The 56198-nt window shown below is 74.6% G+C and carries 55 protein-coding genes (2 of these 55 only partly in view); 32 read left to right on the forward strand and 23 right to left on the reverse strand.

Annotated elements, in window-relative coordinates:
• From ACL02T_RS04980 to ACL02T_RS05000, 5 genes are all read left to right on the forward strand, one after another.
• A protein-coding gene (locus ACL02T_RS04980) for an FAD-binding and (Fe-S)-binding domain-containing protein (protein ID WP_412829754.1) crosses the window boundary here: on the forward strand, positions 1–1021 show its final stretch. The gene continues 1859 nt to the left of window position 1, outside the view; the window shows 1021 of its 2880 coding nt (coding positions 1860–2880); its start codon lies beyond the left edge, outside the window; it ends in the stop codon at positions 1019–1021.
• Positions 1022–1151: 130 nt separating this feature from the next.
• Positions 1152–1988, forward strand: a complete 837-nt coding sequence (locus ACL02T_RS04985; protein WP_412829469.1) for an ATP-binding protein — start codon at positions 1152–1154, stop codon at positions 1986–1988.
• An 80-nt stretch (positions 1989–2068) separates the two neighbouring features.
• A complete protein-coding gene (locus ACL02T_RS04990; RefSeq protein ID WP_412829470.1) occupies positions 2069–2848 on the forward strand; it encodes a DUF998 domain-containing protein in 780 nt (259 codons plus the stop codon).
• A 29-nt stretch (positions 2849–2877) separates the two neighbouring features.
• On the forward strand, positions 2878–3711 hold the full coding sequence (locus ACL02T_RS04995) for an aldo/keto reductase (protein WP_412829471.1): 834 nt from the start codon (positions 2878–2880) through the stop codon (positions 3709–3711).
• Between the two features lie 55 nt (positions 3712–3766).
• Positions 3767–4087, forward strand: coding sequence for an adhesin (locus ACL02T_RS05000; RefSeq protein ID WP_412829472.1), 321 nt, complete (start codon positions 3767–3769; stop codon positions 4085–4087).
• Positions 4088–4173: 86 nt separating this feature from the next.
• On the opposite strand, the gene ACL02T_RS05005 is transcribed toward ACL02T_RS05000, so the two are convergent.
• The 3 genes from ACL02T_RS05005 to ACL02T_RS05015 form a co-directional block, all read right to left on the reverse strand.
• Complete coding sequence (locus tag ACL02T_RS05005) at positions 4174–5097, reverse strand: oxidoreductase (protein WP_412829473.1); 924 nt, start codon at positions 5095–5097, stop codon at positions 4174–4176.
• A gap of 33 nt (positions 5098–5130) precedes the next feature.
• Complete coding sequence (locus ACL02T_RS05010) at positions 5131–5370, reverse strand: YciI family protein (protein ID WP_412829474.1); 240 nt, start codon at positions 5368–5370, stop codon at positions 5131–5133.
• Between the two features lie 343 nt (positions 5371–5713).
• Positions 5714–7381, reverse strand: coding sequence for an ABC-F family ATP-binding cassette domain-containing protein (locus ACL02T_RS05015; protein ID WP_412829475.1), 1668 nt, complete (start codon positions 7379–7381; stop codon positions 5714–5716).
• Positions 7382–7413: 32 nt separating this feature from the next.
• Here ACL02T_RS05015 and ACL02T_RS05020 point away from each other — a divergent pair, with 32 nt between their 5' ends.
• The 4 genes from ACL02T_RS05020 (at position 7414) to ACL02T_RS05035 (ending at position 12039) form a co-directional block, all read left to right on the forward strand.
• Positions 7414–8130 (forward strand): PIG-L deacetylase family protein, encoded by a 717-nt coding sequence (locus ACL02T_RS05020; protein WP_412829476.1) that lies wholly within the window; start codon positions 7414–7416, stop codon positions 8128–8130.
• Between the two features lie 59 nt (positions 8131–8189).
• On the forward strand, positions 8190–9869 hold the full coding sequence (gene menD / locus ACL02T_RS05025) for a 2-succinyl-5-enolpyruvyl-6-hydroxy-3-cyclohexene-1-carboxylic-acid synthase (RefSeq protein ID WP_412829477.1): 1680 nt from the start codon (positions 8190–8192) through the stop codon (positions 9867–9869).
• Between the two features lie 210 nt (positions 9870–10079).
• Positions 10080–11279 carry a hypothetical protein gene (locus ACL02T_RS05030; RefSeq protein ID WP_412829478.1) on the forward strand — a complete coding sequence of 400 codons (1200 nt, stop codon included), beginning with the start codon at positions 10080–10082 and terminating at the stop codon, positions 11277–11279.
• A 160-nt stretch (positions 11280–11439) separates the two neighbouring features.
• Positions 11440–12039, forward strand: a complete 600-nt coding sequence (locus tag ACL02T_RS05035; protein WP_412829479.1) for an alpha/beta fold hydrolase — start codon at positions 11440–11442, stop codon at positions 12037–12039.
• A gap of 87 nt (positions 12040–12126) precedes the next feature.
• On the opposite strand, the gene ACL02T_RS05040 is transcribed toward ACL02T_RS05035, so the two are convergent.
• From ACL02T_RS05040 to ACL02T_RS05055, 4 genes are all read right to left on the reverse strand, one after another.
• The gene (locus ACL02T_RS05040) at positions 12127–12597 is read right to left on the reverse strand and encodes a hypothetical protein (protein WP_412829480.1); all 471 of its coding nucleotides are present in this window, start codon (positions 12595–12597) and stop codon (positions 12127–12129) included.
• Between the two features lie 71 nt (positions 12598–12668).
• A complete protein-coding gene (locus ACL02T_RS05045; protein WP_412829481.1) occupies positions 12669–13733 on the reverse strand; it encodes a helix-turn-helix domain-containing protein in 1065 nt (354 codons plus the stop codon).
• A 128-nt stretch (positions 13734–13861) separates the two neighbouring features.
• Entirely contained in the window at positions 13862–15034 is a 1173-nt protein-coding gene (locus ACL02T_RS05050; protein WP_412829482.1) for a serine hydrolase domain-containing protein, read from the reverse strand.
• Between the two features lie 194 nt (positions 15035–15228).
• Complete coding sequence (locus tag ACL02T_RS05055; protein ID WP_412829483.1) at positions 15229–15777, reverse strand: GNAT family protein; 549 nt, start codon at positions 15775–15777, stop codon at positions 15229–15231.
• A 168-nt stretch (positions 15778–15945) separates the two neighbouring features.
• Between ACL02T_RS05055 and ACL02T_RS05060 the strand changes: the two genes are divergently transcribed.
• Positions 15946–16368, forward strand: a complete 423-nt coding sequence (locus ACL02T_RS05060) for an ATP-binding protein (protein WP_412829484.1) — start codon at positions 15946–15948, stop codon at positions 16366–16368.
• Between the two features lie 265 nt (positions 16369–16633).
• On the opposite strand, the gene ACL02T_RS05065 is transcribed toward ACL02T_RS05060, so the two are convergent.
• Both ACL02T_RS05065 and ACL02T_RS05070 read right to left on the reverse strand, forming a co-directional pair.
• The gene (locus ACL02T_RS05065) at positions 16634–18301 is read right to left on the reverse strand and encodes an FAD-binding dehydrogenase (RefSeq protein WP_412829485.1); all 1668 of its coding nucleotides are present in this window, start codon (positions 18299–18301) and stop codon (positions 16634–16636) included.
• A 288-nt stretch (positions 18302–18589) separates the two neighbouring features.
• Positions 18590–18811 (reverse strand): hypothetical protein, encoded by a 222-nt coding sequence (locus ACL02T_RS05070; RefSeq protein WP_412829486.1) that lies wholly within the window; start codon positions 18809–18811, stop codon positions 18590–18592.
• Between the two features lie 268 nt (positions 18812–19079).
• Here ACL02T_RS05070 and tatA point away from each other — a divergent pair, with 268 nt between their 5' ends.
• The 4 genes from tatA (at position 19080) to ACL02T_RS05090 (ending at position 21493) form a co-directional block, all read left to right on the forward strand.
• Positions 19080–19361 carry a Sec-independent protein translocase subunit TatA gene (tatA, locus tag ACL02T_RS05075; RefSeq protein WP_412829487.1) on the forward strand — a complete coding sequence of 94 codons (282 nt, stop codon included), beginning with the start codon at positions 19080–19082 and terminating at the stop codon, positions 19359–19361.
• Positions 19362–19502: 141 nt separating this feature from the next.
• Positions 19503–19937, forward strand: a complete 435-nt coding sequence (locus ACL02T_RS05080) for a hypothetical protein (protein WP_412829488.1) — start codon at positions 19503–19505, stop codon at positions 19935–19937.
• A gap of 111 nt (positions 19938–20048) precedes the next feature.
• Complete coding sequence (locus ACL02T_RS05085) at positions 20049–20867, forward strand: Bax inhibitor-1/YccA family protein (protein ID WP_412829489.1); 819 nt, start codon at positions 20049–20051, stop codon at positions 20865–20867.
• Between the two features lie 170 nt (positions 20868–21037).
• Positions 21038–21493: a pyridoxamine 5'-phosphate oxidase family protein gene (locus ACL02T_RS05090; RefSeq protein ID WP_412829490.1), complete on the forward strand. Its 456-nt coding sequence runs from the start codon at positions 21038–21040 to the stop codon at positions 21491–21493.
• Positions 21494–21553: 60 nt separating this feature from the next.
• Here ACL02T_RS05090 and shbA read toward each other — a convergent pair whose 3' ends face one another.
• Positions 21554–22210 (reverse strand): RNA polymerase sigma factor ShbA, encoded by a 657-nt coding sequence (gene shbA, locus ACL02T_RS05095; protein WP_412829491.1) that lies wholly within the window; start codon positions 22208–22210, stop codon positions 21554–21556.
• A gap of 375 nt (positions 22211–22585) precedes the next feature.
• On the opposite strand from shbA, the gene ACL02T_RS05100 reads away from it, so the two are divergent.
• Genes ACL02T_RS05100 through ACL02T_RS05115 form a run of 4 tightly spaced genes read left to right on the forward strand, consistent with a single transcriptional unit; the run spans position 22586 to position 27835 of the window.
• A complete protein-coding gene (locus ACL02T_RS05100; protein ID WP_412829492.1) occupies positions 22586–24292 on the forward strand; it encodes an nSTAND1 domain-containing NTPase in 1707 nt (568 codons plus the stop codon).
• 21 nt (positions 24293–24313) lie between these two features.
• Positions 24314–25675 carry a cystathionine beta-synthase gene (locus tag ACL02T_RS05105; RefSeq protein WP_412829493.1) on the forward strand — a complete coding sequence of 454 codons (1362 nt, stop codon included), beginning with the start codon at positions 24314–24316 and terminating at the stop codon, positions 25673–25675.
• Positions 25676–25732: 57 nt separating this feature from the next.
• Positions 25733–26677 carry an endonuclease/exonuclease/phosphatase family protein gene (locus tag ACL02T_RS05110; protein ID WP_412829494.1) on the forward strand — a complete coding sequence of 315 codons (945 nt, stop codon included), beginning with the start codon at positions 25733–25735 and terminating at the stop codon, positions 26675–26677.
• 9 nt (positions 26678–26686) lie between these two features.
• On the forward strand, positions 26687–27835 hold the full coding sequence (locus tag ACL02T_RS05115; protein ID WP_412829495.1) for a cystathionine gamma-synthase: 1149 nt from the start codon (positions 26687–26689) through the stop codon (positions 27833–27835).
• 36 nt (positions 27836–27871) lie between these two features.
• On the opposite strand, the gene ACL02T_RS05120 is transcribed toward ACL02T_RS05115, so the two are convergent.
• Entirely contained in the window at positions 27872–28138 is a 267-nt protein-coding gene (locus tag ACL02T_RS05120; protein ID WP_412829496.1) for a hypothetical protein, read from the reverse strand.
• A gap of 132 nt (positions 28139–28270) precedes the next feature.
• Here ACL02T_RS05120 and ilvA point away from each other — a divergent pair, with 132 nt between their 5' ends.
• Positions 28271–29497, forward strand: a complete 1227-nt coding sequence (ilvA, locus tag ACL02T_RS05125; RefSeq protein ID WP_412829755.1) for a threonine ammonia-lyase — start codon at positions 28271–28273, stop codon at positions 29495–29497.
• Positions 29498–29500: 3 nt separating this feature from the next.
• Here the strand turns inward: ilvA and greA are convergent, their stop codons facing one another.
• On the reverse strand, positions 29501–29989 hold the full coding sequence (gene greA / locus ACL02T_RS05130) for a transcription elongation factor GreA (protein ID WP_412829497.1): 489 nt from the start codon (positions 29987–29989) through the stop codon (positions 29501–29503).
• Positions 29990–30383: 394 nt separating this feature from the next.
• On the opposite strand from greA, the gene mca reads away from it, so the two are divergent.
• Together mca and ACL02T_RS05140 are read left to right on the forward strand one after the other, a co-directional pair.
• Positions 30384–31277, forward strand: coding sequence for a mycothiol conjugate amidase Mca (mca, locus tag ACL02T_RS05135; RefSeq protein ID WP_412829498.1), 894 nt, complete (start codon positions 30384–30386; stop codon positions 31275–31277).
• 45 nt (positions 31278–31322) lie between these two features.
• Complete coding sequence (locus ACL02T_RS05140; RefSeq protein ID WP_412829499.1) at positions 31323–31643, forward strand: hypothetical protein; 321 nt, start codon at positions 31323–31325, stop codon at positions 31641–31643.
• A 68-nt stretch (positions 31644–31711) separates the two neighbouring features.
• Here the strand turns inward: ACL02T_RS05140 and ACL02T_RS05145 are convergent, their stop codons facing one another.
• Together ACL02T_RS05145 and ACL02T_RS05150 are read right to left on the reverse strand one after the other, a co-directional pair.
• Positions 31712–32581 (reverse strand): metallophosphoesterase, encoded by an 870-nt coding sequence (locus ACL02T_RS05145; protein WP_412829500.1) that lies wholly within the window; start codon positions 32579–32581, stop codon positions 31712–31714.
• The gene (locus ACL02T_RS05150) at positions 32578–34101 is read right to left on the reverse strand and encodes a phosphatase PAP2 family protein (protein WP_412829501.1); all 1524 of its coding nucleotides are present in this window, start codon (positions 34099–34101) and stop codon (positions 32578–32580) included. The genes ACL02T_RS05145 and ACL02T_RS05150 overlap by 4 nt, the downstream gene beginning before the upstream one ends.
• 285 nt (positions 34102–34386) lie before the next feature.
• On the opposite strand from ACL02T_RS05150, the gene ACL02T_RS05155 reads away from it, so the two are divergent.
• Positions 34387–36396, forward strand: a complete 2010-nt coding sequence (locus tag ACL02T_RS05155) for a thioredoxin domain-containing protein (RefSeq protein ID WP_412829502.1) — start codon at positions 34387–34389, stop codon at positions 36394–36396.
• A gap of 136 nt (positions 36397–36532) precedes the next feature.
• Complete coding sequence (gene abmR, locus ACL02T_RS05160) at positions 36533–37165, forward strand: ATP-binding transcription factor AbmR (RefSeq protein WP_412829503.1); 633 nt, start codon at positions 36533–36535, stop codon at positions 37163–37165.
• Positions 37166–37299: 134 nt separating this feature from the next.
• On the opposite strand, the gene trhA is transcribed toward abmR, so the two are convergent.
• The gene (gene trhA / locus ACL02T_RS05165; RefSeq protein ID WP_412829756.1) at positions 37300–37929 is read right to left on the reverse strand and encodes a PAQR family membrane homeostasis protein TrhA; all 630 of its coding nucleotides are present in this window, start codon (positions 37927–37929) and stop codon (positions 37300–37302) included.
• A gap of 175 nt (positions 37930–38104) precedes the next feature.
• On the opposite strand from trhA, the gene ACL02T_RS05170 reads away from it, so the two are divergent.
• Entirely contained in the window at positions 38105–38872 is a 768-nt protein-coding gene (locus tag ACL02T_RS05170) for an isoprenyl transferase (protein WP_412829504.1), read from the forward strand.
• A 95-nt stretch (positions 38873–38967) separates the two neighbouring features.
• On the opposite strand, the gene ACL02T_RS05175 is transcribed toward ACL02T_RS05170, so the two are convergent.
• The 3 genes from ACL02T_RS05175 to ACL02T_RS05185 form a co-directional block, all read right to left on the reverse strand.
• Positions 38968–39312, reverse strand: a complete 345-nt coding sequence (locus ACL02T_RS05175) for a hypothetical protein (protein WP_412829505.1) — start codon at positions 39310–39312, stop codon at positions 38968–38970.
• Between the two features lie 263 nt (positions 39313–39575).
• The gene (locus ACL02T_RS05180; protein ID WP_412829506.1) at positions 39576–39920 is read right to left on the reverse strand and encodes a hypothetical protein; all 345 of its coding nucleotides are present in this window, start codon (positions 39918–39920) and stop codon (positions 39576–39578) included.
• A gap of 263 nt (positions 39921–40183) precedes the next feature.
• Positions 40184–40576, reverse strand: a complete 393-nt coding sequence (locus tag ACL02T_RS05185; protein ID WP_412829507.1) for a hypothetical protein — start codon at positions 40574–40576, stop codon at positions 40184–40186.
• Positions 40577–40903: 327 nt separating this feature from the next.
• Here ACL02T_RS05185 and ACL02T_RS05190 point away from each other — a divergent pair, with 327 nt between their 5' ends.
• The 3 genes from ACL02T_RS05190 to ACL02T_RS05200 all read left to right on the forward strand — a co-directional run bounded on the left by ACL02T_RS05190 (position 40904) and on the right by ACL02T_RS05200 (position 44996).
• Complete coding sequence (locus ACL02T_RS05190) at positions 40904–42163, forward strand: DUF885 domain-containing protein (RefSeq protein ID WP_412829508.1); 1260 nt, start codon at positions 40904–40906, stop codon at positions 42161–42163.
• Between the two features lie 338 nt (positions 42164–42501).
• Positions 42502–43785 (forward strand): RNA 5'-3' helicase PhoH2, encoded by a 1284-nt coding sequence (phoH2, locus tag ACL02T_RS05195; RefSeq protein ID WP_412829757.1) that lies wholly within the window; start codon positions 42502–42504, stop codon positions 43783–43785.
• Between the two features lie 248 nt (positions 43786–44033).
• Entirely contained in the window at positions 44034–44996 is a 963-nt protein-coding gene (locus ACL02T_RS05200) for a hypothetical protein (protein WP_412829509.1), read from the forward strand.
• A gap of 182 nt (positions 44997–45178) precedes the next feature.
• On the opposite strand, the gene ACL02T_RS05205 is transcribed toward ACL02T_RS05200, so the two are convergent.
• The 3 genes from ACL02T_RS05205 to ACL02T_RS05215 form a co-directional block, all read right to left on the reverse strand.
• Positions 45179–46618, reverse strand: coding sequence for a GuaB1 family IMP dehydrogenase-related protein (locus tag ACL02T_RS05205; protein WP_412829510.1), 1440 nt, complete (start codon positions 46616–46618; stop codon positions 45179–45181).
• Between the two features lie 151 nt (positions 46619–46769).
• A complete protein-coding gene (locus ACL02T_RS05210) occupies positions 46770–48311 on the reverse strand; it encodes an ATP-dependent DNA ligase (RefSeq protein ID WP_412829511.1) in 1542 nt (513 codons plus the stop codon).
• A gap of 214 nt (positions 48312–48525) precedes the next feature.
• A complete protein-coding gene (locus ACL02T_RS05215) occupies positions 48526–49053 on the reverse strand; it encodes a DinB family protein (RefSeq protein ID WP_412829512.1) in 528 nt (175 codons plus the stop codon).
• A gap of 215 nt (positions 49054–49268) precedes the next feature.
• On the opposite strand from ACL02T_RS05215, the gene ACL02T_RS05220 reads away from it, so the two are divergent.
• From ACL02T_RS05220 to ACL02T_RS05235, 4 genes are all read left to right on the forward strand, one after another.
• Complete coding sequence (locus tag ACL02T_RS05220) at positions 49269–50006, forward strand: DUF6285 domain-containing protein (RefSeq protein ID WP_412829513.1); 738 nt, start codon at positions 49269–49271, stop codon at positions 50004–50006.
• 36 nt (positions 50007–50042) lie between these two features.
• Positions 50043–51008, forward strand: a complete 966-nt coding sequence (locus tag ACL02T_RS05225) for an NADPH:quinone oxidoreductase family protein (RefSeq protein ID WP_412829514.1) — start codon at positions 50043–50045, stop codon at positions 51006–51008.
• A 51-nt stretch (positions 51009–51059) separates the two neighbouring features.
• Positions 51060–52061 (forward strand): helix-turn-helix transcriptional regulator, encoded by a 1002-nt coding sequence (locus ACL02T_RS05230; RefSeq protein WP_412829515.1) that lies wholly within the window; start codon positions 51060–51062, stop codon positions 52059–52061.
• 128 nt (positions 52062–52189) lie between these two features.
• Entirely contained in the window at positions 52190–52942 is a 753-nt protein-coding gene (locus tag ACL02T_RS05235) for a helix-turn-helix transcriptional regulator (protein WP_412829516.1), read from the forward strand.
• Positions 52943–52965: 23 nt separating this feature from the next.
• On the opposite strand, the gene ACL02T_RS05240 is transcribed toward ACL02T_RS05235, so the two are convergent.
• Positions 52966–54384, reverse strand: a complete 1419-nt coding sequence (locus ACL02T_RS05240) for a class II fumarate hydratase (protein WP_412829517.1) — start codon at positions 54382–54384, stop codon at positions 52966–52968.
• 179 nt (positions 54385–54563) lie between these two features.
• Between ACL02T_RS05240 and ACL02T_RS05245 the strand changes: the two genes are divergently transcribed.
• A complete protein-coding gene (locus ACL02T_RS05245; RefSeq protein ID WP_412829518.1) occupies positions 54564–55364 on the forward strand; it encodes a response regulator transcription factor in 801 nt (266 codons plus the stop codon).
• 13 nt (positions 55365–55377) lie between these two features.
• Here the strand turns inward: ACL02T_RS05245 and ACL02T_RS05250 are convergent, their stop codons facing one another.
• Positions 55378–56198, reverse strand: the 3' portion of a protein-coding gene (locus tag ACL02T_RS05250; RefSeq protein ID WP_412829519.1) for a non-ribosomal peptide synthetase. The gene runs 496 nt beyond the window's last position; the window shows 821 of its 1317 coding nt (coding positions 497–1317); its start codon lies off the right edge, out of view — the gene reads right to left on this strand; it ends in the stop codon at positions 55378–55380.

Below are 56198 nucleotides of genomic sequence, written 5' to 3' on the forward strand. Positions count from 1 at the left end.
GGACATGGCCGCGTACAAGACCGAGTTCCTCGCCCAACGCTACCGGAACAAGCTGCGCCCCGCCTCGCACTACTCGATGGGGGCGCTGCCCCGGTGGCTGCGGCTCGTCGGCAAGCTGCCGGCCGGTGCGGTCGACGGGCTCAACGCGCTGGCCCGGATCCCGTTCCTGGCCGGGCTGGCCAAGCGGGCTTGCGGGATCGCGCCCGAGCGACAGATCCCGGCGATCGCGCGGGAGACGTTCACCACCTCCGCCCGGTCCCGTGCGCTCGTCGAGGGCCCGGCACGGCAGGCCCCGCGCGGGCGGCTGCTGCTGTGGCCGGACACCTTCACCGAGCACTTCGACCCGGGTGTCGCCGACGACGCCGTGGCCGTCCTGGAGTTCCTCGGGTACGCCGTGGAGCTGCCGCCGCGCACGGTGTGCTGCGGGCTGACCTGGACGTCGACCGGGCAGGTCGGCGCCGCGCGACGGGTGCTGCGCCGGTCGCTGCGGACGGTCGAGCCCTGGCTGACGGACGGGGTGGCGGTCGTCGGGCTGGAACCCTCCTGCACGGCGGCCCTGCGCGCGGACGGGGAGGAGCTCCTGCCGGAGGAGCCGCTGGCCAAGGCCCTGTCCGGCGGTGTGCGCACCTTCGCCGAGCTGCTGGCCGGGCACGTCGACGAGCTGCGCGCGGCGGTCTCGGGCCCCGGTGCGCGGGCGCTGGTGCAGCTGCACTGCCACCAGTACGCGGACCTCGGTTCGGAGGCCGACCGCGCGGTGATGGCGGCCCTCGGCATCGAGGCGGAGGTGCTCGACTCGGGCTGCTGCGGCCTCGCCGGCAACTTCGGCTTCGAGAAGGGCCACTACGAGGTCTCGATGGCGGCGGCCGAGCGGGTGCTGCTGCCGGCGGTCCGCGAGGCGGCGTCGGACGTCGAGGTGCTGGCCGACGGGTTCTCCTGCCGCACCCAGTTGCGTCAGGCGGGTACCCGGGAGCCGGTGCACCTCGCCCAGCTGGCGGCACGGGCGCTGGGCCTGCGGCGGTAAGGGCCGGCTTGCCGTCGGACGGTCGAGCTCGTTCGACCGGGCGGTCGGGAGACTCGTGTCACCTCCGGCGTAATGCCGACGATCTCCGCGGCGATGTCCCGGGTGGAACGGCACGGACGGGAGCACCGCGATGAACGGCCTCATGAGCACGGTCCGGGAGATCACCCGCGGCGCGGCCACCCCGCACGGGACCGGCCGGCGTGGCCGCGGTGCCGGGGAGGGGTCCTGGCTGGGCGCGCTCGTCGACACCGTCGCCGGGACGCTGCGGGTGCCCTTCGCCGCGCTCGAGGTCGACGGGCGGATCGTCGCCGGTACCGGGGGGTGGCCCGAGGTCGTGACGCGGGTGCCACTGGGCTACGGCGTCGAGACCGTCGGGGCGCTCGTACTGCCGCAGGGGCGCCGGGACGCCCGGTTGCTCGACGCGCTGGCCGGGCAGCTCGCCCGGGCCGTCCACGCGACGTCGGTGGCCGAGGCGGCCGTGCGCGCCACCCACGAGCTCGCCGGCGCGCACGTCCCCGGCGGTCTGGTCGCCGCCCTCACCGCGACCGCCCGCGTGCACGGCCACGGAGTGGTCGAGGTGTGGCCGCTCCCCGCGCTGAGCCCGGCCGTCGAGGCCGCGGCGTACCGGATCGCGGCCGAGGCACTCGCCAACGCGGGCCGGCACGCGCCGGGCGCCCCCGTGCGGGTCCGGGTCCGCGCCCGGGGGGCCTTCCTCGACGTCGTGGTGAGCGACGGTGGGCCGGGCGTCCCCGCGGGGTTCACCGCCGGCGCGGGCGTGCACGCCATGCGCGGCTGGGCCGCGGTCGTCGGCGGCTCCTGCACGGTCCGCCGGGGGCTGCCCGGCACCCTGGTCGAGGCGATGCTCCCGCTCGTCCCCGTCCCGCTCGTCCCGGTCCCCGTCGTCCCCACCCCCCTCGTCCCCACCCCCCTCGTCCCCACCCCCCTCGTCCCCACCCGGCGCCGCTGACCGGACCGCGGGGACGCCGGGAACCATGCCGGCCCGGCGGATCGTTGAGCGGGCGACCGGGCGAGCGGGGAGGCCGGCACGTGGAGCGCGACACCGCAGCGGGAGCGGGCACCGTGGGACGGGTGTTCGCGCTCGCCGCCCTCGTGGGGTCCGGGGTCGCCGTCGTCCTGGTCCTGGGCCTCACGTTCGCCGTGGACGAGGTCGACCCGATCCGGCGCACGATCAGCGAGTACGCCCTGCTCGACGGCCCGAAGCCGGTCTTCGACACCGGTGTGCTGGCCTTCGCCGCCGCGGCCCTGTGCGCGCTCGTCGCCCTGGTGCGGACCCGGCTGGTCCGGGCGGTGTCGATCGCCTCGGCCGGGCTGGCGCTGGCGGCTGTCGGGCTGGTCGCGGTCGTGGTGTTCGAGAAGACGAACTGGGCGGTCGGGCCGAGCCTCGGTGGCACCATCCACCGCTACGCGAGCCTCGTGGCCTTCCTCGCCCTGCCGGTCGCGGCGATCCTCGTCGTCCGGCGGCACCGCGGGACCACGGCCGCGCCGCCGTCCTCGTCCGGCACCGGAGCGGCGGCGCGCCCGCCGTGGCCGCGGCACGCGGCCTGGACGCGGTGGCTCGCCGTTGCGTCGCTGCTCTGGTTCACCCCTGTCCTCGTCGGGTTCGCGCAGCGCCCGTTCACCGGGGTGTCCTGGTGGCGGGCGGTGCCGCTGGGGCTGGTCGAGCGAGGCCTGGCGCTGACCGAGGTGCTGGTCGCCGTCGCCCTGGCGGCGTGGGCGCTGGCCGCGACCCGCCGGCCGTCGGTCGCAGCGCCTTCCCCGGATTCCGCTGCGGATTCCCCGCCCGGGCGTGAGATGTCCCGCGATTGAGGCGGCCGCGCGCGCGGTACCACACTGCCATGGTTCCGACGATCACGCTCAACGACGGTGTCCGGATCCCGCAGCTCGGCTTCGGTGTCTTCCAGATCGACCCGGGGCAGGCGACGGTCGATGCCGTGAAGCAGGCGTTCGACGCGGGCTACCGCCACATCGACACCGCTCAGATGTACGGCAACGAGGAGGGTGTCGGGCAGGCCGTCGCCGGGTCCGGCCTCTCCCGGGACGAGATCTTCGTCACCACGAAGCTGGACAACGGCCGGCACGGCCGCGACGAGGCGCAGAAGGCGCTCGAGGAGAGCCTCACGAAGCTCGGCCTCGACCACGTGGACCTCTACCTGATCCACTGGCCGCTGCCGAAGCGGGACGACTACGTGGAGACCTGGCGCGGGCTGGAGCAGGCGAAGGCCGCGGGCAAGGCCCGCTCGATCGGCGTGTCGAACTTCCAGCTCTCGCACCTGGACCGGCTTGCCGCGGAGACGGACACGATCCCGTCGGTCAACCAGATCGAGCTGCACCCGACCTTCACCCAGCCCCAGCTGCGCCAGTACCACCGGGACAACGCCATCGCCACCGAGGCCTGGAGCCCGATCGGCCAGGGCGGCGAGCTCCTGTCGAACGAGCTGCTGACCTCGCTGGGCGAGAAGTACGGCAAGAGCCCGGCCCAGATCGTGCTCCGCTGGCACGTCCAGCTCGGCACCATCGTGTTCCCCAAGTCGGTGACGCCCTCGCGTATCGCGGAGAACATCGACGTCTTCGACTTCGAGCTGGCCGACGACGACGTCGCCTCGATCAGCGGCCTCGACAAGGGCGACCCCGGGGCCCGGCTCGGCCCGCGCCCGGACGAGTTCACCTGAGCCCACACCGGGGGCCGGTCTGCACGCTCGGCGGGTTCTCGGTACGGTCGGCCGAATGTTGGCAATCACCGATACCGCGGCAGAAGCCATCAAGAGCCTGACCACGGACGCCGAGCTGCCCGACGGCGGTGGGCTGCGGATCGCGGCCACCGACCCGGAGCAGGGTCTCGAGCTCTCGCTGGCGGCGCAGGCGGACCAGAGCGACACCGTGCTCACCGGCGAGGGACTCAACGTGTTCCTCGAGCCGATGGCGGCGGAGGTGCTCGACGACAAGGTCCTGGACGTGCAGCCCTTCACGAACGAGCAGGGCGAGGAGGAGCTGCGGTTCGCCATCGGTCCGCAGGCCGCCGCGCCCGAGGCCGGCGCTCAGGCCTGAACCCGGACGTCCGCCAGGGGCGGTCCCTCCACCCGGAGGGGCCGCCCCTTCGCCGTTCCCGGGCCCCTGCCGCCGAGCCCTCGGTGTCAGGGGCGCAACGGCACCGCGATCGAGACGCCGGTGAGCGCCTCCGCCCGCTGCCAGAGCGCCCGCTGCACCGCGCGGTCGTGCGAGGGGCGGCTGGAGCCGACCGGCACCGGGGCACCCCTCGTCCCGCCGGGGCCGCCCGGCCCGACGTACGTGCCGCCGGGCAGGTCCGCCACGGTGGCCGCGTACAGGGTGGGCAGCGCACCCGCCGCCGCGTCCTGGGCGACGACCCGGTTGGCCAGGGCCATGAACCGGTCCTGGACCGTCCCCGTGCGGGCCTGCAGGTTGGTCGCCGCGTAGCCGGGGTGCGCGGCCGTCGAGCGCAGTCGCGAACCGGCCGCGACGAAGCGGTGCTGCAGCTCGTAGGCGAACATCAGGTCGGCGAGCTTCGACTGCCCGTAGGCGAGCCACCGCTGGTAGCGGCGGCGCTCCCAGTTCAGGTCGTCGAGGTCGATCCGCCCCCACCGGTGCATGAGGCTGGACAGGGTGACCACCCGGTCGCTGATCCGGGGCAGCAGCAGCCCGGTGAGCGCGAAGTGCCCGAGGAAGTTCGTGCCGATCTGCATCTCGAAGCCGTCGGCCGTGCGCTGCTCGGGCACGGCCATCAGCCCGGCGTTGTTGACGAGCACGTCCACCGGGCGGTCGAGGCCCGCGGCGAACCGCCCGACCGAGCTCAGGTCGGCCAGGTCCAGCTCGCGGACCTCCGCCGAGCCGGCGGCTCCCCTCGCCGGCGGCGTGGTCGAGGCGGTGATCGACCCGGCGGCCCGCTCACCCTTCGCCAGGTCCCGGCAGGCCAGCACGACGTGCGCCCCCGCGGCCACGAGCGCCTGTGCCGCCGCCAGCCCGATCCCGGAGTTGGCGCCGGTGACGACGACCGTCCGCCCCGTCTGGTCGGGGATGTCCGCGGTGGTCCAGGAGGCCATACGGCGTTCCTACCACCGGTAACCCGGAGTGGCTCAGCGGGTCGTCGCCGAGCGCATCGGCAGCACCTCGAACCGGGCGACCCCGCTGACGACGGCGGGGTCGGCCTCACCCAGGGCCCGGGCGTCGTCGGGCGACCCGCCGTCGACGATGCCGAGGCCCCACGTCCCGGCGGGGTCGGCGACCGGCCCGAACACGATCGCCCGACCGGCCTCCAGCAGGCCTCGCCAGTACTCGGCGTGCTCCGTCATCGTGGCGCTTTCCCGCTCGTCCATCGTCGTGCCAGTGCTCGGTGACCCTGCCGCCGACCCGGCGGTCGACGGTCACCGAGGCGATCCGGTCGCTGCCGCCGAGGGAGAACGGGTCGAGCGGCCACCACTCGGCGAGCCGGTCGACGAACACGCGGAACGTGCGCTCCCGGGTGGCCGCCACCACCGTCGAACGGCGAACGGGCGGGCGGGCGAGATCGACCACCTCCGCGATCGGTTCGGTGCTCACTGCTCCTCCTCCACGAGGGCGCGCGCCCGGTCGAGCGCGTCGGACCAGATGCCGTCGAGGGCCGCCTGCAGCTCGCGCTTGCGCGGCACGTGGTGTCGCGGCACCACGTGCCGCCCACGGCTACGCCTCGGTCAGCCGGCCTCCGTCGACGTGCCACCGGCGGGTGGCACGAACCGTGTCGAGCATTCGGCGGTCGTGGGTGACCAGCAGGATCGTGCCGGGGAAGGCGTCGAGCGCCTGCTCGAGCTGCTCGATCGCGGGCAGGTCGAGGTGGTTGGTGGGCTCGTCGAGCACCAGCAGGTTCACCTCGCGCGCCTGCAGCAGCGCCAGTGCCGCCCGGGTGCGCTCCCCGGGCGACAGCGACGCGGCCGGGCGCGGCACGTGCTCCTTGGTCAGGCCGAACTTGGCCAACAGCGTGCGCACCTCGGACTCGGGCCAGTCCGGTACCGCCCGACCGAACGCGGTGACCAGGGGCTCGTCGCCGAGGAAGAGCCCACGGGCCTGGTCGATCTCGCCGACCGTCACGCCCGCGCCGAGCCCGGCGGAGCCCTCGGCCACGGGGATCCGGCCGAGCAGCGCGCCGAGCAGCGTGGACTTGCCGGCCCCGTTCGCGCCGGTGACCACCACCCGGTCCGCCCAGTCGACCTGCGCCGTGACCGGGCCGAGGACGAAGTCGGAGCCGTCGTCGGAGGGCCGGCGCACGACGGCGCCGTCGAGCCGGGCGGCGACCGCGCCGGAGCGCGGGGCGGCGGCGATCGTCATCCGCAGCTCCCACTCCTTGCGGGGCTCCTCGACGACCTCCAGCCGCTCGATCGCCCGCTGGGTCTGCCGGGCCTTGGCCGCCTGCTTCTCACTGGTCTCCGCGCGGTGCCGTTTCGCGATCTTGTCGCTGTCCTTGGTCTTCCGACGCGCGTTCCGCACCCCCTGGGCCATCCAGTTGCGCTGCATCCGGGCCCGGTCGGTGAGCGCGGCGAGCCGGTCGTCGTACTCCTCGTAGGCCTCGCGCGCGTGCCGCCGGGCGATCTCGCGCTCGACGAGGTAGCTGTCGTAGCCGCCGTCGTAGATCCCGATCCGCCGCTGGTGCAGGTCCAGTTCCACGATCCGGTTCACGGTGCGGGCCAGGAACTCGCGGTCGTGCGAGACGATCACGGCCGGCGACCGGAGCCCCTGCACGAACTTCTCCAGCCGCTCGAGGCCGTCGAGGTCGAGGTCGTTGGTCGGCTCGTCGAGCAGCAGGACGTCGTAGCGGGAGAGCAGCAGGGCGGCCAGCCCGGCGCGGGCGGCCTGCCCGCCGGAGAGCGCCGTCATCGGGGTGCCGAGGGGGACCCCGAGACCGACCTCGGCCGCCACCTCGCCGGCGCGGTCGTCGAGGTCGGCGCCGCCGAGGGCGAGCCAGCGGTCGAGGGCGGCGGAGTAGGCGTCCGCCGCGGCGTCCGAGCCGCCGCCCAGCTCCTCGGCGGCGGCGTCCATCGCGGCCTGCGCGGCGGCCACCCCGGTCCGGCGGGCGAGGTACTGCGCCACCGTCTCGCCCGGCCGGCGCTCCGGCTCCTGCGGCAGGTGCCCGACCGTCGCGTCCGGCGGGCCGAGCGCGACCTCGCCCTCGGCGTCGCCGCCCCACGCGCCCGGCTCCTCGCCGGCCAGCAGGCGCAGCAGGGTGGACTTGCCCGCGCCGTTCACCCCGACCAGCCCGACGACGTCGCCGGGCGCGACCACCAGGTCCAGGCCGCTGAACAGGACGCGGGCACCGTGCCCGGCGGACAGGCCCGTGGCCCGGAGGGTCGCGCTCATGACAGCGTCGAGGGTACGTGGACCATGTCCCCATGACGCTCCAGCCCTTCCCCGACGACTGGTCGCGCGCCCTCGTCGTGGTCGCGCACCCCGACGACATGGAGTACGGCGGCTCCGGCGCCGTCGCGCGCTGGACCGACGCGGGCAAGGAGGTGACGTACCTGCTGGTCACCCGGGGTGAGGCCGGCATCGACTCGATCCCGCCGGTGGAGGCCGGCCCGTTGCGCGAGAACGAGCAGCGTGCCGCGTGCGCCGCCGTCGGGGTCACCGAGGTGGAGTTCCTCGACCACCCCGACGGCGTGGTCGAGTACGGGCTCCCGCTGCGCCGGGACATCGCCGCGACCATCCGCCGGCGCCGGCCCGAGCTCGTCGTCACCGGGAACTTCGCCGCCCGCTGGCCGGGCGGTGGGCTCAACATGGCCGACCACATCCACACCGGACGCGCCGTCCTCGACGCCTGCCGCGACGCCGGCAACCGCTGGGTCTTCCCGTCCGCGGGCGGCGACCCGTGGCCGGGCGTGCGGTACCTGGCCGTCGCGGGCTCACCGCAGCCCACCCACGGGGTGGACATCGGGCCGACGTTCGACCGGGCCGTCGCCTCGCTGGCGGCCCACGAGGTCTACCTGGCCGCGCTCGGGGACGGGGCGATGGCCGATCCGGAGGCCTTCCTGCGGTCGCAGGCCGAGGTCGCGGCCGAGCAGCTCCCGGGGGCGACGCTGGCGGTCGGGTTCGAGCTCCTCACCCTGTAGGCGGGGTGTGAGCAGCGGAGCACGGCGGGCCCGGTGGGTGTCGACATAGGGTCGGTGGTGTGAACCCGGCACCGACGAACGGCTCCGCACCCGGGCCCGTCCAGGCCAGTGTCGTCGTGGACGAGCTGGTGCGCCTCGGGGTCACGGACGCGGTGCTGTGTCCGGGGTCGCGCAACGCGCCGCTCGCCTTCGCCCTCCACGCGGCCGACGCCGCCGGGCGGCTGCGCCTGCACGTGCGGATCGACGAGCGCACCGGCGGGTTCCTCGCGCTGGGCCTGGCCCTCGGCTCCGGTCGCCCGGTCCCGGTGGTGACGACCTCGGGCACGGCCGTCGCGAACCTGCACCCGGCGGTGCTCGAGGCGTCCCACTCCGGGGTGCCGGTGCTCGCCCTCACCGCCGACCGGCCACCGGAGCTGATCGGCACCGGCGCGAGCCAGACGATCGAGCAGCAGGGCATCTTCGGCGGGGCGGTCCGGCGCGCGGGCACCCTCGCCGTCGCCCGGCTCGCGCCCGGCGAGCCCGGTCGCTGGCGCGCCGCCGTCGACCGGATCGTGGCCGCGGCGACGGGTGCCCTCGGCGAGCCGCCGGGTCCGGTGCACCTCAACATCCCCTTCGCCGAGCCGCTGGTCCCCGACCCCGCCGACGAGGTCCCGCCCGGGCGTCCCGACGGGGCGCCGTGGACGGTGGTCCCGCCGGCGCGCCGGACCGCGCCGCCGCTGCCGCTGGACCCCGAGGCGCCGACGCTCGTCGTCGCCGGGGGAGGGGCGGGGGTCGACCCGGCACTGCTCGGTGGGGCCCCGGTGGTGGCCGAGCCGTCGTCGCCGCTGTGGCCGCACGCCCTGCGCAGCGGGCCCTGGCTGCTCGGGGCGCCCGGCGGGCCGCCGCGGCCGGCCCAGGTGCTCGTCGTCGGACGGCCGACGCTGCACCGCGCGGTCGCGCGCCTGCTCGCCGCGCCGGACGTGCAGGTCCACGCGGCCGCGCACCCGCACGGCACGCCGTGGACGGACGTCGCGGGCACGGTCCGGGCCGTCGGCGACGTGCCGGCGCTCGCCCCGCCGCGCGGCTGGGTGCGGCGCTGGCGGGAGGCCGACGAGGTGGCCTCCGCCGCGCTCGACCGGGCCGTTCCCGAGGGCCCGAGGGGCCTGGCGCTGGCCCGCGAGCTGGTCGGCGCGCTCCCCGACGGCTCCCGGCTCGTCCTGGGCTCGTCGAACCCCGTGCGCGACGTCGCGCTGGGCGCGGTGCCGCGGCCCGGGCTGTCGGTGCTGTCCAACCGTGGGGTCGCGGGCATCGACGGCACGGTCTCGACCGCCGTCGGGGCCGCGCTGACCCACCCCGGGCCGACCGTGGCGCTGCTCGGCGACCTGACGCTGCTGCACGACACCACCGGGCTGCTCATCGGCCCGGACGAGCCGCGGCCCGCGCTCTCGATCGTGGTGCTCAACGATTCCGGCGGCGGGATCTTCGGGCTGCTCGAGCAGGGTGCCCCCGCGCACTCGGCCTCGTTCGAGCGGGTGTTCGGCACACCGCACCGCGTCGACCTGGCCGCGGTCGCCACCGGCCTCGGGGCCGCGCACGTGCTGGTCACGGCACCTTCCCGGCTGGCCGACGCGGTGCTGCCGGCCGGGCCGGGGCTGCGCATCGTCGAGGTGCGCGCCGACCGTGCCACCCTGCGGGCCGGGCACGCCGCGCTCGCCGAGGAGGTCGCCACCGCCCTGGCTGCCCTGCCCGCCCGCGCCTGAGCCACCACGTTCCGCGCGGCGCTCCCCCGGACGGCGCAGAGGGCTCGTCCGAGTGGTCACTCTGTGCCAGCTACTGTGCCTTCTGCGTAACGGTCGGTGGCGGAGCGCCGACAGGGGAACGGAGCCACGCTCCCGGCCTCGCCAGCTCCCCGCTCCAGGCCGCCCCGTCGAACGACCGAGGTACCGGTGACTTCCAGCACCCGGAGCCGCGTGGACGCCCCCGCCGCGCGGCCCGTCCCCGAGGCCTGGCCCACGGGCCGGCGCCGCCGCGGGTCGGGATCCGGCGGCCCCCGCGCGCGCCGACCGGACCCCGCCGGGTCGGCCCGCCGCGCGGCGGACGTCCCCCCTGCGCCCCGGGCCGCCCGGCTCGGCGTGCGGTCGGTGGCCGCGCGGGCCTTCGCGCTCGAGTGCGGCCTGCTCGCCCTGACCGGGGGTGTCGCGTGGACGGGGGTCCGGGCCGTCGACACCGCGGGCCTGCCGGCCGCGCGGGTCGCCGCCGTGCTCGTGTTCGCCGGCGGGGTCGCCGCGGCCGTGATGATCGCGGTCGCCGGACGGGCCTCGGGCAGCCGGCGGGCGGGCCGGATCGCCGCCGCGGCCGGCGGTGCGGCGTTCGTCGGGCCGCTGCCCGTGGCGCTCGACCTCGGCGGCGCGGCCGGGTTGTGGCCGCTCGTGGCGGTCGTGGGGCAGCTCGCCGTCGTCGCGCTGCTGGTGGTGGCGGTCCGCCGCCGCTCGCCCGCCCACCGGCCCGCGGTGACCGTCGCGGCTGCGGGCCTGGCCTGCGCCGCCGCGCTCGCCGGCACGATGCACGGTCTCGCCCCCGCCGTCCGCCTGCCCGGCGCCCTGGTCGCCGACGCCGCCCTCGCGGCCTGGGCCGGGACCGGCGCGGCCGGGCTCCTCGCCGTCGGCGCGGGTCTGCGCCGCGACCGCCCGCTGCTGCGCCGGGTCGGTGTCGCCTTCGCCCTGCTGGCCGCCGCCCACGCCGTCCGGGCGTCCGGGGCGGCGGTCGTCCCGGTCGCACTGAGCCTGTCCGCCACCGCCGCGCTCCTGTCCGCCGCCGTGCCGTTCCTGTTCAGCGCGGTGCGGGGGCTGTGGGAGCAGCGGGAGGCCTACCGTTTCGAGGCGGAGCGGCTGCGCGCCGCCCTCCGCCGGGCCGAGACGCCACCGTCGGGCGGGGTCGGATCGTCGGTCGGGGCCGGGCCGTCCGACCGGGCCGGGGCGTCGGTCGGGGCAGGGTCGTCGGTCGGGGCCGGGCCGTCCGACCGGGCCGGGGCGGAGGTGGTCGCGCTCGCAGAGGCGGTGGACGAGCGTCGGACGGCCCGTGGTGCGCTGCGGCTCGTCACGGCCCCGGCGCCCCGCCGCGGCTCCGGTCGGGGGCCGGAGGACCCGCGGGACGAGGTGCGCCGGGGCTAGTGGCGTGTCGCCGCTGACATTCGGCTGGGATGCGGTAGATCGGTTGCGGCAGCCTTCCTCTCTCTGCTGTGAGGACGTGTCGTGTCGAAGTCGACGTTGCCGTCGGTGGTGCGTCGACGTTGCCGTCGGTGGTGCTGAGCGCCGGTGAGCGTGAGAAGAAGTGCTGGCCCGTCCCACCGAAGGCAAACGGCGAGTTCGTCGCGCGGATGGATACGTCCTCGCGGTCTACGCCCGCCTCTACAACCGGCATTGCACCGCCAGCGACGCCCGCACCACACTCCGACACCTCTATCCCGAACTTCAGAGGCGACGGACTACTGGCATCCTCACCGACGACCGGCGTGGCAATTCCCGGAGTCCGCGCCCGCCGGGCTGGGACGCCGCCCCGATGGACGAGCAGGCCGACGACGCGGCCGCCCTGCTGACCGCCCTGGATCTCGCACCGGCGGTCGCCCACGGCAACAGCTCGGGCGCCATGATCCTCACCAGCCTGAGCCTCCGTCGTCCCGAGGTGCTGCGGGCCGCGATCTTCCACGAGCCGCCCTTCGCCGCCGTCACGTCCGGCGGTGCGGCCGCGGGGCGCAACTGCAGTCGCTCGTCGAGCAGGGGATGGCCGAGGGCGGCCCGTCGGTGGCCGAGGAGAAGTTCCTCCGCTGGGTCGCCGGGGACGAGACGGTCGAGTCGCTCGACGACGACCTGCGCACGCGGATGCTGGGCAACGGCGACGGGTTCTTCGGTCTCGAGCTCCCGGACGTCCTGAGTTGCCTGCGGCGGCGTCGCCTGTTCCGCGGCACGCGACCACGCGGGACCGACCCCGGACCCGAACGACGGCCGAGCGGCCCTGTGGTCAGCCCGCCCGCGCCCGGTCGTCGAGACGGGCGGCGCAGCGGGCGATCCCCTGCCGGATCATCCGGCCGTAGCCGTCGTCCCGCAGCGCCGTGACGGCCTGCTCGGCGCGGACGAGGTGGTCGCGGGCCTCCTCCCGGTGGCCGAGCCGGAGGTACACGTCGGCGAGGTTGAGGTGGAGCGACGGGTAGAAGCCGGCCACGGCGAGCGAGGGGTGGTGCTCCTGCGCCCGCTCGTCGGTCAGCTCGTCCGCGGCCGCGAGTGCCCGCAGGTCCCAGCGCAGCTCCTCGACCGGGTCCTCCTGCACGTCTGCCGCGTGGTGGGCCAGCGCGCAGCGGTGGAGCGGGTCCCCGCTCGGCCCCACTCGTTCCCAGAGCTGCGCGAACCGCTCCCGCGCCTCCGCCGTCGGGCCGGCCTGCGCCGCGTCCACCGCCAGGGCGATCTCCGCCATCACCGGGTCGGATCGTTCCACCGTCGCCTCCTCGTCCGCCGGGCCCGGACCGTACGACGACGCCCCGACGGTTTCGGGCAGGCTCCGCGCGCTCACCCGGCGCTGGAGGCGGAGCAGGCCGGCAGCGGCAGGTCCAGCACCCGGGAGTTGCGCAGCCGCCAGAGCAGGTACGCGAGGCCGAGCCGGGTGCGGCCGATGCCGTCGAACGGGTCGAACCCGACGACCGTCGTCACGGTCTCGAGGCGGGTGTGCAGCGTGCTGTGGTGCACCCCGGCCAGCCGCGCCGCCTGTCGGACCGACCCGGCGCGCACCAGGGCGTCGAGCGTGGCCGCGCCCCAGGCGTGACCCATGATCTCGTCGAGGGCGTCGACGTCGGGCAGGTCGGCGTCGAGCGGGGTGTCGGCGAGGAGCCCGATCACCCCGCCGTACCGGTCGGCGAGCACGCAGGGCGCGTCGGGCGGAGCGGCCAGCCGGAGTGCGACGACGGCGGTGCGGAACGAGTGGTGCAGGCGCTCCACGACGGCCGCGACCCCGACGCCGCACGGTCCGCCACCGCACGGGACGTGATCCTGCGGGACGACGAGGGCACGGACCGGGCCGTACGGGGTGGCGACGACGTCCGCGACGCCGATCGCGCGGTCGTCCCGCACGGCCGCGAGCGGAGCGGCGAGCACGCGGTACCGGGCCCCGGGCACGAGGTTCAGGCGGGCCGCGGTGGTGCGGCGATCCTCCACCGGAACGGCGCGGTCGAGCAGCAGGCGCAGCTCGTGCTGGTCGTCGGCGTCGCGCCCACCGCGGCCGTGCCGGATCCGCACCGCGAACGCCAGGCGTTCGAGGATGATCGCGTCCTCGGGCCGGGCGGGCCCCTCGCGCTCGAGCCACACCGTGATCCCGTCGCCGCCGACCGACGACTCCGGCGACGGGAGCGCGCGCCCCTCGACGACGGCGCCGTCCGGCCCGACCCGCAGCGACCGCGGTGGCAGGTCCCGTCGGAACCCCGCCGCACAGCCCGCGAGCGAGGCGGCGGCGCCGAGCAACCCGCGGGTGCTGGCGTTGCCGAGGAGCAGCTCGTCGAAGCAGGTGATCACGCGACGGCTCGCGTCGGCTTCGGGGCCGAGGGAGGTGCGGTCCGGGAACTCGTGCACGAACCACCCCACCCCGTCGCTCCGGCGTGGCCAGTGTAGTGGCGTGGATCACCGTCCAGCACCCGTCGATCGGAGGGTCTCGGCGGCCGGACCGGGGGTAGCTCCTCGACCCCGCCTGCTGCGCCGGCCGCGGCGGGAGCTCATCTCAGCGATGCGTAGAACGCGGACTCGAAGTCCCCGTACAGTTTCCAGGCCTCGTTCTCGGTGATGAACGGCAGCGAGTTCGTGTAGATCGACGCGCAGACGCCGGAGGCACGGTCGATGAAGAAGTGCGTGTTGAACAGCCCCGCCCACGCCCCGGTGCCCGCGCGCCGCCGGCCGGGGAGGTCCTCGGTGTTGAGCAGCAGCCCGAGGCCCCACTTCCAGCCCGGTCCGATGCGGAGGCTGTCGGTCACCGCCGGGTCCGCCGTCGGGATCTCCGCGGGGACGTCCAGGTCGCCGATCTGGTTGGTGAAGGCGGCGTCGACGGTCTGCTCGGTGAGGATCCGCGTGCCGTCGAGTTCGCCGCCGCGCAGCAGGGCCCGCTCGAAGCGGATGTAGTCGCGTGGGGTCGAGTAGAGGCCGTGCCCACCGGCGAACCAGTCCGGCTGCTGGGGCAGCAGCTCGCCGGCCGAGGTCCATCCGTCCTCGCCCCGGACGTGCACGGTCACGCAGTTCTCGCGGCGTCCGTCGTCGAGCAGGAACATCGTGTCGTCCATGCCGAGGGGGCCGGTGATCCCCTCCTTGATCACCACGTCGAGGCCCGTGCCGGTGACCGCCTCGACGACCTTGCCCAGCCAGTCGGTGTTGATGCCGTACTCGAACCGGGTGCCCGGATCGGCCACGAGCGGCGCCTTGAACGCCTCCGCGCCGCCCAGCACGTTGGGCAGGCCGGTGACCTTCTGGTACCTGTCGATCGCGTCGTTCCAGAACCAGTACGAGAGGCCCGACGTGTGCGTCATCAGCTGCTTCACCGTGGCGCGGCTGCCGGCCGGGCGCAGCTTCGGGGTGTCGCCGTCGAAGCCCTCGAGCACCTGGAGCTCGGCGAACTGCGGGCAGTAGGTGTCGACCGGCGCGTCGAGTTCCAGTGCACCGCGCTCGACCTGCTGCAGCGCCGCGACCGTGGCGACCATCTTGGTCATGGACATGATCCGGAACTGGGTGGCGGTGGTGACCTCGTCGGTGCTCTCGCCCACGATCCGCGGACCCGCGCCGCCCTCGTAGACGATCCCGTCGCGGTCCGCCGCGATCGCCGCGACGTGCGGCACCGCGCCGGCCTCGACCGCGGTGCGCAGGACCTCGTCGATGGCGCTTCCGTCGATGGCAGGGCTCATGCTGACCTCCGTTGGTCACGGCGAGCGGACCGCGCCGCGTCGGGCGCGCGAGGCGATCATGCCGATCCGGCGCCCGCGGCGGTACCGACGATCATGCGCATCTTCGGGCCGGACGCCCGCCGTTCGGCGGGCCCGCCCGGGGCTCGCGGACGCGCCCTCCCCGAGCCGGCCGGAACCCGGGCGGCCGGGTGCCGTCAGACGGTCGCGCCGTTCCAGTGGATCTCGCCGGCCGGCCACTCGCTCCCGGCGACGGGGAGGACGAGGGTGGCCGCGGAGATCTCGTCGACGACGGGCCCGGGCTCGGTCGTGTCGTCCGGCGAGTGGACCACACGGCGCGGGGAGAGCCTGCGCCAGCCGCCGCGCTCGGAGAAGGCGACGGGGCGCTCGGCGCACATGAGGATGCCGAACGGGACCGCCAGCTCTTCGAGGAAGGCCCGGACCCGGTCGAGCAGGGCCAGGCCGACGCCCTGCCGCTGCAGCCCGGGCCGCACCGCCACCAGACCCACGCCGGCGGCCAGCTGGTCGCGCCCGTCGACCTGCAGGAAGCGGCGCTGCACGCCGGCGTGCGCGGCGGGGCCCTCGACGTCCCGTCCGAGGACCCTGGCCTCGGGACGGACGTAGGACCACGTCCGCACCCCGCCGAAGAACCGGGGGAGGTGGGCATAGGCGGCGCGGAGCAGGACGGCGAGCTCGGCGTGTTCCCGCATGCGGATCGCGCCCTCACGGTGTTCGCTCCACTGCACGCCCCGACCTTCGCACGCCCCGGTGCCGGCGGCCGGGCGGAACCAACCCACCCGCCGGTCACGAGGTGTGAGCGGGGGGCCGCCGCGTGAGGTGCCCGACGCCCACCGGATCGAGGGCCGTGCTCCGCCGGACGCGTGAACGGCGGCCGAACGGGGTACAGCCCGGTCATGACCATGGTCGAGGCGAACGAGAGGACGGACGTCGTCGGGCGTCGCGTGGACGGCCGGCCCGCCTCGCTCGTCGCCGCGTTCCGCGACGGCACCTGCCTGCCCGGTCTGCGCGCGTGGCTGCGCGAACAGCTGGCGCCGACGGACACCCTGCTCGATGCCGAGCTCGTGTGCACCGAGCTGGTCACCAACGCCGTCGAGCACGCGGGCGGGCCCCGGCGGCTCCGGATCACCGTGCTCGACCGGGTCCGGATGCGCATCGAGGTGGACGACGCGGCGGCCGGCGAGCCGCTGACCGTGGGGGAGTCGCGTCTCGGCGCCCACCGCGGCCGGGGGCTGACGATCGTCAACGCGGTCTCGCGCTGGGGCGTGCGCCGCACCCGCACCGGCAAGACGGTGTGGGCCACGCTCGAACTCGCCTGACCGGGCCGGCCGAAGTCCGGCACACCGTTTCCGTTCCGGCGCGGCGTGGTATCCGAAACGTGATCGTGGTGCACCAGACTCCGGATCGGCGCCGAACAGCCGGGGGTCCGGTGCCGCCCGACAGGACTGGGGAACGCCTCGCGCGCGCAACTGGGGAGCTACGCGCGCACCCCCGGAGGTATCGCGGCCCGGCCGGCTCGACGGCGGCCGGGCCGCACTCCCCGCCGTCCCGCCCCTCGGGTTCGGTCCCCGTACCGCTCGGCTCCTACGCCGTGTCCCGGGCCGCCGCCCGTCCCGCGCCCCGGCCGCTGAACAGGCAGCCGCCGAGGAAGGTGCCCTCGAGCGACCGGTACCCGTGCACCCCGCCGCCGCCGAAGCCGGCGACCTCCCCGGCCGCGTAGAGGCCCGGCACCGGTGTGCCCGCGGCGTCGAGCACGCAACCGGACAGGTCGGTCTGCAGGCCGCCGAGCGTCTTGCGGGTCAGGACGTGCAGCTTCACCCCGATCAGCGGGCCCGCCTTCGGATCCAGGATCCGGTGCGGCGCCGCCGTGCGGGCCAGCCGGTCACCCCGGTACCGACGGGCGTTGTGGATGGCGCTGATCTGCAGGTCCTTCGTGAACGGATTGGCCAGCTCGCGGTCCCGGGCGACGATCTGCCGCTCGATCGCGGCGGCGTCGAGCAGCGGCTCCGTGGTCAGCTTGTTCATCCCGTCGACCAGCTCGGGGAGCGTGGCCGCGACCACGAAGTCCTCGCCCCGCTCCGTGAAGGCCTCGACGGGCGCGGGGGCGCCGGGACGGATCCGGCCCAGCGTCGCCCGGACGTCCTTCTCGGTGAGGTCGGGGTTCTGCTCCGAGCCCGAGAGCGCGAACTCCTTCTCGATGATCTTCTGCGTCAGCACGAACCAGGAGTGGTCGTGGCCGGTGGCGCGCAGCGCCTGCAGCGTGCCGAGCGTGTCGAAGCCGGGGAAGTGCGGCGCGGGCAGCCGGTGCCCGGTCGCGTCGAGCCAGATCGACGACGGCCCCGGCAGGATCCGGATGCCGTGCCCGGCCCACACGGGGCTGTGGTTGCGGATGCCCTCGGTGTAGTGCCACATCCGGTCGCGGTTGACGATCCGCCCGCCCGCCGCCTCGGTGATGCCGAGCATCCGGCCGTCGACGTGCGCGGGGACGCCGGTGACCATGTGCTCCGGTGGCGTGCCCAGGCGCGCGGGCCAGTTCGCCCGGACCAGCTCGTGGTTCGCGCCGATGCCGCCCGAGGTCACGACCACCGCCTGGGCCCGCAGCTCGAAGGTCCCGGTCTCGACACGCGAGCTGGCCGCCCCGCGGGCGGCCGGGCTCGGCTCGAGGACGGCGCCCGACACGCCGTCGACCACCCCTGCGGTCCTGGTCAGCGCGTCGACCCGGTGCCGGAACCGCAGCTCGACCAGGCCGGCGCGCTCGGCGTCGCGCACCGCCGTCACGAACGGTTCGACCAGGCCCGGACCGGTGCCCCACGTGACGTGGAAGCGCGGGACGGAGTTGCCGTGCCCGTCGGCGAGGTAGCCGCCGCGCTCGGCCCAGCCGACCAGCGGGAACCAGCGCACGCCGAGCCCGTGCAGCCAGGCCCGCTTCTCGCCGGAGGCGAAGTCGACGTAGGCGGTGGCCCACTGCCGGGCCCAGAAGTCCTCCCCGGCCGGGTCGTCGACCTCCCGGTCGAAGCCCGCGCTGCCCAGCCAGTCCTGCAGGGCCAGCTCGGTGGAGTCCCGGATCCCCAACCGGCGCTGCTCGGGGGAGTCGACGAGGAACAGCCCGCCGAACGACCAGAACGCCTGCCCGCCCAGGTTCGTCTCCGGCTCCTGGTCGACCAGCACGACCTTGCGGCCCGCGGCGGCGAGCTCGGCGGTCGCGACCAGGCCCGCGAGTCCCGCCCCCACGACGATCACGTCGGCGTTCACGGTCCCACCCTGGCCTCCCGCGGCCCCGTCGGCAATCCCGACAAATCGCCGTGACCGACGACATCCGGGGTGCGCCCGGTCGGCCCTCGTGACACCGGTCCGAGGAGGAGACCCATGACCCTGCCGGAGATCGTGACCGGCGAGGGGCGCGGACGTAACACCGGTGCTGCACCAGACGAGGTATCGGCACACCGCGTGTTGCTGGGGAGCGAACACGCGCTGCCGGGCGCCGCGATCCGTCCCCGCGGGAGGATCGCGGCGCCCCCTTTCCGTGCCGGGGCCGCCGCGCTACCGGGCGGGGCGGTCCTTCTCCGTCGTCCGGGCGCCCAGCGGTCCCCTCGAACGACGCTGCAGCCACCCCCGGGCCTGGTGCAGGGTGCGGCTCACCGTGTTCGGGCCGCGGCGCTTCTCGATCATGTCCGCGACCTTGCCGGTCAGCCAGCCGCCGAGCGGGACGGCGATCGCGAGGATCAGCCACATCCGCAGGCGGCGGGAGAAGAAGGCCCACATCGTGTCCGGCGCTCCTGACTGTCGTGCCCGGGCGGTTCCGCGGGCGGGACCGTGAGGGTAGGGCGCGCGGTGCCGGGCCGCGACCGCGGAGATCGTCGGGGGGCGTGGGACGGGTGGGGCGCGTCGTCCCGGCCGGACCAGTGACCCGCCGGCCGCACGGTCGTTGCACGCGGAGGAACGGCGGCCCGCGACGGTCGCGGTCGACGGCGACCGCGGCCGGGTCGCCGGCGCGGGTCGTCCGGCCCGCGTGACACGGAAGGACCACGTCGTGCCGAACCTCGGTGGCTGGGAGATCGTCGTCCTCGTCGGCGTGCTGCTGCTCCTCTTCGGGGCGAAGCGGCTGCCGACCATGGCCCGCTCGGTCGGGCAGAGCGCCCGCATCGTCAAGGGCGAGATCCGCGGGCTCCGCGACGACGCCGCGGCGCCCACGGGGAACGCGCCCACCACGAACACCCCCACCGTCGTCTCGACGCCCGCCCCGACGGCCGCCCTGCCCGTCGTCGGGGCGGCCGACGCGCCCACGAGGGCCCCGATGGACCGGCTCGCCTGAGGCGACGGCGACGAGGCCTCCGGGAAGCGGGCACGGCGCCCCGGGGGTGCGGCACGGCCGACCGTGGCGCGGGGCGTCCCCGCGCCCGTCCCGCGCGCTCAAGATCCCTCTGACCTGCCGGTTCTCGGTACCCTCGGCAGGGTGTCGGCTGACCGCCCGATCGTGCTCGGTGTGCTGACGTACGCCCTGGTCGCCGTCGCGCCGACCCTCCTCCTCTGGGTCGTCGCGCGATTCCTTCCGCTCCTGCTCGGGCTGCCCGAGCAGCTCCGTGCCCTGTTCCGGCGGCCGGGACCACCGGCCGCCGGGCCGTCCTTCGAGTCTCTGGTCGCCGATCTGCACCGGCTGCGCCGCGAGGTGCGCGGCCGCCAGCCGACCACGCACGTGCGGCGGGTCGCCCTGATGGCCGCCTACGACGACGTCCTCCACGACCTCTGCCGCGCCGTCGGCGTGGCGCGCCCGCCGCTGTCCGATGTCCCGGAACGGGAGCGGCCCTTCGCCCGGTTGCAGACCGAGGCGGCGATCGAGGCGGCCGGTGTGGTGCTGGACCCGCCGGATTCGGGTACCGCGGCGGCGTGAGCGCCGTTCCCGGCCCACGTGGGTAAAGTCGCCTTTACCGAGCGGGAACCGATCGAGCCCCGACGGCGTTGAACCAGACAGCGCGGCGAGACACGCGACGAGGAGGATCCGGTGCGCACCACCAGCAACCCGGCGTTCCGCAACCTGCCCACGGGGCAGGGCGGCTACGCCACCTTCGACCGCCAGGGTGGCGGCATGATGGGCGGCGGGGCCGCCTACGCCGACTCCCGGGCCGCGCGCGCCGGGTTCGGCCGAGCGGGCGCCGGCGAGCGGCCGCTCACCGTCGACGACGTGGTGACCAAGACCGCGATCACCGGTGGTGTCGCGCTGGTCGCCGGCATCCTGACGGCCTGGTCCGGCCTGTTCGGCCTGGCCCTGCCCGCGATCATCGTCGGCTTCGTCGTGTCGCTGATCGTGATCTTCAAGCAGAGCACCAACCCGTTCCTGGTGCTGCTGTACTCGGCCTCGATGGGTGTCGGGCTCGGCGCGATCACCGGGGCGCTCGAGCTCTCCGGCACGAACTTCGAGGGCATCGGCTTCCAGGCCGTCGTGGGCACGGCCGGCGTGTTCGTCGGCATGCTGATCGTCTACAAGACGGGCGCGGTCAAGGTCACCCCGAAGTTCACCAAGTGGCTGATGGGCGCGTTGTTCGGCGTCGTGATCCTGATGCTGGCGAACCTCGTGGTGAGCTTCTTCACGACCGGCGGGCTCGGCCTGCGCGACGGGTCGCCCTTGGCCTACCTGTTCAGCATCGTCTGCATCGGGGTGGCGGCGTTCAGCCTCATGCTGGACTTCGACATGGCCGATCGCGCCGTCAAGGAGGGCGTGCCGGCGAAGTTCGCCTGGTACATCGCCTTCGGTCTGATGACCACGCTGGTCTGGCTCTACATCGAGATCCTGCGGCTGCTGAGCTACCTGCGCCAGGAGTGAACCGGACGATCCGGGTACTCACGGACGACGGCCGGGAACCCCCTCCTCCCGGCCGCACGGGCGCCGCGGACGGGCCTTCGGGCCCGGTCCGCGGCGCTGTGTCGTCTTCCAGGGTCATTCTCCGCGGCTTCCTGACGACACCTGTCAGGGATCCGCGGGAGCCTGAGGCCATGGCTTCCTGGAAGGACGTCGAGGAACAGGCACCGGAGCTGGCCGGGCGGGCCCGCCGCCTGTTCGAGGCGCACCGGCACAAGACGATCGCGACGCTGCGGGGGGACGGCGCGCCGCGGATCTCCGGCATCGAGGCCCGGTTCGAGGCGGGCGAGCTGGTGTTCGGGTCGATGCCGGGCGCGCGGAAGGGCGCGGACCTGCGCCGCGACCCCCGGTTCGCCCTGCACAGCACCTCCGTGGACCCGCCGGAGGACGCCCCGGCGACGTGGGAGGGCGACGCCAAGGTCGCGGGGCGGGCGGTGCACACCGGATCGCTCGCGGGCGAGATCTCCGGCGACGCCTTCCGGGCCGACGTCACCGAGGTGGTGGTGACACGGCTGAACGAGGCGGCGGACCGGCTCGTCGTCGACTTCTGGCGGGAGGGCACGGGGATCCGGCGCGTCGAGCGCGAGTGAGCCGGCGCACCGGTGTTCCGAGCGCGGTGCAGTGCGGGCGGCTGCCGCACGGCACCGCGCTCACCCCTCGTTCAGCCAGGTCCTGAGCTTGGCGAGCGCGCGGTGCTGCGCCACCCGCACCGCGCCGGGCGTCGAGCCGACGGCGACGGCGGTCTCCTCCGCGGACAACTCGCCGAGCACGCGGAGCACCACGATGTCCCGTTGCAGGGTGGGCAGCCGGTCGACCAGCGCCAACAGCTCCGTCATCTGCGCGGAGCCGACCGCGGCGGCCTCGGGCCCGGCACGCGAGTCCGTGGCCTCCGGGAGGTCGTCCGACGGCTCGGAGCGGTCCCGGGACGCCGCGCGGTAGGCGTCGGCCACCTTGTTGCGCGCGATCCCGTACGCGAACGCCATGAACGGCGTGTCCAGGTCCCGGTAGCGCGGCAGTGCCGTGCAGACCGCCATCACCACCTCCTGGGCGACGTCCTCGGGTGTCGCGAGTCCCGGCGCGCGGTGACCGAGCCGGCCACGGCAGTAGCGGAGGAGCAATGGATTAGCCGCGCGCAGCAGGGTGTCGAGCGCCCGCCGGTCGCCGTCGGCCGCGAACCGGGCGAGCTCGGTGAGCTGGGTGTCCGGATCCGCGGTCGGGTCGGCGACCCGACGGCCGGGGCGCCGGCCCGCGGCCCGCGCCCCCGGTCCGTCCTCCCCACGGGGCCCCTCCGCCTCGCCCGCGTGCACCCGACGCCGGCCTCCTCGCTGTGTGCGTCGCGGGGGCACGGGACGCGTCGGGCCCGCGGCGCCCGGCGGTGGTGGACGCCGCGGGTGCTCGTGGCCGGGATCTCGGACCCCGGTCCGGGGAGCGCGACGACGGGCGGCGGCGTGCCCCTCCGGCCGTCCGCCCGTGTCAGTACCCCGGAATCTAGTCCGAACGGGCGGGCGGCGTGCTCCGCCGAGCGTCGCGGCGGGGAACTCGTACAACTTCGTACACCCGGTGGACCTGCTGACCTGGACATCCGGCAGGAGTGCCGGACGGCGCACGCGGCCCGTCCGGCCCCCTATCCTCCCGGCACCCGGGAGCGTCCCGGGCCGCGGGCGTCGGGGGGAGCCGGGGGGATGTCGCCGCAGCTGTCCGGTGATCCGGACGCCGTCGCCGACCGGGCCGGGCTGGCCGAACAGCTGGGCCGGATGAAGGACGCCACCGGGCTGAGCTTCCGGGCGCTGGCGAAGCGGACGCAGGAGTCGGGTGTGCCGCTGCTGCCGTTCACCACCTTCCGCGACTACGTGCAGGGCCGTTCGCTGCCCTCGCCCGTCCGGCTCGACGCCCTGCTCACCGCGTTCGGCGTGTCGATCGACGACCCCGTGCGCGAGCGGTGGCGGGCGGCGCTGCGGCGGGCGGCCGCCGTCCCGTCGAAGCCGCCGCCCGGGCTGCGCCCCTATCCCGGGGCCGCGCCGGTCGAGGAGTTCCTGCCGGGGCGCGCGGACCTGGTCGAGGAGATCGTCGGCCGGATCCGGGCCGCGCGGGCCACGGGCGGGATCGTCGCGGTGACGGGTCCGTCCGGGGCGGGGACGAGCTCGCTGCTGCGGGCGGGGGTGCGGCCGGCGCTGGAGGGCGGCGTCACGGTGGCTCCGCCCGGCGCCGGCGTCGAGGCCCTGCTCGGTCGGCTCCGGCGGGACGAGGTCCTGCCGGACGGGGCCCCGCTCGACGAGGCACCGACCGTGCTGGTCGATGACGTCCACCAGGTCACCCGCGCGGCGGCTCTGCGTGGACTCGAGGTGCCACCGGGGCGGGTGGTCCTGCTCGGGGTCCGGGAGGACGCGCTGCCCGCGCTGGGCGACCGGGCCGCCGATCCGGTGCGGGTGGGCGGGATGTCCGCGGCGGACCTGCGCGAGGTGGTCACCGCACCCGCCCGGGCGGCCGGGTTCCCGCCCGCCGACGGGCTGGCCGAGCTCGTCCTGGGGGAGCTCGAGATCCCGCCGGACGCACCCGCGTCGCCGCCCGGGGCGCTGCCCCTGCTGGCCCTGGCCCTGGCGGCCGCGTGGGAGCGCGCCGCCGAGGTCGGGGACGGTCGGATCACGATCGCGCACCACCGGGAGGCGGGCGGGGTGCACGGCGCGGTGGCCCGCGCCGCCGAGGCGGCCTACGAGGCGCTCCCGCCGCACCGGCGCGCGCTGGTCCGGCCGCTGCTGCTCCGGCTCGTCCGGGTCCCCGGCACGGCGGGGGTGGCCGATCCCGTCCGCCGCCGCATCCGCCGCTTCGGGCTCACCCACGGGCTCGACGCCACCGCGGCCGCCGAGACCGACGCGACGGTCGACGCGCTGGTGGCCGCCCGGATCCTGGTCGCGGGGGAGGGCACGCTGGAGCTCGCCCACGACGTCGTGCTGCGGGCCTGGCCGCGGCTGGCCGCCTGGCTCCGGGAGGACCTCGAGCGGCGGCCGGCCCGGGGCACGGTCACCGAGGCGGCCCGGTTCTGGCACGACAGCGGGCGGGACGAGGGCGCGCTGCTCGGCGGCCGTCCGCTGGCGGAGGGCGAACGGTTGGCGGCCGCCGAGCCCACCGAGCTCTACCCGCTCGAGCACGAGTTCCTGGCCGCGAGCCGGGCCCGCGAGGAGGCGAGCGCGCCGCGGCGGACCCTTCGGCTGCGGGTGGCCGTGGCCGTACTGGCCGTGCTGCTGGTGGTCGCCGTGGCGGCGACCGCGTACCTCCTGGCGCTGGTCGCGGGCGACCGGGCCGGGCGGGGTGGTCCGGGTCCGGGCGGAACCGCGCCGGCGCGAGCTGCGGCGGTGGCCGCGCCCGGCTCCCCGGCCGCGCCGTCGCGCTGAGCGATCGGGCACGATGGCGGCATGCGTTACGCCGAGCACGTCTCCGATCTCGTCGGGAACACCCCGCTGGTGAAGCTGGGCGGGGTCGCCGAGGGGCTGTCGCCGCTCGTGCTGGCGAAGGTCGAGTACATGAACCCCGGCGGCAGCGTGAAGGACCGCATCGCGCTGAAGATGGTCGACGCCGCGGAGGCCTCGGGCGAGCTGCGGCCCGGCGGCACCATCGTGGAGCCGACCTCCGGCAACACCGGCATCGGCCTGGCGATGATCGCCCAGCGCCGTGGCTACCGGTGTGTGTTCGTGTGCCCGGACAAGGTCGGCGAGGACAAGCGCAACGTGCTCAAGGCCTACGGTGCCGAGGTCGTGGTCTGCCCCACGGCGGTCGATCCCGACCACCCGGACTCCTACTACTCGACGTCGGACCGGCTGGTCCGCGAGATCGAGGGCGCCTGGAAGCCGAACCAGTACGCGAACGAGAACAACCCGGCGTCGCACTACGAGGCGACCGGGCCGGAGATCTGGGAGCAGACCGAGGGTCGGATCACGCACTTCGTGGCCGGCATCGGCACCGGCGGCACGATCTCCGGCACCGGGCGCTACCTCAAGGAGGTCTCCGGCGGCCGGGTGCGCGTGATCGGCGCCGACCCGGAGGGCTCGGTGTACTCGGGCGGGAGCGGACGGCCCTACCTGGTCGAGGGCGTCGGCGAGGACTTCTGGCCGACGACCTACGACAAGGAGGTCTGCGACGAGATCGTCGCGGTCTCCGACGCGGACTCCTTCCAGATGACCCGCCGGCTGGCCCGCGAGGAGGCGCTGCTGGTCGGCGGCTCGTGCGGGATGGCCGTGGTCGCCGCGCTGCGGGTGGCGACGAGCGCCCCGCCGGACTCGGTGGTCGTCGTCCTGCTGCCCGACGGCGGCCGTGGCTACCTCGGGAAGGTCTTCAACGACTCCTGGATGGCGAGCTACGGCTTCCTGCCGCCCAGCGCCGGCGCCACGGTCGGCGACGTGCTGCGGCGCAAGGACGGCACGCTGCCGGACCTGGTGCACGCGCACCCGAACGAGACGGTCGCCGACGCGGTGCACTACCTACGGGAGTTCCACGTCTCGCAGATGCCGGTGGTCCGTGCCGAGCCGCCGGTGATGGCGGCCGAGGTCGTCGGGTCGGTGGTCGAGCGGGACATCCTCGACCTGCTGTTCACCGATCGGGCCAAGCTCTCGGACCGGCTCGACCAGCACATGTCCGCGCCGCTGCCGACGATCGGTGCGGGCGAGCCGCTGGAGACGGCGATGGGCGCCTTCGCGGCGGCCGACGCCGCGCTGGTCCTGGTCGACGGCAAGCCCGCGGGCGTGGTCACCCGCTCGGACGTCCTCGCCTTCCTCGGCTGACGTCCGCTCCGCCTCACTCACAGGGACCCCTCAGCCACCACAACTACCGTCGGGTCCATGAGGACCCTGCTGGCCGCCGCGGCGGGAGCCGCCGCGGCCGCCGTCGTCCTGCCGGACCGGCTCGGGCTCGACCGGCGGCACCCGTTCACCGCGCTGGGCGCGCTGCGCCCGCACACCACCGCGGTGGCGACCGTGGCGGCAGGGGTGCTCGCCGCGGCCCGGCACACCCGCCCGGCCGGGCTCGCCGTCGGCGCGGTCGCACTCGCCGGCGCGGCCGGCCTGGTGAGCAGGGCCGTTCCGCACCTCCCGCCCGGCGGTGACGCCGACCTCACCGTCCTGGCCGCGAACGTCTGGGACGGCAGGGCCGACGCGGGCGCGCTCGCCGCGCTGATCGCCCGCGAGTGCCCCGACCTGGTGTCCCTGCCCGAGTCCGGGCGCGAGTACCGGGACAAGCTCATGCCGCTGCTCGACGGCCTCGGCTACCGCTCCTGGGTCTCCAACGAACCCGGCAGGCCCGACGGCTGGTCGGTCACCCTGCTCGTCGCCGGACGGATGGGCGACGTGGAGGTCGGGTCCGGTCCGGAGCTGCGCCGCCAGCACCTCTGGGCACGCGGCGGCCTGCTGGGCAACCGCCGCTTCCACGCCGTGCACCCGCAGGCGCCGATGGCACGCCGGCAGGCCCGCGTGTGGTCCGGGGACATGGACAGCATCGCCCGATGGTGCGCCGCGCTGCCCGCACCGATCGTCGCCGGCGACTTCAACGCCACCCTCGACCACGCCCCGATGCGCCGCGCGCTGAACGGGGTGCGCGACGCCGCCGAGGGCACCGGCAGGGGGCTGACCGGCACCTATCACGCGGCCCTGCCCCGCTGGGCGGGCCTTCGCATCGACCACGTCCTCGTGCCGCGGGAGGCCCGCACGACCCGCTACGAGGTGATCGACCTGCCCGGCTCGGACCACCGGGCGGTGCTGGTGGGCATGCAGTGGCCGGAGGCCGCGTAGCCTCGCCGCATGCGCGGCTTCTCCACCCGGGCCATCCACGCCGGCCAGGACCCCGACCCGACGACGGGTGCGGTGATCGTCCCGATCCACGCCAGCTCGACCTTCGCCCAGGACGGCGTCGGCGGGCTGCGCGGCGGGTACGAGTACTCCCGCTCCGCCAACCCCACCCGCACGGCGCTGCAGGAGTGCCTGGCGGCGCTGGAGGGTGGGCGGCACGGGTTCGCGTTCGGCTCCGGCATGGGCGCCTCGGACGTCCTGCTGAGGGCGCTCCTCCGACCGGGTGACCACCTCGTCATCCCGCACGACGCCTACGGCGGCACGTTCCGCCTCGTCGACAAGGTCCTCACGCAGTGGGGCGTGGAGTACTCGACCGTCGACCTCGCCGACGTCGACGCGCTGCGGACCGCGCTGCGCCCGACCACGAAGGTCGTCTGGTGCGAGACCCCGACGAACCCGCTGCTCGGGATCGCCGACATTGCCGCGGTGGCGGAGGTGACCCGCGCGGCCGACGTCCGGCTGGTCGTCGACAACACCTTCGCCTCGCCCTACCTGCAGCAGCCGCTGGCGCTCGGGGCGGACGTGGTGCTGCACTCCACGACCAAGTACGTCGGCGGACACTCGGACGTCGTCGGCGGCGCCCTGGTGCTCGACGACGACGAGCTCGCCGAGCGGATCGCCTTCACCCAGAACTCGGTCGGCTCGGTCCCCGGCCCGTTCGACTCCTGGCTGACCCTGCGCGGCGCGAAGACCCTCGCGGTGCGGATGGAGCGGCACAGCGACAACGCCGAGCGGGTCGTCGACGCGCTGGTCGACCACCCCGCGGTCGCGCAGGTCCTCTACCCGGGCCTGCCGGGGCACCCGGGCCACGAGGTCGCCGCGAAGCAGATGCGCCGCTTCGGCGGGATGGTGTCCTTCCTCGTCGCGGGCGGGAAGGAGGCGGCGCTGAAGGTCTGCGCCTCCACCGAGCTGTTCACCCTCGCGGAGTCCCTCGGCGGTGTCGAGTCGCTGATCGAGCACCCCGGGCAGATGACGCACGCCTCGGTGGTGGGCTCGCCCCTGGAGGTGCAGGACTCGCTGGTCCGCCTGTCCGTCGGCATCGAGGACGCCGACGACCTGGTGGAGGACCTGCGGACCGCCCTCGACGCCGCGGCCTCCTGAACCCGGTCCCCACAGCGTCCGTGGCCTGGGAGCAACCTAGGAGCGCGGCGGGACCGGGGCCGCGGGGCCGGCCGGTTCCGGCCGGGCCGGCGCGGTGGGGACCACGAGGTCGTCGGGGGACAGACAGCCGCCGACGAGCTGGTACCCGCCCGGGACGGCGACGTAGTGGCCCGGCTCGGTGCAGCCGGCCCGTTCCACGGTCACGATCGCGAGGGTGCCCAGCACGGCCGCGGCCAGCAGCGGAACCGCCGCGCGGGCGCCCTTCGACGCCCCGTTCGGCCGGTGACCCACCCCGCGCCGCATCCGTTGCCTCCCCCCGGAACCGCTCGTTCGCGAGGTTACCGGGCCCGGTGGCACGATGCGGGGGTGAACGCCGACGCCGGAGCGGCCGGCCTGCGAACGATCGATCCCGACGCCCCCTCCGCCCCGGTCGGGATCGCCGAGATCCGGGCGGCCCGGGAGCTGCTCGCCGGCGTCACCCGCGTCACGCCGGTCGCGCGCTCCCGGGCGCTCGGCGAGGCCGTGGGCGGGCCGGTGTGGTTCAAGTGCGAGAACCTGCAGCGCACCGGGTCGTTCAAGATCCGCGGGGCGTTCACCCGGCTCGCCCGGCTGGCCGACGAGGAACGGGCCCGCGGCGTGGTCGCCGCCAGCGCCGGCAACCACGCGCAGGGGGTGGCGCTGGCCGCGAAGCTGCTCGGCATCGAGGCGACCGTGTTCATGCCGGACGGCGCCGCGCTGCCGAAGGTCGAGGCCACCCGCTGCTACGGGGCGCACGTCCGGCTCGCCGGTGGCACGGTCGACGAGGCCCTGGTCGGCGCGCTCGACCACGCCGAGCGGACGGGGGCGGTGCTCATCCACCCCTTCGACCACCCGGACGTGATCGCCGGGCAGGGCACGGTCGGCCTCGAGCTCCTCGAGCAGGTCCCGGACGTCGCCACGGTCCTGGTGGCGACGGGCGGTGGCGGGCTGCTCGGCGGGATCGCCGCCGCGGTGAAGGCGCAGCGGCCCGAGGTCCGGGTCGTCGGCGTGCAGGCCGCGGGCGCGGCCGCCTGGCCGGGCTCGCTCGCCGCCGGAGAACCCGTCGCGCTCGGCGGGATGCGGACCATCGCCGACGGCATCGCGGTCGGCCGGCCCGGCGACGTCACCTACCGGCAGGTCGAGGCGCTCGTCGACGAGTTCACCGTGGTCGGAGAGGACGCGCTGTCCCGGGCCCTGCTGTTCAGCCTGGAGCGGGCGAAGATGCTGGTCGAGCCCGCCGGCGCGGCCCCCGTCGCCGCGTTGCTCGACGCCCCCGAGCACTTCCGGCCGCCGGTGGTCGCGGTGCTCTCCGGCGGCAACGTGGACCCCCTGGTCCTGCTGCACGTGATCCAGAACGGCATGGCCGCGACCGCCCGGTACCTGTCCCTGGCCGTGCGGATCGGGGACCGCCCGGGCGCCCTGGCCGCGCTGCTGACCCGGGTGGGCGAGCTCGGCGCCAACGTGATCGACGTCGAGCACACGCGGATCAGCGCGACCGTCCCGATGGGGGAGGTCGACGTGGCCGTGAGCCTCGAGATGCGGGGCCCGGAGCACTGCCGCGAGCTGGTCACCGCGCTCCGTCACGCCGGCCACCGCGTGACGGTGACCGGCGTGCCGGAAGGGGATCCGCGGCTCGGGTCCTGAGGGTCAGCCGGTGAAGGGCTGGATGTCGACGAGGGTGACCCGCATGCTGCCGCCGTCGGGCAGCGGGTACTCGCGGTCCTCGCCCTTCTTCGCCCCCATCAGGGCGGCGCCGAGCGGGGAGTTCGGCGAGATCACCTGCAGGTCTCCGTGGCTGCCCTCCTCGCGGGAGCCGAGCAGCACCTTCTCGGTGTCCTCGTCGTCCGAGTACTTGATGGTGAGGACCGTCCCCGGCGCCGCCTCCTCCGCGCTGGTCGGCGAGGTGCCCACCTGTGCGGTGCGCAGGAGCTCCTGGAGCTGGCGGATGCGGGCCTCCTGCTGGCCCTGCTCCTCGCGGGCGGCGTGGTAGCCGCCGTTCTCCTTGAGGTCGCCCTCCTCGCGACGGGCATTGATCTCGGCGGCGATGACGGGACGGTTCGCGATCAGCTCGTCGAGCTCCGTCTTGAGCCGGTCGAAGGCATCCTGGGTGAGCCAGGTCACCTGAGTCTCCGTCACGGTCATCACTCCTCCAGGGGTCCGGGCACCGCACCCCGCGGGCCGGGCGCCCGGCAACTCGCACGGGCACGATTCGGGCCGTTCACCGACAGGCCCCGAGTAAGGAAAAACACGACCCGCCTGCGGGCCGTGTGGGTCCAACCCTAGCACGGGACCGACCGCTCGGCGCGGTCCTTCGACGAACGGTCACCTGGCGCGCAGAGTTCCCCGTCCGGGGTTTGTGCTGGTCGACGGGGTTCGGGAAGAGACGGGGCGCGGTCCGCGTTGACCTCCGTCGGAGAAATCGTCGGTGCTGCGTGCCAGGATCTGCCTCGACCGGCCGAGGCGGAGCCCCGGCCCAGCGACGCTCGCCCGCCACCGCGGGCGCGAGGACACGGAAGGACCCCGGTCACCCATGACGTCCGAACGCGAGCCGTTGCGGCTGATGACCGTCCACGCCCACCCGGACGACGAGTCCAGCAAGGGCGCGGCCACCACGGCCCGGTACGTCGACGAGGGCCACGAGGTCATGGTCGTCACCTGCACGGGCGGTGAGGCGGGCAGCATCCTCAACCCCGCCATGGACCGGCCGGACGTGCTGGCGAACATGTCCGCCATCCGGAAGCAGGAGATGGCCCGGGCGGCGCAGATCCTCGGCGTGCGGCACCGCTGGCTCGGTTTCGTCGACTCCGGCCTGCCCGAGGGCGAGCCGAAGCCGCCGTTGCCCGAGGGCTGCTTCGCGCTCGTCCCGCTCGAGGAGTCCACGGAGGCCCTGGTCCGGGTCGTCCGCGAGTTCCGTCCGCACGTGCTCGTGACCTACGACGAGAACGGCGGCTACCCGCACCCGGACCACATCCGCACCCACGAGGTGTCGATGGCGGCGTTCGAGGCGGCCGCGGACCCGGAGCGGTTTCCCGAGGCCGGCGCGCCGTGGCAGCCGCTCAAGCTCTACTACTCGCACGGCTTCTCCAAGAAGCGGATCCTCGCGTTCGACGAGGCGCTGAGGGCCCGTGGACTGGAGTCCCCGTGGGCCGAGTGGATCGCGAACTGGAAGGACCGGCCGGATCCGGGCGAGCGCGTCACCACGCGGGTGGAGTGCGCGGACTGGTTCGACCGCCGGGACGACGCGCTGCGCGCCCACGCCACCCAGATCGACCCGACCAGCCGGTGGTTCTTCACCCCGTTGGACCTGCAGCGCGAGATCTGGCCGTGGGAGGAGTACGAGCTGGTCCGCTCACTCGTACCCAGCCCCACCCCGGAGGACGACCTGTTCGCGGGCCTGCGGGAGCCGGCGCTCCGCGCGGGCTGAGTACCCTCGGCCTCCGAGGTCGTGAGTTCGGAGGAGTGACGAGACGTGCTGGTCGAGCTGGGCGCCGTGCCCGTGGGCGAGACGGTCGCGACCGTCCTGGCGCAGAACCCGGAACCCCCGCCCGACCAGGGTGAGGAGTTCGGCAAGGCCTCGCCGGTCGCGCTCGTCGTCATCCTGTGCCTGGCGGCGGCCACGATCGCGCTGATCGTGTCGATGAGCCGGCGGATCCGGCGGCTGCCGAAGTCGTTCGACGAGGGTACGGGCACCGAGCCCGGTCCGGGACCCGGATCGACCGGATCGGGGTCCGGCGAGCCGGACCGGGACGGGACGAGCACCCCGGCCGGGGAGCGCCCCGACCGGCGGTGAGGGCCCCGCACACCGGGCAGACCGCCGTCCGGGGCGGCGGCGCTGCGCCGTCCCGCCTGCCGGGCAGGTCAGGGCCGCAGCTCGAAGAAGACGACCTGCGGTGGGGCGTTGATGCGGACCGGTACGACGCTGAAGCCCTGGCCGCAGGTGACGAACAGGTGGTTGCCGGGTGCCCCGTACCCCTCTTCCGCCCAGTCGTCGGCGACGACCTTCTCCTGCTCGGTCACCGACAGCCAGGACACGTGCTCGGTGAAGGGCAGGGCGATCTGTCCGCAGTGGGTGTGCCCGGCGACGGCCAGGGGCGCGCTGCCGGCAGGGAGCTCGAGGAAGGTCAGCGGGTTGTGCATGAGCACGATGCGCGCGGCGTCGTCGGGCACGCCGTCCAGCGCTGCGTCGACGTCGTCGAGGCCCGGACGCAGCGGCCCGATGCCGACCAGGTGCAGCGGATCGGCATCGGCGTGCCCGGGCAGCCTGACCGCTCGGTTCCGCAGGACCGGGATGCCGGCTCGCTCCAGCGCCCGGGTCATCTCCGCGGCGCCGCCGGCGACATGGTCGTGGTTGCCCAGCACCGCGTACGTGGGGATGCCGGAGTCGACCAGCGGCGCGAGGATCTCCATGACCTTCTCGACCTTCGGCCCCGGTGGGTCGCCCTCGCCGTAGAGGAAGTCCCCGCCGAGCAACGCGATGTCGGGTTCCTCCTCGACGATCGCGCCGACCGCCCGTTCCATCATGGCCCTGTTGGCGAACCACATGCCGATCTGCAGGTCGGAGATCAGTGCGACCTCGGTGCCGGCCCACTGCTCGCCGAGCCGGGGCAGGACGGCGTGCTCGCGGTCGACGTCGAGGATCAGCCGCGGCTCGATCAGCGCGCCGTAACCGATCAGCGCCACCAGCAGCCCGGACACACCCACGGCCGCCCACTTCAGCCACCGTTTCACCCGTGCTCCTCCCGCCGGTCGTCGGCAGGCCGGGACCGGGGGCCGGCCGACGAGGTGCGACGCACCCGCCGCCGGGCGGCGGCCCCCGGCCTCAGCAGGCGGCCGGCGACGGCCAACCAGGCGACGCCCAGCAGCAGCCCGGCGAGGACATCGGTGGGGTAGTGCGCGGCTTCGTAGACCCGGGCGAAGGCCACGGCCGGGGCGATCACGGCCGGCAGCGCGACGACCGCCCAGCGCCACCGCGATCGGGCCCGGGCCACCACCAGGACCGCCACCGCCCCGTAGAGCACCACGGCCGCCGCGGCGTGCCCGGAGGGCCAGCTGGCCGCGGGGGGCAGGCCGGTGGTCAGGTCGTCGACCGCCGGCCGCATCCGTCCCACCAGGCCGGACACCGTCAGGTACAGCATCGGCTCGCCGACCACTGCGACCAGGACGAAGACCACCGGCCGCCGGCTGCGGGTGACGGCCAGTGCGACCACGCCGAGGGTGAGGGTGCCGACCACCACGGCCGGCGCCGACGCCAACCGGCTGATCGCCTCGACGACCTCGGTCTCCGTCGCCCGACGCAGGTCCACGACGCCCCGGGCGACGCTGCGGTCCCAGGACCCGACCGCGGTGTCGCCCAGCGGACCGGTGACCAGCAGGCCGAGGCCGGTCAGTAGGCCGGCCAGCCCGGCGGCGGCGCCGACCAGCGCGGCCCAGGTGCGGGCGGTCGGCAGCACCGGGTCCGGCGTCGGACGCGGCGCGGCCGCCGGCGGCAGGCCGAGTGGGTCCCACGGTTCGGCTGCGGCCGCGGAAGCGGTGTCGTCCTGCCAGCCGCGGAAGGCGGCTGCGGTGATCGCCAGCCAGCTGCCCGCCAGCGCCCAGCCGGCGAGGACGTCGGAGACGAAATGGACCCCCAGGGCCACCCGGCTGAACCCGACGGCGACCACGACCAGCACCGCAGCCGTCACCAGCCACGGGCGCAGTCCGCGCCGGACGGCCGGGAGCGCGACCAGCATCAGCGCACCCCAGGCCGTCAGCGATGTCACGGCGTGGCCGCTGGGGAAGCTGGCGTCGGCGGGGAGGGCGACGACGGGGGAGTCCACCATCGGCCGGGCCCGGTCCACCAGGGCCTTCGTGGACGGGATGAGGACCCCTACGCCGACTGCGGCCGTGACCACGAACGCCGCCGGCCGCCAGCGCCGGCGGAGGGCCAGGAAGACGGTGGTGAGGCCGAAGACGACGCTGCCGGCGAACGTCCCGCCCAGCTCGGTCACCCAGGTCAGCGCCTGCACCGCGAACGGCGACGAGCTGACCTGCTCGTTGAGGCCCGCGGCGACGTCACCGTCGAGCACGGTCAGCGGGCCCCAGCGGCGGGTCGTCGCCCACCACAGCAGCATGAAGGGGACGCCCCCCGCCACCAGCGCCGTCCAGCCGAGCAGGGCCCGGACGCCGAATCGCCGCGCTCCGCGGCGCCCGACGGGGTCCGGGCCGGGTGAGGCGTTCACCGTGGCCGGGGCGGAGCCGCGACTACCCATGGACCGTTCCCGGAGGGCTCGCGTGTGGCAGGTGGGTCCTTCGTCGACGTGTCACCACGTCGGGTCCTCCTGTCGATGGGCGGCCGTCGGACCCGGACCGGTTACCCGGTGGCCGGCGACATCACCGTCCTCGGCTTTGCGATCGGGTGACGACGGAGTCCGGACACGGCCTCCCGGACCGGGAAGACGCGGGCGCGGACCCGCCCGACGGTACTGACCACGGGTGGGGGTCGCCGCAGCGCCGCTCGGACGGCGGGTCCCGGCCGCCGGTGACAGGGTGGGCGCATGCCCAACCGGCTCGCGGAGGCGACCAGCCCGTACCTGCTCCAGCACGCCGACAACCCCATCGACTGGTGGGAGTGGTCCGACGAGGCGTTCGCGGAGGCGCAGCGCCGGGACGTCCCGGTGCTGCTCTCCGTCGGCTACGCCGCCTGCCACTGGTGCCACGTCATGGCGCACGAGTCCTTCTCCGACCCGGAGATCGCGGGTCAGGTCAACCGGGACTTCGTGGCGATCAAGGTCGACCGCGAGGAACGTCCGGACATCGACGCCGTCTACATGGCGGCGACCCAGGCCATGACCGGGCAGGGCGGCTGGCCGATGACCTGTTTCCTCACCCCGGTCGGCGAGCCCTTCCACTGCGGCACCTACTACCCGCCGACCCCGCGGCACGGCATGCCCTCCTTCCCGCAACTGCTCGACGCGGTCACCCGGGCGTGGACCGAGGACGGCGAGCGGGTGCGCGGGGCCGCCGGCGAGATCGCCGCCCGGCTCGCCGACGCCGCCGGCGCCGAACCCACCCCCGTGGCGGTGAACCCCGACGTGCTCGACGCCGCGGTGGCCGGCCTCGTCGCGGACTTCGACGCGGAGCGGGGCGGGTTCGGCGGCGCTCCCAAGTTCCCGCCGTCGATGACGCTCGAGTTCCTGCTCCGCCACCACGAGCGCACCGGCTCGGCCGACGCCCTGCGGATGGTCGAGCGGACCTGCGACGCCATGGCGCGCGGTGGCCTGTACGACCAGCTCGCCGGCGGCTTCGCCCGCTACAGCGTCGATGCGGACTGGGTGGTGCCGCACTTCGAGAAGATGCTCTACGACAACGCCCTGCTGCTGCGCGGCTACGCGCATCGGGCCCGGCGCACCGGGTCCCCGCTGGCGAGCCGGGTCACCACGGAGACCGCGGAGTTCCTGCTGCGGGACCTGCGGACCCCCGAGGGCGGGTTCGCCTCGGCGCTCGACGCGGACACCGACGGTATCGAGGGGCTGACCTACTCGTGGACGCCGGGACAACTGGCCGAGGTGCTGCGGCCCGAGGACGCCGCATGGGCGGCGCAGCTGCTCGAGGTCACCGAGGCGGGCACGTTCGAGCACGGGGCGTCGACGCTGCAGCTGCTCCGTGACCCGGATGATCCCGAACGCTGGGAACGGGTGCGCACCATCCTGTTCGCCGCCCGGTCCGCCCGCCCGCAACCCGCCCGGGACGACAAGGTCGTCACCGCGTGGAACGGCCTGGCGGTGCTGGCGCTCGCCGAGGCCGGTGCCGCGCTCGGCCGGCTGGACTGGGTCGCCGCGGCGGGGGAGACGGCCGACCTGCTGCTGCGGCTGCACGTGGTCGACGGGCGGGTCCGCCGGTCCTCGCGCGACGGCGTGGTGGGCTCGGCCATGGGCGTCCTCGACGACCACGCCGGGCTCGTCGAGGGACTGCTCGCCCTGCACCAGGCGACCGGGGACCCGGCCCGGCTGGCGGCGGCCGTCGAGATCCTGGACCTGGCCGTCGCGCGGTTCCGCGGCGAGGGGCCCGGTACCTGGTACGACACGGCCGACGACGCCGAGGAACTCCTGCACCGTCCGCGCGAGATCACCGACAACGCCGCCCCGTCCGGTGGCTCCGCCCTCGCGAACGCCCTGCTCACCGCGTCGGTGCTGGTCGACGGGGAGCGCTCCGGCCGGTACCGGGAGCTGGCCGAGGAGGCCGTGCACGCCGTCGGCGGGCTGTTCGCCCGGCACGCCCGCTTCGCCGGTCACTGGCTCACCGCCGCCGAGGCGCTGGCCTCCGGCCCGCCGCAGGTCGCGCTGGTCGGGCCCGTCGGCGACCCGGACCGCGAGGCGCTCCTGGCCCGGGCCCGGACGCTGGTGCCCGGGGGCGGGGTCGTCGTGCCCGGGGACCCGGACGCCCCCGGGGTGCCGCTGCTGGCCGCGCGCCCCCTGGTCGCGGACCGGCCCGCCGCGTACGTCTGCCGTGGGTTCGTGTGCGACCGGCCGGTGACCAGCCCGGAGGAGCTGGCCGCCCTCCTCTGATCCCGCTCTTCTCCGAGGAGTTCCCGTTCGCCTCCGGGCTCCCGACCTCCTTCGGGTTCGGTCCACCGTCGGAGAACGCTCTGGCGCACCGTGTATTGCTGTGTAATCTCGTAAGCAGCACAGCGGGAGGTGCGGGATGACGGGACGGATGCACAAGGGCTGGCACAGCGGCGGGCGTGGCCAGGGACGCGGCCCGCGCGGCGGGTGGCAGCAGGCGGACCTGCCGGACACCGGCGACGCCGCGGCGTGGTTGCGGGGTCGGCTGCCCGACGGCTGGTTCGTCGGCCCGCCGGACGTCACGATCGACCGGGAGGAGATCGTGATCGTCGGCGAGCTGCCGGCGCCGGAGACGACTGCGGAGTCGGCCGTCGGCACGGAGGACGACGGCCCCGACACGGACGCGAGACGCGCGGAGAGGGCGGCGGCCGCGGCCGGGCGCATCTCCCGCTTCCGCGAGGAGACCCGCGACGAGCGGATCGACATCGCCCGCCAGGCCGAGCACCGCTACCAGCGCAAGGTGGCCTGGGGCGCCCGGATCGGCGAGGTCGAGGAGCTGTTCACCACCGCGTCGGTCCCGGTGATGACGCGGCTGCGTCAGCCCGAGCGGATGGTGCTGGACACCCTCGTCGACTCCGGGGTGGCGCGCTCGCGGTCCGACGCGCTGGCCTGGGCGGTCCGCCTGGTCGGCCGGAACGCCGACACCTGGCTCGCCGACCTGCGCGAGGCCATGGCCAAGGTCGACGAGCTGCGCACCCGCGGTCCCGAGTGAGGATCCGGCGCCGGCCGCGCGAGGACACCGCGGTGCACCCGGGAGCCGCTCCGACAGCGTGACGGAACCGCGACGTCGTCGTGGGGCGGGTTCGCGAGCGTGCTGGTTTCCGAGCGCCGGGACGACGCCGATGCTCAGCCGGGAAAGAGGGCGAACCAGATCGCGATCTGGTGGCAGATCGCGGCGAGCACCGTGGCGGCGTGGAAGAACTCGTGGTAGCCGAAGGTCCTCGGCCACGGGTTGGGCCAGTGCACGGCGTAGAAGACCGCGCCGGCGGTGTAGAGCGCCCCGCCGACCAGCAACAGGACGAGCGCGGCGACGCCCGCGTTGTGCAGCAGGTCGGGCAGCACGAACACCGCGACCCAGCCCAGCGCGAGGTAGATCGGCACGGCGAGCCATTTCGGCGCGTGCGGCCAGCACGTCTTCAGCACCACACCGGCCAGCGCCCCGCCCCACACCACGGCCAGCACGATCCGGCCGGTCTCCGGAGCCATCGCCAGCATCGCGACCGGGGTGTAGGTCCCCGCGATGAAGACGAAGATCATCGAATGGTCGAGCCTGCGCATGATCAACCGGCTGCGCGGCGTGGTCCAGGTGCGGCGGTGGTAGAGCGCGCTCACGCCGAACAGGCCGAGGACCGTCACGCTGTAGACCGAGGTCGCCAGCGCGGCGGCCCCGCCCACGAGCGACGCGGCCACGGCGATCAACGTGGCGCAGGCCGCGACCGAGGTGACGAACGACCAGAAGTGCAGCCAGCCGCGCATCCGCGGCTTGACGAAGGGGGCGTCCGACGGCGACTGAAGGGTCCCGGCGCTCACCCGCACGAGGGTACGGGATCTTCGCCCGGGTCCGGGTGTCCGACCGGTGGCCGGCCGGTGAAGGCCGCCCGGTCGTCCGGCGGGCGCAGTCGGGGCGGGACCGCGGCGTAGGCTCCGGCACGTGGGTGTCCGTGACCTCCTCTATACGACCTACGAGGCGAGGCTCGCCCGGCGGCTGGTCGGTGCGGAGCGCCCCCGCCACGTCGCGCTGATCCTCGACGGCAACCGGCGGTGGGCGCGCGACGCCGGGCTCGAGGACGTCAACGCCGGCCATCGGGTCGGCGCGGCGAAGATCTCCGACCTGCTCGGTTGGTGCGGCGACGCCGGTGTCGAGGTCGTCACGTTGTTCCTGCTGTCCACGGACAACCTGTCCCGCTCGGCCGACGAGCTCGAGCCGCTGCTCGAGATCATCGCCGACGTCGTCGACGAGCTGAGCGGGCCGACGGCTCCGTGGCGGCTACGGGTCGTCGGGGCGCTGGAACTGCTCCCGGAGTGGATCGCGCAGCGGCTCACCGCGGCCGCGGCCCGCACCAACGACCGTCCGGGCCTGCAGCTCAACGTGGCCGTCGGGTACGGCGGCCGGCAGGAGATCGCCGATGCCGTGCGCAAGTTGCTGCTGCAGCACGCCGAGGCAGGCTCGTCGATCGAGGAACTGGCCGAGGTGCTGGACGTCGACCACATCGCGGCCCACCTCTACACCTCCGGCCAGCCCGACCCCGACCTCGTGATCCGCACGTCGGGGGAGCAGCGGCTCTCCGGTTTCCTGCTGTGGCAGAGCGCGCATTCGGAATTCCACTTCTGTGAGGCCTACTGGCCGGAGTTCCGGCGCGTCGACTTCCTGCGCGCGCTCCGCGACTACGCCGCCCGGCACCGCCGCTTCGGCGGCTGATCCCCGCACCGGGGAACGGCCGGGTAATCAGTCCCGGAAAAGCACAACGGCGCCAGTCCCCGTAAGGACCGGCGCCGTTCCCCAGCGTGCGGGTCTCAGTCGACCGAGTCGCCGGCGCCCGACTCGAGGCCGCAGGAGCGGTCGGTGTCGGTGTGGACCGAGCTGTCGGCCTTGGCCTTGCCGAACAGACCGAGCGCGCCGGTGGCGGAGCCGACGATGTCCTTGACGTTGGCCTGGCCCGCGAGGAAGCCGGCGTTCACCGGGACGTCGTTGTTGCAGACCTGGACCGGGACGTTGGTGTTGTTGCCGGAGACGTTGATCAGGCCCTTGCCCGACTTGTCGATGCCGGTCTCGTGCGACTCGTGGGCGAACGCGAGCGGGCTGACGGCGACGACGGACGCGGCCGATGCGGCGGCGACCAGGGCGACCTTCTTCAGCATTCTTCTTCTCCTGTGTGGGGTTCGGGCCCGGGAAGGCCCGGACTGTCGAGTCGGTGTTCGAACGGGGAGCCCGCACCGACTGCGGATCACGCTATCGACCTGGCCCGGGAAATGACGAACCCGTGCCCCGATCGTGTCGGCTCCCGTTTCTGCGCGAGGTTACGCACTCAATGGGGTGAGTTCCGTGTCACGGCAGGGGGAGGCGGAAAAGCAGAACGCCGGCCCGGTGAACCGGACCGGCGTTCACGAATTGCGGTGCGAGGTCAGCTGACCTCGTCGCCCGCGCCCGACTCGAGGCCGCAGGTGCGGTCGCTGTCGGTGTGGACCGAGCTGTCGGCCTTGGCCTTGCCCAGGATGCCCAGGGCGCCGGTCGCGACCCCGGTGATGTCCTTGAGGTTGGCCTGGCCGACGAGCGCGCCGGCGTTCACCGGGACGTCGTTGTTGCAGACCTGGACCGGGACGTTGGTGTTGTTGCCGGAGACGTTGATCAGGCCCTTGCCCGACTTGTCGATGCCGGTCTCGTGCGACTCGTGGGCGAACGCGAGCGGGCTGACGGCGACGACGGACGCGGCCGAGGCTGCGGCGACCAGGGCGACCTTCTTCAGCATTGTTCTCTCCTGTGTGTGTACGGGTCGGGGCCCGAACTGCCGAGTCGGTGTTCGAACGGGGAGCCCACACCGACTACGGGCAAATTAGCGGATGGATCCACGGCGCAAGAAATGGGCGACCCGATCGTGTCGGAATGCGTGTCCGGCAGGAGTTACTGCCTCGATCGGGTGAGTTTCTCGACGGCCGTGATCGCGCGGGGAGCGCACCAGAACACCGACCCGGCTACCGAGTCGGTGCTCTGTGGGAAAGCGGTGCGAACGGGTCAGCTGACCGTGTCGCCCGCGCCGGCCTCGAGGCCGCAGGTGCGGTCCGAGTCGGTGTGCACGTCCGAGTCGGCCTTGGCCTTGCCGAACAGGCCCAGGGCGCCGGTCAGCGCGGCGGTGATGTCCTTGGCGTTGCCCTGGACGGCCCCGACGCCGGCGTTCACCGGGACGTCGTTGTTGCAGGCCTGGATCGGGATGTTCACGTTGTTGCCCGACACGTTCAGCAGGCCCTTGCCCGACTTGTCGATGCCGGTGACCGTCGAGCCGTGGTGGCCCTTGTCGCCGTGGTCGTGACCGTGGTCGTGGCCCTTGTCGCCGGCGAAGGCGAGCGGGCTGACCGCGACGAGGGAGGCGGCGACGCCGGTCGCGACGATTCCAGCCTTCTTCAGCACAGTTTCTCTCCTGTAAGTCTGCGGAACCGGCGAGCCGGCACCTTTCACGTCAGCGTCCGACCGGGGAGCCCGCGCTGACTGCCCGAAAGCTATCCGCCGTCGCGCGTGTACAACAAATCCCGTTCCACCATCGTGTGAGCTACGAACTGTGCGTTCGGTTATTCCCTGGATGGGGGGAATTCGGGACCCGGAGTCGTGGAGCTTTCCGACGGCTTTCGCCGACGGTCGGTAGCCGACCCACCCGTTCGGGAGCAGGGGCCGCACGAACGTGGACGGGGCGCCGGGGCGTCCTCCGGCGGGTAGCGTCCCGTTGATGGGGACGATGTCGTGAGGATCGAGGCGGTGGCGCGCGAGATCGCGCTGCTCGCGTTGCGGCTGGACCGCCTCGCGCCGGGCACGGTGGAGGCCTTCGAGGGCACTCCCGCGCTACGCCGGCACCTCCGGTCCGAGCCCGCGCCCGTCCCTCCGGATCTCGTCCGCGAGGCCGGGCGGCTGCGGCGGACGATCCCCCACCTCGGGCTCCCGCCCGTCCGGGCGGCCTTCCTCGACGGCGAGCTGCGGGCCCTCGAGGGGACCGCGCGCACACTGGCGGGGGAGCGGGTGTCGCTTCAGACCGAGATCCGGGAGACCTACGGCGTCGACGTCGCCCCCGGGGAGCCGGATCGGTACCGGGACGCACACCGCGTCGTGGACAGCCTGCTGCCCGGGCCGGGGTCGCTCGCCGACCGGCTGGCCGCTCACCGCGCGCGGGACGAGCTCCCACGGGAGCGTCGGGCCGCTGCCGTCCACGTCCTGGTCGCGGCACTGCGCACCCGCACCGCGGCGGTGCTCGCCCTGCCGCCGGACGAGGCGGTCGAGATCGAGCTCGTCGAGGGCCGGCCGTGGAGCGGCTTCACCCGGCACCTCGGCCGGGGGCGCTCGCTCGCGCGGTTCAGCGCCGACGCACCGCAACGCGCGGGTCAGCTCGCCCGACTCGTCGCGCACGAGACCTATCCGGGCCACCATGTCGAGCACCTGCGGCGCGTCGCCGCGCTCCCCGGCGAGCCCGAGCGGGCGTTGAGTCTCACGCGCAGCCCGCGCGCTCTCGTCGTCGAGGGGACGGCGGACCTCGGGCTCGACGCCGTCGTCGGGCCCGGATGGGGTGCCTGGGCGGCGGAGGTCCTGGCCGAGGCGGGTGTGGTCACGGACGGTGAGCTCGCGGAGGAGCTGGACGAGGCGATGTTGCCGTTGCAGCAGGTCCGGCTGGATGCGGCGCTCCTCGTCGACGGCGCCGGGGCCGCGGCGGCCCGTGACCACCTGTGCCGGTGGCTGCTGCTGGATCCGGCCCGGGCCGACCGAGCCCTCCGCTTCCTCACCGACCCGCGGTGGCGGGCGTACACGGCCACCTACGTCGTCGGCTACCCGCTGCTGCGGGCCTGGTGGGCGGGCGACGCCGCGCGGTTCCGTCGGGCGCTCGACGAACCCCTCAGCCCCGGGGTCCTGGGCCTGCCGGCCGCCGTGCACTGGTCCGGACGGCGGGCGGCCGACCGTGCGACACCCACGACGGACGGTGTCGATCATGCGATGAGTGGTCGGCCGTTCTGTTAATTCTCGGGATCGGTCACGGACGCGACACGATCTCACCCTTGACCGCATGAGGGTGACCGCTAGTAGCGTCAGCGGTGGCGGTGCGTACCGATCGCACCGTCCGGGGAGGCCCTGGACGTGGTGTTGCGAAGCACCCGAGAGGGCCGGCACCCGGCCCTTGCGGGCGTGCGGGCGGCGTCGCAGACGTGGTTCGTGCAACCGCACCGGGGTCGGCCGGCCCACCGGAACTGTGGGCGTGGTGCCGCGCCCGCGAGGGAGCACCCGTGACCGATCGTCGTACGGCCCCGGTTCAGGAGAGCGGCGCCGACGTCCCCGCGGACGTCACGCCCCGCTGCTACGTGCTCGACACCTCGGTTCTCCTCTCCGACCCGTGGTCGCTGACCCGGTTCGACGAGCACCAGGTCGTCCTCCCGCTCGTGGTCATCTCCGAACTCGAGGGCAAGCGGCACCACCCGGAACTCGGGTGGTTCGCGCGGGCCGCCTTGCGGCAGCTCGACGACATGCGGATCAAGCACGGCCGGCTCGACGCGCCCGTCCCGATCGGGGACACCGGCGGCACGCTCCACGTCGAGCTCAACCACAGCGACCAGTCGGTGCTGCCGAGCGGCTTCCGCACGGACAGCAACGACAGCCGGATCCTGGCCTGCGCGCTCAACCTGCAGGCGGAGTACGGGGCCCGGCGGCAGGTCGTGCTGGTCACGAAGGACATGCCGCTGCGGGTCAAGGCCGCGGCCGTCGGACTTCCCGCCGACGAGTACCACGGGCAGGACGTCGTGCCCTCCGGCTGGACCGGGATGGCCGACGTCGAGGTCGCCCCGGAGGAGGTCGACACCCTGTTCCGGGACGGTGTGCTGGATCACTCCGAGGCGGCCGAGCTGCCGTGTCACACCGGCATCCGACTGCTCGGCGGCACGTCGTCGGCCTTGGGCCGGGTCACGGCCGACAAGCAGATCAAGCTGGTCCGCGGCGATCGGGAGGCCTTCGGGCTGCACGGCCGCTCGGCGGAGCAGCGGGTCGCGCTGGACCTCCTGCTGGACCCGGACGTCGGGATCGTCTCCCTCGGCGGCCGCGCCGGCACCGGCAAGTCGGCGCTGGCGCTGCTCGCCGGCCTCGAGGCCGTCATGGAGCGCCAGCAGCACCGCAAGATCGTGGTGTTCCGGCCGCTCTACGCCGTCGGCGGGCAGGAGCTCGGGTACCTGCCCGGCAGCGAGGCCGAGAAGATGGGGCCCTGGGCCCAGGCCGTGTTCGACACCCTCGGGGCGCTGGTCAGCCAGAACGTGCTCGACGAGGTGATCGCCCGCGGGATGCTGGAGGTCCTGCCGCTCACCCACATCCGCGGCCGCTCGCTGCACGACACCTTCGTGATCGTCGACGAGGCGCAGTCGCTCGAGCGCAACGTGCTCCTGACCGTGCTCTCCCGGCTCGGCACCGCCTCGCGCGTCGTCCTGACCCACGACGTCGCCCAGCGCGACAACCTTCGGGTCGGCCGGCACGACGGCATCGCCGCGGTGATCGAGAAGCTGAAGGGCCACCCCCTCTTCGCCCACATCACCCTCACCCGATCCGAGCGCAGCCCCATCGCCGCCCTCGTGACCGAGATGCTGGAGGGCCCCGGCAACTGACCCTCCCCACCTCGCTGTCCCCATCGCACTTCCCTGATCGCACGAACGGCACTTTTGTGCGGACCTACTGCACAAAAGTGCCGTTCGTGCAGGTCGCGGTGGGATCGGCCGCTCGCACCAACGGCACTCTTGTGCGGACCTACCGCACAAAAGTGCCGTTCGTGCATTCGGGGCGGGAGGTTGTCCACCGATTCCGGCCCTGTGGACGGAACAGAGTGCGCAGCGGGCGGAGCCGTCACGATCAGGCGATGCCGCGCAGATCCTCGCCCCTCGCCCCCGACCAGGTCGCCGCACTGTGCGCCTCGTCGATCGTGCCGGTGAAGTTCCTCGAGGGTCTCGGCGTGCCACGGCGTACGGTCTACGACCGATGTCGCTCGGGAGGGCCCTGGCGGTCCCTGCTCCCCGGCATCGTCGCGCTGACCAACGGTCCTCCGACGCGGGACGACCGTCGCCGTGCCGCCCTGGCGTACGCCGGGGCAGACGCGGTGATCACCGGTCTCGACGCCCTCGGGATCCTCGGCATGCGAAGGGTCCCGGCGCCGGGCGGGCCGGTGCACGTCCTGATTCCGGCAGACCGTCGAAGGCTCGGGGCGGGGCGGGTGCTCGTGGAACGGACCGATCGACTTCCGGCGGCCACGCGCTCGGGCCGTTGGCCGGTCGCGCCGCTGCCCCGCGCCGTGCTCGACTTCTGCCGGCGGAGCCGGGACCGCGACCAGATCCGTTCGGCTCTCGCCGAAGTGGTCCAGCGGGGTGGCTGTTCGCCGACCGAGCTCCGCAGGGAGCTGGACGCCGGCAGCAACCGCGGGACAGCGGTACCGAGGTCGGTTCTGACGGAGATCGCCGGTGGGGTACGGTCGGTGGCCGAGGCACAGGCACGCGAGCTGATCGTCGCGTCGGGTCTGCCCGAGCCGATCTGGAACCCGGTGCTCCGTGCGGCGAGCGGTGAGTTGCTTCCGCGCCCCGATGCCTGGTTCGACGACGTCGCGCTGGCGTGGGAGATCGACTCCGTCGAGTTCCACTTCGATGCCGCGGACTACGAGCGCACGGTCGGCCGTCATTCGCTGATGACCGCGCACGGCATCGTCGTCGTCCATACCGTGCCGAGGATGCTGCGGACGAGGCGCGCCGAGATCGTCGACCAACTTCGCCGTGCTCACGCGCACGCGAGCCTCCGCCCGCGACCGGACATCCGGGCGACGCCTGCTTCCTGACCGCACAAAAGTGCCGTTCGTGCAGACCTACCGCACGAACGGCACTTCTGTGCACTCGCACGGGTGGCCGCCGAGCTCCGGCCACACCTCGTCGAGCTGCACGAAAGTGCCGTTGGTGCAGACCTACCGCACAAGAGTGCCGTTCGTGCGAAGAAGAGTGGCCGAAAGCGCCGACTCACCGCTCACAGGCCGTGCGGGGTGCCTTCGGTGAATCCTGCGGAGGTCTGGATCCCCACGACCGCGCGCTCGTGCAGCTCGTCGAGGGTGCGGGCGCCGGCGTAGGTGCAGGCGGAGCGGACACCGGAGCAGATGCTGTCGAGCAGGTCCTCGACGCCGGGGCGCACCGGGTCGAGCAGCTGGCGCGAGCTGGAGATGCCCTCCTCGAACAGCCCCTTGCGCGCCCGGTCGAAGTCGCCGTCGCCTCGGGTCCGCGCGCTCACCGCGCGCTTGGACGCCATGCCGAAGGACTCCTTGTACGCGCGGCCGGCCTCGTCGCGCAGCAGGTCCCCGGGGGACTCGTAGGTCCCCGCGAGCCAGGATCCGATCATCACCGACGAGGCGCCGGCCGCGAGGGCCAGGGCGACGTCGCGCGGGTGCCGCACCCCGCCGTCGGCCCAGATGCGCACGCCGTGCTCGCGACCGGCTGCGGCGCACTCCAGCACCGAGGAGAACTGCGGGCGCCCGACGCCGGTCATCATGCGCGTGGTGCACATGGCACCCGGCCCGACGCCGACCTTGATCACGTCGGCACCCGCCTCGGCCAGGTCGTGCACACCCTCGGCCGTGACGACGTTGCCCGCCGCGATCGGGACCTGCAGCCCGGAGTCGCGGACCACGGTCCGCACCGCCTTCAGCGCGTCGATCATCTTGGCCTGGTGCCCGTGCGCGGTGTCGACGACGAGGACGTCCACGCCCGCCTCGAGCAGTGCCTTCGCCTTGGTCGGGACGTCGCCGTTGATGCCGATCGCCGCGGCGGTGCGCAGCCGGCCGTGGCTGTCGAGGGTCGGCGTGTAGATGCCGGACCGGATGGCGCCCAGCGCGGTGAGCAGGCCGGCCAGGCGGCCCTCGTCGTCGAGGCCGAGGGCGACGCCGCGGCCGCCGAGCGTCTCGAAGATCTCCCGCGGCGCGGTGCCGAGCGGGAGCATGACCGGTGCGCCCTCGAGGACGTCGGCCAGCCGGGTGAAGCGGTCGACGCCCGTGCACGCCGCCTCGTCGACGGTGCCGACCGGCCGTCCGCCGTCGTCGACCACGACGACGGTGCCGTGCGCGCGCTTCGGCAGCAGGTTCAGCGCGTCGGCCACCGCGTCGCCGGTGCGCAGCACGAGCGGGGTGTCCCACACGGGGTGCCGCGACTTGATCCAGGCGACGATCCCGGCGACCGCCTCGGGCGCGACGTCCTGCGGCAGGACGGTGAGCGCGCCGCGCCGGGCGAGGGTCTCGGCCATGCGGCGGCCCGCGACCGCGGTCATGTTGGCCGCGACGACCGGCACCGTGGCGCCCGTGCCGTCGGCGGTGGTCAGGTCGACGTCGAAGCGGGAAGCGACGGAGGACCGCCCCGGGACGAGGAAGACGTCGTCGTAGGTGAGGTCCGAGGAGGGCTGGTGCCCGTCGATGAAGCGCACGGAGAGCCAAGGATAGCGGCACCGGCCGCCGCGCGCCGCAGCCTCGGCAGCCGCGGCCGATCCGTGATCACCAGGAGCTGATCGTCGACGAAGCGTGATCCACCGACCCTCGGCTCCTCGTCGGGGGTCCGCGCACGGGCGCGCCGTTCGTTCACAGGAGCGCGCGGACCGCGTCGATCGTGTCCGCCTCGGCAGGGGTCTTGTCGGGACGGTAGCGGAGGACCCGGGCGAAGCGCAGGGCGACGCCACCGGGGTAGCGGACGCTGCGCTGGGCACCGTCGAGGGCGATCTCGACGACGAGCTCGGGGCGCATCTCGACCACGTGCCCGTCGTCGTGGATCGCGTGGCCGGGGAACTCGGTCGTCTGCCAGGCGAGCAGCTCGTCCGTCATGCCCTTGAACGTCTTGCCGACCATGATCGGCGCGCCGCCGTCCGGGTCCCGGGCGCCGAGGTGGATGTTCGACAGGGTGCCGGTGCGGCGGCCGTAGCCCCACTCGGCGCCGAGCACGACGAGATCGAGCGTGTGCACCGGCTTGACCTTCTGCCAGCTCTTCCCGCGCCGCCCGGCGGCGTACGGGGCGTCGAGCGCCTTGACGACGACGCCCTCGTGCCCGGCCGTCAGGGCCCCGTCGAGCACGTCCGCGGCCTGCTCCGGGGTGGGGCGCCGCACTCCCGGCATGCGCAGCGGCTCCTGCACCGGGTCCGCGAGGAGCTCGGCGAGCGCGTCGAGCCGGGTGACCAGGGGCTCGTCGAGCAGGTCGCGGCCGTCGAGGTGGAGGAGGTCGAAGAAGAACGGGCTCAGCAGCACGTCCGCCCGATCGTCTCCGGCGCCCTCGGAACCGAAGCGGGACATGGTGTCCTGGAACTTTCGGGGGCGGCCGTCGTCGTCGAGGGCGAGGGTCTCGCCGTCGAGCACCACGGCGGTGCACGGCAGCTCCCGGACCCGGGCGACCAGCTCGGGCACCCCGTCGGTGACCTCGCGCAGCGTCCGCGTCCACACCCGGACCTCGTCGCCGCAGCGGTGCACCTGGATCCGCGCGCCGTCCAGCTTGTACTCGACGGTGACGCCCTCGCCGAGCGACTCGAGCACCGCGTCGAGCGACGAGCCGGGGCCGGCCAGCATGGGTCGCACCGGCCGGCCGACCTCCAGCCGCACCGCCGCCAACCCCTCGGCACCTTCGGCCAGGGCCAGCGCAGCCGTGTCCGGCAGCCTCCCGGAGAGCATGAACGCCCGCCGGACGACCGCGGCGGGGACCTCGGCGGCCGCGGCGATCGCGTCGAGCATCACGCCCTCCAACGCTCCCTGCCGCAGCTCCCCGGTGAGCAGTCGGACGAGGAAGGCCTGTTCCTCCTCGGTCGCCGCGCCGAACAGCGACTCCAGCAGTGTGCGGCGGCGCCGCGCCGACCCCGCCCCGGAGGTGCCGGCGAGCTCGGTGAGCGCCTCGTCGACCTGCGTGACGGTGAGCGCGGGCTCGGCCGCCGCGGCGCCGGCCAGGCCCGCGAGCGTGCGCCAGCCGGTCCCGATGCGGCCCTGCCGGGGCTCGCCGGCGAGCCACGCCGTGGCCGGTGCGACCTCGGCCGGCCCGGCCAGGTTCAGCAGCGCGGCCAGCGCCGCCGACTTCTCCTTGCGGGAGCGGGTGGCGCCGACCGCGGCGGAGGTCCGGACCACGTCGTGGAGCAGCACGGTCCGCATTGAAGCAGCGACCACCGACAATCGCGCGCCGCCGAGCGCCCCGCCCCGACCCCGGCCGGAGCCCTCCGCCCGACCCCGCCCCGACCCCGCCCCGACCCCGGCCGGAACCCCCGCCCCGGCCCCCGGCCGGAGCCCTCCGGCCCGACCCGCTCGGAGCCCCCCGACCCCGGCCGGAGCGCCGGTCCGACCCCCGGTCCAGGCGGTGCGGAGCCGGTCAGCCCATGGTCTTCTGCCCGTCGATCGTCTCGCGCAGGATGTCCGCGTGCCCGGCGTGCTGGGCCGTCTCGGCGATGACGTGGGCGAGGACGCGGCGCGCCGACCAGGCCGCCCCCGGCTCGAACCACGGCGCCTCGGGCAGGGGGTGGGAGACGTCGAGCGAGGGCAGGCCCGTGACGATTTCCTCGGTCCGGGCCGCGACGGCGTCGTACTCGGCGAGCACGCCCGCGAGGGTCTCGCCGGGCAGCATGCGGAAGCTCGCCGCGTGCTCGGCGTACGAGTCCTCCGTCATCGCCACCGCCGCGGTCCCCTCGACCACGAACCGCAGCCAGTCCCGCTCGCCCCGCGCCACGTGCTTGACCAGGCCGCCGAGGCACAGCTCGCTCGCCGTCGGGGTGGCCGCGGCCTGCTCGTCGGTCAGGCCCTGGACGGTGTGGCGGAACAGGAACCGGTGCTGGGCCAGGGCCCCGAGCAGGTCCGCCTTCTCGCCGGTCGGGGTCAGGGTGGGGTTCTCGGTGGTCGTCATCGCGTCCGCCTCTCGTCGTGTCCTGCTGACGGGAACGACGCTACGGACCCCTCCGGTCAGATCCTGTCCTGAAATCCACGGCCGGCGGATGATCTTCGGCCCCGACGAGCCCGTGTCCGGCCCGTCGCCGAACGCTGGTCCAGCGACGCCGGAGACGACGAACTGCGACGTCGATGCCACCGTGAACGAGCGTTCAGAACGGCTAGGGTGGCCGCATGGCCGGCGCCGAGAAGAGGGCCGCGCCCGCCGGAGCGCGGGAGAGCCTGCTCGGCAACAGCGAGCTCGAGCCCGGGGCGCATCGGCTGGCGGTGGCGACGCGGGACGTCCAGCAGCGGATCGTCGGCCGGGTGGTTCGCGACGGGGTGCGACGCGAGGTGGACATCCCGAGGCACCGCGGGATGACGGCGGTCGTCCCCGCCGCACCGGGCGCCGCGCTCGAACGCCTGCTGGGTGCCCCGGTGACCGGGCTGTGCCGGCTGTCGGCGGGAGCGAGCCGCGAGACCTGGTCGTTCGACGCGGGCGGGCGCGGCCTGATCCTGCGGCGCGACCCGCCGGAGGTCCCGGGTCCGGAGGGGATGGCGCGGGAGGCCGCGGGCTTCCGCGCGGCGGCGCGGGCGGGCGTCCCGATCCCGGAGCTGCTCGCGGCGGGCGACGGGTTCCTGCGCGAGGAGCTGGCGCCGTCCGACCCGCGCACCGGCTACCTCGCCAGGGTGGCCGCCGACGCCCTCACCGTCGCCCGCCGCGAGCTGCGGCTCGGCCCCGCGCAGCGCGCGGAGCACCGGGCCCTGCTGCACGCCCCGGGCTGTGTCGACGACGGCGAGCTGGCCGCCCGGATCCGGGACGGCGCGCTGCCCGCCGACGGTCCCGACGTCGTCGCCGCCGTCCGGGCGTCGGTCACTGCGCAGGTCGCGGTGGCCGACCCGCGGTACCTGGCGCCCCCGCCGACGACCTGACAGGTTCGACGAGGAACGCGACGACAGGAGACATGCATGCGCGCAGCACGGGTGACCCGCACCGATGGGCCGCAGGCCCTGGAGATCACCGAGGTGCCGGACCCGGTGGCCGGGGCGGGTGAGGTGTTGATCGAGGTGAAGGCGGCCGGGGTCAACTTCCCGGACCTGCTGCTCACGCAGGACAAGTACCAGTACAAGCCGGAGCTGCCCTTCACCCTCGGCGGTGAGCTGGCGGGCGTGGTCCGCGAGGCGCCGGAGGGCTCGGAGTTCTCGCCGGGCGACCGGGTCGCCGCGAGCACGTCGACCGGCGCCTTCGCGGAGCTGGCCACCGCCCCGGTGCAGAGCGTGTTCCCGTTGCCGGACAACGTGGGTTTCGCCGCGGGCGCCTGCCTGCCGATGAACTACCTGACGATGACGTTCGCACTGGTCACGCGTGGCCAGCTGCAGAAGGGCGAGACCGTGCTGGTGCACGGCGCGGCCGGCGGCATCGGCACCGCGACCATCCAGCTCGCGAAGGCCATGGGCGCCCGGGTGATCTCGGTCGTCTCCACGCGGGAGAAGGCGGACTTCGTGAGGTCCATCGGCTCGGACGAGGCGGTCCTGGCGGACGGGTTCAAGGACGCCGTCACGGAGCTGACCGGAGGCAAGGGCGTCGACATGGTCGTCGACCCGGTCGGCGGCGACCGGTTCACCGACTCGCTGCGGTCCCTGGCCCCGCTCGGCCGGCTGCTGGTCATCGGGTTCACCGGGGGCGAGATCCCCACGGTCAAGGTGAACCGGCTGCTGCTCAACAACATCGACGTCCGCGGGGTCGGGTGGGGTGCCTATGCCCTGCCGCGCGAGGGCTACACCCGGGCGGAGTGGGACAAGCTGATCCCGTACCTGGAGTCCGGGATCGTCGACCCGCCCGTCGCCGGGACCTACCCGCTGGAGAAGGCGGGCGAGGCCGTCGCGCTGCTGGGCGAGCGGGGCGTGCTGGGCAAGGCGGTCGTCGAACCCTGACAGGGCGGAAACCGGTCAGGATCCGGCCGCAACGGCCCGGATACTGAGCCGGTGACCTCACCGAGCTCGCGGACGCTGCGATTGCTCTCGCTCCTGCAGACCCACCGGTACTGGCCGGGGCCGGAGCTGGCGTCCCGGCTGGAGGTGTCCGTGCGGACCCTGCGCCGGGACGTCGACCGGCTCCGCGAGCTGGGCTACCCCGTCACGGCAACCCGCGGCGTCGACGGCGGCTACCAGCTCGCCGCCGGCGCCGCGCTGCCGCCGCTCGTCGTCGACGACGAGGAGGCGGTGGCGCTGGCCGTCGGCATGCAGGCGGCGACGCAGGGCGCCGTGGCCGGGATCGAGGAGCCGGCCCTGCGCGCGCTGACGAAGGTCGTGCAGGTCATGCCGCCGCGGCTGCGTCGGCGGGTGGACGCCCTGCGCGGGGTCACCGTGCCCAGTACCTGGGGCGCACCGAGGGCGGAGGCCCTCGATCCCGAGGCGCTGATCGTCGTCGCGCAGGCCTGCCGGGACTCGGAGCGGATCGAGTTCGCGTACCGGGCGCGCAGGGTGGACCCGGCCGGCGGTGCCGACGACCGGCCCCGCCCGCTCCGCCTCCGGCACGTCGAGCCGCACCGCCTCGTCCCGCTCGGCCGGCGCTGGTACCTGGTCGCCTACGACCTCGACCGGCAGGACTGGCGGAGCTTCCGCCTCGACCGGCTCGCCGAGCCGTGCCGCACCGGGGCCCGGTTCCGGCCGCGGGAGCTGCCGACCACCGACGCCGCCGACTTCGTCCAGGAGGGCATCCGCAACCGCTCCTCGACCTACACCGTCGAGGCACTGGTCGACGCCCCCGCCGAGCGCCTGGACCACCTGCACCGCTGGGCGACGATCGAGCCGCTCGGCCCCGAGCGGTGCCTCCTCCGGATGGGGACCGACGACCTCGACTGGCCCCTGCTCGCCCTCGGCGGCTGCGGCGCGGAGTTCGAGATCCGCTCGCCCCCGGAGCTGGCCGACCGGGTCCGGGAGTGGGGGCAGCGGTTCCTGCGCGCCTCCGGCGCCCGCGCGCGGTGAGTGGTGCCGTGGCACCACTGACCGCCCAGAGCCGGCGCCGGCCGCTAACCCTGGGGCGCCGCCGGGCGAACAGCTCCGGGCGGTGCATCACGGGACGCGTTCGGGCGCTCTTCTCCGGGGGAGGGGTGATGGGCACGCGGGCGGAACGGGAGTGGATGGAGCTCGTCGCCGCACTGATGACCGAACCGCTGGTCGACCTGCCGGTCAACCGGCTGGCGGAGGCCCTCGCACGCACCTTCGAGACCGCCGGGGTGACCTACAGCGAGGTCGTCCCGGGCGAGCCCGTGCGGCACGTCTGGCTGGACGGTGGGCTCGGTGAGCACTTCGGCGAGCTGGCCGAGTGGAGCGCGTACCGCGCACCCGCCGAGCACCCGCTGCTGCGCTTCCACCTCTCCTCGGGGCTCTGGGTGCCCAGGCAGACGCTCGCCGTCCCGGCGGAGTTCACGGACCGCTGGCTCGCCGACGGCGGCCGGGACCTGGCGAGGTCCTGCTCGGCACCGAACCAGCTCTCGATGCCGCTGCGGGCCGGACCCCGCTTCGCCCGGTCGTTCGTGCTCGGCCGGACGGAGCCGTGGTCCCCGGCCGAGGAGACCTTCGTCGAGCGGTTGTGGCGGTTGCTCGTCGGGCTCGAACGGCAGGTGACGGCGCTGGCCGCGGTGACGGCCGGGAAGGGCGGGGGCGGGGCGGAGATCCCGTTGACCCCGCGCGAGCAGGCGGTCCTCGGGCTGCTCGCGCAGGGTCTCACGGCGGGCACGATCGCGCGGCGGCTCGACATCTCGCCGCGCACGGTGCAGAAGCACCTGGAGCGCTGCTACGTCAAGCTCGGCGTGACCGACCGGCTCTCCGCCGTGCTGCGCGCCCAGGCGCTGCGCCTCGTGTGAGTCGCAGCGACCCGGGCGGCGGACTAGCGACCGCCCCGGGCCATCCGCAGCACGTCCAGCGCGCTGTCGAGCTGCTCCTCGGTGAGCTTCCCGCTCTCGACGTGCCCGCGCTCGAGCACCACCTCGCGGATGGTGCGCCGCTCCCGGAGCGCCTGCTTGGCGATCGACGCCGCCTCCTCGTACCCGATGTAGGAGTTCAGCGGCGTGACGATCGAGGGGGAGGACTCGGCGTACTCGCGGGTGCGCTCGAGGTCGGCCTCGGCGCCGGCGACCACCTTGTCGGCGAGCAGCCGCGCCACGTTCGACAGCAGTCGCGCGGACTCCAGGACGTTGCGCGCCATGACCGGCATCATCACGTTGAGCTCCAGGTTCCCCTGGCTGCCGGAGAAGGCGACCGTCGCGTCGTTGCCGATGACCTGCGCCGCGACCATCATCGTGGCCTCGCAGATCACCGGGTTCACCTTGCCGGGCATGATCGACGATCCGGGCTGCAGGTCGGGCAGGTGCACCTCGGCCAGCCCGGTGCGCGGCCCCGAGGAGAGCCACCGGAGGTCGTTGGCGATCTTGTACAGCGACACGGCGACGGTGCGCAGCGCGCCGGAGGCCTCCACCAGCCCGTCGCGCGAGCCCTGGGCCTCGATGTGGTCGGGCGCCTCGGCCAGCGCGTCGAGCGCGGTCGCGGTCCTCAGTTCCTCGACGACGGCGGCGCCGAAGCCCTCGGGCGCGTTCAGCCCGGTCCCCACCGCGGTGCCGCCGATCGGCAGCTGGCCGAGCCGGGGCAGCACGTCCCGCACCCGCGCGGCGCCGTACTCGGCCTGCGTGGCCCAGCCGCCTGCCTCCTGGCCGAGCGTGATCGGCACGGCGTCCATCAGGTGCGTCCGCCCGGCCTTCACGACCTCGGCCCAGTCCTCCGCGCGGGCGCGCAGGGCGGCGGCGAGGTGCTCCAGGGCCGGGACGACGTCCGTCGCCAGGGCCTCGGTGGCGGCCAGGTGGATCGTGGTCGGGAAGACGTCGTTCGACGACTGCGAGGCGTTGACGTGGTCGTTCGGGTGCACGTCCTGCCCGGAACCCCGGGTCGCCAGCGTCGCGATGACCTCGTTGGCGTTCATGTTCGACGAGGTGCCCGAGCCGGTCTGGAAGACGTCGACCGGGAAGTGGGCGTCGTGCTCGCCCGCGGCGACCTCGTCGGCGGCGTCGGCGATCGCGCCGGCGAGCTTCTCGTCGAGCACGCCGATCCGCCCGTTCACCCGGGCGGCGGCCCCCTTGACCAGGCCCAGGGCCCGGATCTGCGCGCGCTCGAGACCGCGCCCGGAGATCGGGAAGTTCTCGACGGCACGCTGGGTCTGCGCCCGGTAGAGGGCCTTGGCCGGGACCCGGACCTCGCCCATGGTGTCGTGCTCGATGCGGAAGTCGCCGGTGCCGCCGGCCGCGTCGTCGCTCATGGCCTCATCCTCCGCCTGAGGGTGCCCTTACCGCTCGGTCCGATGACCGGGATTACATCCTCCGTGCGACCCGCCGTCCGCGCTCGCCGGAAGGGCTTGGGCCGGCCGGGCGCAATCGCCGAACCGGGTATGTGCAGCGGTAACGATCAGCTCTCCGTATCGGAGCCACTACGCAGGCGGTGTCGACGGAGGGGGTCGAGAACGCCATGACGGGTCGGGACGACGGGGACTGGCTGGAGTTCACCGCCGAGCTGCTGCGGGAGCCGTTGACGGAGCTGCCGATGGATCGGATCGCCCTGAAGCTGCGCTCGACGTTCCACGCGTGCGCGGTCGCGATCAACGAGCCCGACGAGAGCGGGATGTTCGCCGGCGACCTGTACCCGCTCGACGCCGCACTCGAGGGGCGCCGGGCGGACATGGAGGAGTGGCGCAGCTCCCGTTCGGTTCTGACACATCCGATCCTGCGCTACTACAGCGGAACGGGGGACGTCCGCGCCGTCCAGGTGGCCGGGATGGAGAGCAGGTTCACGAGGCCCTGGGCGGTGACGGGCGGCGAGGCGCTCTTCCGTGAGTGCGCGGTGCAGCAGCAGCTCTCCATCCCGGTCGAGCGCGGGCCGAACCCGAAGACCCTGGTCGCGGGCAGGGACACACCCTTCACCGAGCAGGAGATGCAGCTGGCGGGCACGTTGTCGAGGCTTCTCGGCGCGATCGATCGACAGGCCCGGGCCTACGCGGCGGCGCTGCGCAGCGCGAAGTCCGGCCCCGACGACGTCGCCAGCGCCATCCGCCTCACCCCCCGTGAGCGGTCGGTGCTGGGGCTGCTGGCCGAGGGACTCACCGCCGGGGCGATCGCGCGGCGGCTCGACATCGCCGAGCGCACCGTGCACAAGCACCTCGAGCGCTGCTACTCCAAGCTCGGGGTGACCGACCGGCTCACCGCGGTCCTGGCGGCGCAGCGGCTCGGGCTGGTGGCCGCCTAGATCTGAGTCGAACTCATGTTCGGTAGTCGACCGGTGGGGTCGACAGGGTTGCCGAACGACCTTCGGGCGGAGTGAGGCCCTCATCGCCACCCGACGAGTAAGCCGGAGGCAGGCGCGTCGCCGATGCGGGAGAGGGTGCGCTCGAGGATGCCGGAGCCGTCGTCGTAGACCCGTCGGCCGCCGCGGCCATGCCTGCGATGGTCGGGTTGGCGTAGACGTCGCGAATGGAGATCGACGGCAGGTCGTCGCGTCGGCGCAGCCTCGCGCAGAAGCGCGTCACGACCATCGAGTCCGCCCCGAGGTCGTCGAACACGTTGCGGTCGACGGGGACGTGCTCGATGGTCAGCACGTCGGCGAGCACGCCGGCCAGGGCCGCGGCCAACCCCGCGGTCGACCTCACGCCGGCGGGGGCCGGAGGGCTCGGCGCCGGCGCGGGTGCCGGCGGCGACGCTGCCAGGTCGATGGCCAGGCCGGGCTGTGGCTCCCATGGCGGGACGGGGCCCGGGATGCCGAGGAAGTCTTCGACGAACGCCTCCCCTGGCGGGTCCAGATCACCGCAGGCCAGCCCGAGACCGGCGAGGCCGATCTCGCCCGTCTCACCATGGGGCAGCGCCATCGGATAGTCCGGATCAAGGATGACGGCTGCGTAGGTGGGCAACGGCGCACCGATCATCACCGGCTCGTCCGGCTGCGCTTCGGCCCAGGCAGCAGCCACTGTCGCACCACCCGGAACGTAGGCGGTGTCGAAGCGCCGACCCGGACGGTGCCACCGCGCTACCAGGCTCGACGGGCACGCCTCGCCCGAGACGACGAGCACGTGCAGCGCAGGCAGGT

The sequence above is a fragment of the Pseudonocardia oceanicola genome (assembly GCF_047200735.1).
In the GTDB taxonomy this organism is placed as follows: domain Bacteria; phylum Actinomycetota; class Actinomycetes; order Mycobacteriales; family Pseudonocardiaceae; genus Pseudonocardia.

Bases quoted from the DNA above. Each gene is read 5' to 3' on its own strand.
- ACL02T_RS05090 (WP_412829490.1), top strand. From the start codon at position 21,038: ATGGCTTCCTGGAAGGACGTCGAGGAACAGGCACCGGAGCTGGCCGGG.
- ACL02T_RS05220 (WP_412829513.1), top strand. From the start codon at position 49,269: ATGGCCGGCGCCGAGAAGAGGGCCGCGCCCGCCGGAGCGCGGGAGAGC.
- ACL02T_RS05005 (WP_412829473.1), bottom strand. From the start codon at position 5,097: ATGGCCTCCTGGACCACCGCGGACATCCCCGACCAGACGGGGCGGACG.
- ACL02T_RS05100 (WP_412829492.1), top strand. From the start codon at position 22,586: ATGTCGCCGCAGCTGTCCGGTGATCCGGACGCCGTCGCCGACCGGGCC.
- ACL02T_RS05210 (WP_412829511.1), bottom strand. From the start codon at position 48,311: ATGCGGACCGTGCTGCTCCACGACGTGGTCCGGACCTCCGCCGCGGTC.
- abmR (WP_412829503.1), top strand. From the start codon at position 36,533: ATGACGGGACGGATGCACAAGGGCTGGCACAGCGGCGGGCGTGGCCAG.
- ACL02T_RS05235 (WP_412829516.1), top strand. From the start codon at position 52,190: ATGGGCACGCGGGCGGAACGGGAGTGGATGGAGCTCGTCGCCGCACTG.
- ACL02T_RS05060 (WP_412829484.1), top strand. From the start codon at position 15,946: ATGACCATGGTCGAGGCGAACGAGAGGACGGACGTCGTCGGGCGTCGC.
- ACL02T_RS05105 (WP_412829493.1), top strand. From the start codon at position 24,314: ATGCGTTACGCCGAGCACGTCTCCGATCTCGTCGGGAACACCCCGCTG.
- ACL02T_RS05225 (WP_412829514.1), top strand. From the start codon at position 50,043: ATGCGCGCAGCACGGGTGACCCGCACCGATGGGCCGCAGGCCCTGGAG.
- ACL02T_RS05015 (WP_412829475.1), bottom strand. From the start codon at position 7,381: ATGAGCGCGACCCTCCGGGCCACGGGCCTGTCCGCCGGGCACGGTGCC.
- ACL02T_RS05070 (WP_412829486.1), bottom strand. From the start codon at position 18,811: ATGTGGGCCTTCTTCTCCCGCCGCCTGCGGATGTGGCTGATCCTCGCG.
- ACL02T_RS05110 (WP_412829494.1), top strand. From the start codon at position 25,733: ATGAGGACCCTGCTGGCCGCCGCGGCGGGAGCCGCCGCGGCCGCCGTC.
- ACL02T_RS05020 (WP_412829476.1), top strand. From the start codon at position 7,414: ATGACGCTCCAGCCCTTCCCCGACGACTGGTCGCGCGCCCTCGTCGTG.
- ACL02T_RS05215 (WP_412829512.1), bottom strand. From the start codon at position 49,053: ATGACGACCACCGAGAACCCCACCCTGACCCCGACCGGCGAGAAGGCG.
- ACL02T_RS05000 (WP_412829472.1), top strand. From the start codon at position 3,767: ATGTTGGCAATCACCGATACCGCGGCAGAAGCCATCAAGAGCCTGACC.
- ACL02T_RS05175 (WP_412829505.1), bottom strand. From the start codon at position 39,312: ATGCTGAAGAAGGTCGCCCTGGTCGCCGCCGCATCGGCCGCGTCCGTC.
- ACL02T_RS05120 (WP_412829496.1), bottom strand. From the start codon at position 28,138: ATGCGGCGCGGGGTGGGTCACCGGCCGAACGGGGCGTCGAAGGGCGCC.
- ACL02T_RS04985 (WP_412829469.1), top strand. From the start codon at position 1,152: ATGAACGGCCTCATGAGCACGGTCCGGGAGATCACCCGCGGCGCGGCC.
- ACL02T_RS04995 (WP_412829471.1), top strand. From the start codon at position 2,878: ATGGTTCCGACGATCACGCTCAACGACGGTGTCCGGATCCCGCAGCTC.
- ACL02T_RS05155 (WP_412829502.1), top strand. From the start codon at position 34,387: ATGCCCAACCGGCTCGCGGAGGCGACCAGCCCGTACCTGCTCCAGCAC.
- ACL02T_RS05200 (WP_412829509.1), top strand. From the start codon at position 44,034: ATGCCGCGCAGATCCTCGCCCCTCGCCCCCGACCAGGTCGCCGCACTG.
- ACL02T_RS05115 (WP_412829495.1), top strand. From the start codon at position 26,687: ATGCGCGGCTTCTCCACCCGGGCCATCCACGCCGGCCAGGACCCCGAC.
- ACL02T_RS05180 (WP_412829506.1), bottom strand. From the start codon at position 39,920: ATGCTGAAGAAGGTCGCCCTGGTCGCCGCAGCCTCGGCCGCGTCCGTC.
- ACL02T_RS05050 (WP_412829482.1), bottom strand. From the start codon at position 15,034: ATGAGCCCTGCCATCGACGGAAGCGCCATCGACGAGGTCCTGCGCACC.
- trhA (WP_412829756.1), bottom strand. From the start codon at position 37,929: ATGCGCGGCTGGCTGCACTTCTGGTCGTTCGTCACCTCGGTCGCGGCC.
- ACL02T_RS05240 (WP_412829517.1), bottom strand. From the start codon at position 54,384: ATGAGCGACGACGCGGCCGGCGGCACCGGCGACTTCCGCATCGAGCAC.
- ACL02T_RS05150 (WP_412829501.1), bottom strand. From the start codon at position 34,101: ATGGGTAGTCGCGGCTCCGCCCCGGCCACGGTGAACGCCTCACCCGGC.
- mca (WP_412829498.1), top strand. From the start codon at position 30,384: ATGACGTCCGAACGCGAGCCGTTGCGGCTGATGACCGTCCACGCCCAC.
- ACL02T_RS05010 (WP_412829474.1), bottom strand. From the start codon at position 5,370: ATGGACGAGCGGGAAAGCGCCACGATGACGGAGCACGCCGAGTACTGG.